The sequence below is a fragment of the Gordonia insulae genome (genome assembly GCF_003855095.1).
In the GTDB taxonomy this organism is placed as follows: Bacteria; Actinomycetota; Actinomycetes; order Mycobacteriales; family Mycobacteriaceae; genus Gordonia; species Gordonia insulae.
The window spans coordinates 458500-516170 of the sequence record NZ_CP033972.1; the positions used below are offsets into that span (position 1 = coordinate 458500).

Here is a 57671-nt window from a genome sequence, read left to right on the forward strand (position 1 = left end):
TTCGGGTGACCGGATGGGGCTGCATGGGACCTCGGCTGGTAGTAGGCAAGCGATGGGGTGACGCAGGAAGGTAGTGGGGCCAGTCAGTGGTTGTACTGGTGTAAGCCTGTAGGGAGTGGCATAGGCAAATCCGTGCCACAGATATCCTGAGAGGTGATGCGTAGCCGTTGCGGCGAATTCCATGATCCTATGCTGCCGAGAAAAGCCTCTAGCGAGTTGGTACACGGCCCGTACCCCAAACCAACACAGGTGGTCAGGTAGAGAATACTAAGGCGATCGAGAGAACTGTGGTTAAGGAACTCGGCAAAATGCCCCCGTAACTTCGGGAGAAGGGGGACCCAGACTGGTGAACACCTTTCGGTGGGAGCTGGTGTGGGTCGCAGAGACCAGAGAGAAGCGACTGTTTACTAAAAACACAGGTCCGTGCGAAGTCGTAAGACGATGTATACGGACTGACGCCTGCCCGGTGCTGGAAGGTTAAGAGGACCGGTTAGTGCCCTTCGGGGTGCGAAGCTGAGAATTTAAGCCCCAGTAAACGGCGGTGGTAACTATAACCATCCTAAGGTAGCGAAATTCCTTGTCGGGTAAGTTCCGACCTGCACGAATGGCGTAACGACTTCTCTGCTGTCTCAACCACAGACTCGGCGAAATTGCAGTACGAGTAAAGATGCTCGTTACGCGCGGCAGGACGAAAAGACCCCGGGACCTTCACTATAGCTTGGTATTGGTGTTCGGTTCGGTTTGTGTAGGATAGGTGGGAGACTGTGAAACTCGCACGCCAGTGTGGGTGGAGTCGTTGTTGAAATACCACTCTGATCGTATTGGACTTCTAACCTCGGACCCTGATCGGGTTCAGGGACAGTGCCTGGTGGGTAGTTTAACTGGGGCGGTTGCCTCCCAAAATGTAACGGAGGCGCCCAAAGGTTCCCTCAGCCTGGTTGGCAATCAGGTGTTGAGTGTAAGTGCACAAGGGAGCTTGACTGTGAGACGTACATGTCGAGCAGGGACGAAAGTCGGGACTAGTGATCCGGCACCGGCAAGTGGAAGCGGTGTCGCTCAACGGATAAAAGGTACCCCGGGGATAACAGGCTGATCTTCCCCAAGAGTCCATATCGACGGGATGGTTTGGCACCTCGATGTCGGCTCGTCGCATCCTGGGGCTGGAGTAGGTCCCAAGGGTTGGGCTGTTCGCCCATTAAAGCGGCACGCGAGCTGGGTTTAGAACGTCGTGAGACAGTTCGGTCTCTATCCGCCGCGCGCGTCAGAAACTTGAGGAAACCTGTCCCTAGTACGAGAGGACCGGGACGGACGAACCTCTGGTGTGCCAGTTGTCCTACCAAGGGCACTGCTGGTTAGCTACGTTCGGAAGGGATAACCGCTGAAAGCATCTAAGCGGGAAGCCTGTTCCAAGATGAGGTTTCTCACCCCCTTCGAGGGGGTAAGGCCCCCCACAGACCATGGGGTTGATAGGCCAGAACTGTAAGCTCAGTAATGGGTTCAGGTGACTGGTACTAATCGGCCGAGGACTTACCAACAACACTTATCACCGATAAGACTGTGACGCATCCACTATGCACCTCTGAAACAACACACAATCAGGCAAAACAAACCCGAAGTGTGTGTGGGTTTCATAAAGTTACGGCGGCCATAGCGGAGGGGAAACGCCCGGTCCCATTCCGAACCCGGAAGCTAAGCCCTCCAGCGCCAATGGTACTGCACCCTAATCAGTGTGGGAGAGTAGGACACCGCCGAACACAATTTGAGCTGTGGCCCCCGAGTATTACTCGGGGGCCACAGCCTTTTGTGCGTTCAGGGCTCGTGCGTTTGTCGCGAGTTCGTCGCGCGCGAGATCAGCCATCGCAGAATCTCCGCGGTGAGTGCGGCCGGTGCGTCGAAATGGATCAGGTGACCTGCGCCGGCGATCTCGCTCACGGTTGCGCCGGGGATGAGATCGTGGAGCCGATGGGCACGGTCGACGGGTATCCAGGTGTCCTCGCGTCCCCAGACGATGTGCGTCGGAATGCCCAACGTCGGATACGCCGGTTCGATCGCGTCGGTGAACATCTGGTCGGCTTCCGCGATCTGCCGGTAGAAGGCTGCTTGTCCCGCGTCGTCGAGCCACGGTGACATCAGCATGTCGAGATCGTCTGGGCGGAGTTGTCGGTAGGCGGCACCTCGGATGTACGCCTCGAGGACACCGCGATGGATGGCTGCCGGCAGTGCGGCGAACACATCGGGGTTGTCGTGGACCAGCGTGAAGAACGGTGAGCCCCAGGGTCGAAGGGCGACGACGTCCACGAGGCAGAGCGATCGGTAGTGCGCCCCGTGGAGAAGTGCCGTGCGTAGGGCCACGGCTCCGCCGATGTCATGGGCGACGACATGAGGCCTGTCCAGTTCCCATAGGTCGAGGAGATGGGCGAACAGACGTGCCTGCACGCCGAGATCGACCGGGTGTTCGGGTTCTTTCGACGACCCGCCGTACCCCGGCATGTCCCACAGATGGACGCTGAAGCCACGGGCGCAGGCGTCGGCCGTTTCTCGCCAGAGGGCGGACGACCACGGTGTCCCGTGCAGGAACACCACCGGTTCTCCGGAGCCGAATCGGTCCCAGACAACGGTTCGACCCTCCCACTGTGCGGAGCGCGTCAGCGTCGTGTTGTCGTTCACCTGCTCAGTGTCGCAACATCAGCGATCGATCAGCGAGTTCTCGTCCACCAGCGCCGGGGTGTCTCGTCGGAGTGTGCGGCCGGCAAAGAAGTCGGGTGCGATCGCCCGCATCACGAACATCAGAACGAGGCCCACGGCGAGCAGTCCGAAGCCCATGTAGAAGACCAGTCCGATGCCGAAGATCGAAGCGCCGCTGCCGTTGTCGGGATTCATGCTCTCCCGGACCGAGATCACGAAGACCGCGGTGAGCATGATGCCGCCGAGGAGCGGGAAGAGGAACTTGAACACAGCGTTGCGGACGCTGGTGAAGAGCTCGCGACGGAAGAACCAGACGCAGGCGAACGCGGTGATCCCGTAGTACCAGCAGATCATGATGCCCAGTGCGGCGATCGTGTCGAGCAGCGTGTGCTCGGAGAGCAGGCTGACGACGGTGTAGAAGACTCCCGTGATGACGCCGGCCACGACCGTGCTGTATGTCGGGACCAGGAAGCGGGGATGCACGGCGGCGAGCTTCTTGGGGAAGGCTCCGTAGGCGCCCATCGCGAGCATCGTCCGCGCCGCAGGCAGGAACGTGGTCTGCAGACTTGCCGCAGACGACGCGAGAATCGCCAGGAACAGCAGCGGTCCGGCCCAGCTGCCGAGTACCGGATAGGCGAGTGCGCCGAAGACGTTCTCGGAGATCTCCTCGTTGCCCAACCCGATGCCGGTGGTACCCACACCGGCGTACATCATCACCGCGACGGCGACCAGCAGATAGGTGAGGAGGATCGAGATCACGCAGAGCAGTCCGGCCCGGCCGGGGACCTTCTTGGGGTCCTTGGATTCCTCGCCGAGTGTGAGACAGGTGTCCCAACCCCAGAACGCGAAGATCGAACCGGTCACGCCGATGACGAAGGCGCCGAGCGCGAGGCCGGTGAACGGGTTGAACCAGTCGAAGCTGAAGCTGAGTCCGGCCGGCGCGTCACCGTTGACCGATTCCACGATCGCCGCGATCGCGAACGCGACGAGCACGATCATCTGGAACCCGACGAGGATGTACTGCACACGCTCGCTCGTCGTGATGCCGCGCCCGGAGATGTAGGTCGCCAGCGCGATGAAGAGGAGGGTCGTGATGATGTTGATCGCCTTGTTGTCGGCGAGGTCGGCGATGTCCGGGCTGTTGAACACGCGGGCGATGAACAGATAGAAGAATTCGACGGCGATCGCCGCGAGGTTGGACAGCACGATGATGGTGGCCAACACCATGCCCCAGCCGCACATCCATCCGACGTACGGGCCGAACGCCTTGGTGGACCACGTGAACGACGCCCCGCAGTCGGGTGCGCGGGAGTTGAGCTCGCGATAGGCGTACGCGGTCAGGAACATCGGGACGAATCCGGCGATGAAGATCGCGGGCATCTTGAGCCCGACCGCCGCGACGATCAGCCCGATGCTGGCGGTGAGTGTGTAACCCGGTGCCACACACGAGATGCCGAGCACGGCACCGGCGAACGTGCCCACCTTTCCGGTGGCGAGGCCCTTGTCGACCAGATCGGAGGACTGCGGTGGTGCCGCCGGGCCATCCGCGGGCCCGGTCATGGCTGGGCCTCTCTCGGGACGACGATCATCGGCACCGCCAGCACCCGGAGCATCTTGGCTGCCGTGGACCCGAGGAACAGCTTGCGTGGCGCGGCGAGTCGGCTCGACCCCACCATGATGAGATCGCCGTCGTGCCAGTCGACGGTGCCGACCGCGTCCTCCACGCTGCGTCCCTCGACGATGGCGGACGTGATCGAGGTGCCCTCGGGTAGTCGGGTGCGCGCGGAGTCGAGGGCGCGCTGCGCCAGATCGACGGCGTGCCCGATCGCGGTGGTCTCGTCGTCCGGCGTGCGTCGGGGTGGCATGTCGTCACGTGACACCAGTGACACCAGCCGTAGCGGCAGGTCGCCGCGGGCACTGAGTTCCACTGCGGTGTCGAGCAGGATCTCGGCGCCCGGCCGTCGCCCGATCGCGGCCGTGATCTCCCGGACCCGAGGCGCCCCGGTGTGGCTGAACCCCCGCGGGGCGAGGGCGACGGGGACCGGCGACGAATGCAGCAGGTCGTTGACCACCGAACCGAGCGAATGCCGGCCGATGAGCCCGCCACCGGATCCGCCGACCACCAGGATCGTCGACCCGAGGCGGTCGATCTCCTTGAGGATGCCGTCGGCCGAGTTCTCGTCCAGGGCCACGTGCGTGGCGACCGTGACGTCGTCGGGGACGAGGGCGGCCGCATCGGCGAGCCACTCGGTGGCCGCCTCGTCGAGGACCTCGGCGTAGCTGCCGGTACTCGCGAATGCCTCCGGCCGGTCCGGCGGGATCACCAGCGAGATGTCGAGGGACGCGTTGAGCGTGCGGGCGAGGCAGACGCCGAGCGCGACGGCGTCCTCGCCTCCCGGGGTGGCCAGATACGCGACGAGCAACTTCATCGTGCACTCCGATCGTGAGCTCGGGGACCATGCAGGTGACCTCACTCTGCGCCGGTCCCGGGACGGGCGCATCTGCCAACATGTCACGTGATCGGTGCCGGATGTGGACATGCTGGCGCGACGGTGAACGCATCGGATCCGCCTGCTCGATCTGCGGACGCGACCTGCGTACGCGATCTGCGGACGCCGAAGAGCCGGCGCGCCCGACCTGCTGCGCGCCGGCTTCCGCCCGAGGTCTGGTCAGCTCAGGTGATGCACGTCCTGCAGTCCGTAGACCGGAGTCGGCAGGCCCTCGAAGCGGGCCTTCAACTGCAGCGCGAGGTACAGCGAGTAATGCCGCGACTGATGCAGGTTGCCGCCGTGGAACCACAGCCCCGGCTGCTGGGTCGGTTTCCACATGTTGCGCTGTTCGCCCTCCCACGGGCCGGGATCCTTGGTGGTGTCGGAACCGAGGCCCCAGACCTTGCCGACGCGGTCGGCGACGTCCTGCCCCATCAAGTCCGCCGCCCAGCCGTTCATCGAGCCGTATCCGGTGGCGTAGACGACGACGTCGGCCTCGAGTTCGGTGCCGTCGGCGAGGACCACCGAGTTCTCGGTGAGGCGGTCGACGTCACCGTGGGCGAGTTTGATGGTGCCGTCGGCGACGAGTTCACAGGCGCCGACGTCGATGTAGTAGCCGGAGCCGCGGCGCAGGTACTTCATGAACAGGCCGGAGTCGTCGTCACCGAAGTCCAGGTCGAAACCGGCGGCCTCGAGCCTGTCGTAGAAGTCCTTGTCGCGCTCGCGGATCTGGTCGTAGAGCGGGATCTGGAACTCGTGCATGATCCGGTAGGGCAGCGAGGCGAAGGTGAGATCGGCCTTCTTGGTCGTCATCCCCGACTCGACGGCCTGCTCGCTGTACAGCGCGCCCAGCCCGATCTCCATGAGCGAGTCGGATCTCACGATGTGGGTCGACGACCGCTGCACCATCGTGGTATCGATGCCGTTCTCCACCAGCGCTTTACAGATGTCGTGTGCCGAGTTGTTGGCACCGATCACCACCACCTTCTTGCCGGCGTAGCCATCCGGGCCGGGATGTCGGCTCGAGTGATGCTGTTCGCCGGCGAACACGTCCTGTCCGGGGAAGGTCGGCACGTTCGCCTTGCCCGACATGCCGGTTGCCAGCACGAGCTGGGTGGGGTGCAACGTCATCCGCTCGCCGTCGCGGTCGATCTCGACGGTCCACTGCTCCGTGCGCTCGTCGTAGTCCGCCGACAGGCAGGTCGTCTTGCTCCAGTAGGGCACCTCCATGACCTTGGTGTAGAACTCCAGCCAGTCACCGATCTTGTCCTTCGGTGCGAACACCGGCCAGTTCGGCGGGAACGGCAGATAGGGCAGGTGGTCGTACCAGACGGGATCGTGCAGGCACAGCGACTTGTAGCGCTTGCGCCACTGGTCGCCGGGCCGGTCGTGGCGGTCGACGACGATCGACGGCACGCCGAGTTGACGCAGCCGTGCCCCGAGGGCGATCCCGCCCTGGCCGCCGCCGATGACCAGTACATACGGCTCGACCGTTCGCCCCAGAGCGGCTTCCTCGTCCTCGCGCTTCTCGGCCCAGGAACGTCGGTCGGGGTCGGATCCGTGCACCGCACCGAGAACCCGCGAGGCCCCGTTGGGCTCCTCGTGGCCCTTGAGTTCCTGCAATGTGGTGAGCAGCGTCCACCCGACGTCCTCGCCGGTCGACTCATCCGGCCGCAGGCGCAGGTGGCCGACGCCTCGTCCGGTGGCGGTCTCGAACTCGATGAACGCCGAGACGACCTCGCCGTCCGCGGTCGCCGGCTCGCTGGTGGCGAAGCCGTGCGGATCGGTGTCGTCGAGCCGGGCGTCGAGCATGTCGGCGATCTGCTCACGGCCCTCGACGGTCTTGAGGTTCCAGGTGAACGACACGAGGTCGCGCCAGAAACTGTCCGTGGCGAACAGCCCGGTCACCCGCGTGATGTCGCGGGCCGACAGCGCAGCCTCGAAATCGGCGAGCCAGGCCTCGGCCCGCAGCTGGGGGTCGGCCCGGCGGGCGTGCTCCGACGACGTGGGCTCCAGGGTCTGCGTCATGTTTTCCTCTCCTCTGCGGACTCGATCGTCCTGATGTGATCCACAGCACACCGCGTGGGACGGGTGGGAGGCAAGGGTTGCATCGGGTTGCGAGCCGTCGGGGTCGCGGTGCAACCCCCTGCAACCGGGCGGTCGGCTTTGCGATCCGGGTGTGATCGAGCGCACAATCGGGGTTGTGTCAGCGCCCGGAGATACCGAACTCGGTCCTGAGCCTGCCGTGTCGGCAGGCGATGACCCGCGCCACTATGCGCAACTCCTGTCGGCTGTCTACGACGCCGCGATGGCCGGCGAGAAGATGCCCGCCCGTCCACGATCGCTGATCAGCGAGTCCTGGGACCGGGTGCTGCACGCGGGAGTGGACCCGGAGGCCGACGTCGCCGATGCCGGGCTCGACGTGGGTGACATCGAGGCGCGCCGGCACGGTTCCGGGCTGCTGGCCGTGCTCGACGACCTCACCCGTGGTCTGGACTCGGTGATCGCCGACGGCGACAACATTCTCGTCGTCGCGGATGCCGGTGGCCGCGTGCTCTGGCGCAGCGGTGCACCCCGGGTCCTGCAGCGCGCCGACCGGCTGGGATTCGTCGAGGGCGCGGACTGGGCGGAGAACTCGGTCGGCACCAATGCCATCGGGACCGCACTGATGTCCGGCCGGGCCGTGCAGGTGTTCTCCGCCGAACACTTCGTCCGCAGTCATCATTCGTGGACCTGCGCGGGCGCCCCGATCCGCGACCCGCGGACGGGCACCTTGCTCGGCGCCGTCGATGTCAGCGGTCCGGCCGCGACCATCCACCCGACCACCGTCGCGCTCGTCGACGTCGTCGCCAAGCTCGCCGAGTCGCAGCTGCGCGATCACCACCGCCGGACGCTCGATCGCCTACGATCGGTCGCCGCGCCCATGTTGGCGCGACTGCGCGGACCGGCGCTGGCCGTCGACGACGACGGCTGGGTCGCCGCACTCGACGAGGTCACCCCGCTGACCCGTCTGTCGCTGCCACGACAGGTCTCGCCCGGACGGGTCTGGCTGCACAGCCTGGGCGAGTGTGACCTCGAGCCGCTGCCCGGTGGGTGGCTGGTGCGCGTCGCGACCGAGCAGAGGGAGTCGTCGGGGACGGCGATCGACCTCGACCTGAGCGACCCCCGACGACCCGTGGTGGCCGTCTCCGGGATCGCGGGGAGCTGGACGATGCGGCCGTCGCCGCGCCACGCCGAGATCCTCGCGCTGCTGGCCCGACACCCCGACGGACAGAGCGCCGCGGCGCTGTCCCGTCACCTGTTCGGGGTGGACGATCGGACCATCACCGTCCGGGCCGAGATCTCCCGGCTGCGCAAACACCTCGGCGGACTGATCGCCGCGAACCCCTATCGATTCGCCGACGGTGTCATCGTCGCGGTGCGGGAGGAGGGCCGGGTCGCCGACCCGACCCGTGACGCGTCGGCGTTGTAGAACCCGGTCGGCCGTCGGTCCCGTCTGTCGGGCGCCCGACCGCGGTCCGATCGCCTACATTCGCTGTGTGACCACCACGCACGTCGACGGATATCTCCGCCACATCATGGCTGTCTGCGCCGAGGACCGTTCCGGCTCCGTGGCCGACTACATCCCCGAATTGGCACGCGTCGACCCCGACGGCTACGGACTCTCGCTGTGCGTGCACGACGGGCACGTGTACAGCGAGGGGGACGGGGTGGTCGGCTTCACCATCCAGTCCATCTCGAAGGCGTTGACCTACGCCCTGCTGTTGACCCGGATCGGCCGTGACGAGGTGGATGCCAAGATCGGCGTCGAACCGTCCGGCGAGGCGTTCAACGAGATCAGCGTCGACGACAACCGGCGACCCAAGAATCCGATGATCAACGCCGGTGCGATCATGGCCACATCGCTGTTGCTGCCACCGGTGCGTGATGTCGATCAGGCGACCGTCGATCGGGTCTACGGGGAACTGGTGGAGTTCTACTCCGCGTGCGCCGGGCGCCGACTGACCCTCGACGAGGACGTCTACCGGTCGGAGGCGCAGACCGGTTCGCGTAACCGGGCCATCGCCTACATGTTGGACAGCTTCGGCGTCCTCGACACCGATCCGGAGGCCGCCCTCGACCTCTACTACCGGCAGTGTTCGCTGCTGGTCACCACCGTCGACCTCTCGGTCATCGGCGCCACGTTCGCCAACGGCGGTCTCAACCCGCGGACCGGCCGGCAGGTGCTGGCTCAGGAGGTCGCGCAGCGCGTGCTGTCGGTGATGACCACCTGCGGCATGTACGACGGCGCGGGGGACTGGGTGTCGTCGGTCGGCCTACCCGCCAAGAGCGGGGTCGGCGGCGGCATCCTCGCGATCCTGCCCGGCCAGCTCGGCATCGGCGTGTACTCGCCGCGGCTAGACCGGCACGGTAACAGCGTGCGCGGCATCGACACCTGCCGACACCTGTCGACCGATCTCGGCCTGCACATGTTCAACCTCACCCGCGAGAGCCGGGTGACGATCCGGTCCGTCTACGACATCACCGAGTTCGAGGTGAGCGAGGACTGGACCGAGCGTGAACGCGGCTACCTGCGCACCTGCCGCGAGCGGGTGCGCGTCTACGAATTGCAGGGGGATCTGACGTTCTCCGGTGCGGAGGCCGCCATGCGTCGGCTCTCCGACGACATCGACGACTACGACGTCGCCATCGTGGACATCTCGCGGATCGGGGTGGTCGACCCGGTCGCGCGGACGATGGTGCTGACCTTCAAACACACGCTCGACGAACGCGGACAGGCCGGATTGGTCGTCGACCCGGACCGCGTGATGCGCGACAGCGTGGAGCGACACCGGAACGACCAATTAGCGCCGGATCTCCTTGCACCGCAAGCGCTTCGAGGTTTCGACCCGACTCTTCCGCACGTGCACTCGACGATGGAGGCCGCGGTCACCGACGCGGAGGCGTTCCTGTTGAAGCGCCGACTCGGCGAGGGTGACGTCTTCGGCGGGTGACGTCCCGCGGCCGGACGGGTGGACGTTAAGCTGGCCACCGTGCGTCTGGTTATCGCGGAGTGTCAGGTGGATTATGTCGGCCGGTTGACCGCCCATCTGCCGATGGCGAAGCGTCTGTTGCTGATCAAGTCGGACGGGTCGGTCAGCGTGCACGCCGACGATCGCGCGTACAAGCCGCTGAACTGGATGAGTCCGCCGTGCTGGATGGTCGAGTCGGAGGTGCCCGACGGCGTCGAGGCCGACGCGTACTGGGTCGTCACCAACAAGACCGGCGAGGAACTCCGCATCACCATCGCGTCGATCGAGCACGATTCCGCGCACGAATTGGGCGTCGACCCCGGGCTCGTCAAGGACGGTGTCGAGGCGCACCTGCAGGAGTTGCTCGCCGAACACGTCGAGACGCTGGGCTCGGGACATACGCTCATCCGTCGCGAATACATGACCGCGATCGGCCCGGTCGACCTGCTGTGCCGCGACGCCGACGGGTCGACGGTCGCCGTGGAGATCAAACGTCGGGGCGAGATCGACGGCGTCGAGCAGCTGACGCGCTACCTCGAACTCCTCAATCGCGACCCGATCCTGGCGCCGGTCTCGGGGGTGTTCGCCGCCCAACAGATCAAGCCGCAGGCCCGCACTCTCGCCGAGGACCGCGGAATCCGCTGTCTGGTACTCGATTACGACGCGTTGCGCGGTGCCGAGAGCACCGAGTTCCGACTCTTCTGACCCCGACCGGGCCGGAGCTCAGCCGACGGGCGTCAGTGCGACGACCGCGATGGTTCGGCTGACCTTGTCCTGATAGCTCTGATAGTCGAAGACCTGATCGTTGAGCGTTGCCCACATCTGCTCGCGGTCGGTGCCGGTGAGCTCGGTTCCGTGCACCGGCGTCACCTCGTCGCCGATGGTCACCTCGGCCGCCGTCCCCGCGCGCAGATTGAGCCACCAGCCGGGCTCCCAGTCCGCGCCGCCATTGGATGCGACGACGATCCAGCGATCGCCGTCGGCGTGATAGATCAGCGGGGTGGTGCGGGGTTCGCCGGTGGTGCGCCCGGTGGTGGTGAGCATCAGGAGGTCGGCGCCACGGAACCGGCGCAGGCCCAGCCGCGCGACGACAGCGTTGGTCACGCGGTTCACCGTGACGTAGATGCGCCTCTTCATGCGCGACATGGTATCGACTGCAGGTCACCCGCGGGCCGGACCGCGCTGGCCCGGCCGGTGGTCATCGTCCGTTCGACTGACCCGATGACGCGGTGGAGGGCTGCGGCGACCCGTTGGCGCCGTTGGTCGCCGTGGATCGCTTGATCTGGGATTGCGACGACAGGGCGCGGTTGAGGAGCTCCACGTCATCGTTCTCGGTGAGGTCGGCGAGATCCTGGTGGCGTTCGGCCAGTTGCTCGGGGAGTCGGACAAGCTGGTCGCGGACCTGGTTGAGTTGCTCGACGACCTGCTTGCGAGCGAGATCGGCCTTGCCGGCGAGCTCGCGCGAGCGGGCGAGGCGTTCGGTGGCGATCTCCTGCGCGGCGTCCTTCGTCCGCTGCGCATCGTTGCGGGCGCGGTCCCGCTGCGTCGCGAGTTCGGCGTCGTGGCGTTCCCGCTCGGCCTGCCGGGCCCGGGTGCTCTGCAGTTCCAGCTCGGCGGCCTCGCCCTTGGCCTTCGTCACGATGCGTCGGGCCTCGTCCCGGGCCGCACTCATCGTCTCGCTGTGCTCGGCCTCCATCGCCGCCGTGCGCTCGGCGATGAGCTTCGCGGCCTCCTCGGCCTCCTCCTCGGCCGCGGCGGTGAGTGCGTCGGCCTTCTCCCGGGCCTGTCGTGCCCAGTCCTCGGCGTCGGTGATCGTCTTCTGCGCCTTGGTGTTCGCGTCGTCGCGGACCTTCTGGGCATCGGCCTGGGCGTCGTCGCGTACGGCGGCGGCCTCCTGCCGGGCGATCGACGTGGTCTCGGCCGCCTCGGCGGCGGCGTCCGCCCGGATCTCCGAGGCCTCGTCGGAGGCCAGCTGGAGCATGCGGCCGAGCCGCTCGCTCATGCCCTGGGCGGTCGTCGGCGGCACCGAGAGCTTGTCGACCTCACGCCGCAGCTCCTCGATCTCGTCGCGCGCCTCCTCGAGGTGCGCGGCGAGCTCATGGGCGTTGGCGGTCGCGGCATCCCGGTCCGCCGCGAGGACCCGCAGCTCGGCGTCCATGCGCTGCAGATGTTCGGCCACCTGGTCGCGGTCGAAGCCGCGCATGACGATCGCGAACGGGAGTTGCCGCGGTGCGGGAGCTGACATGCGGCACAGTCTATCTCAGTCGGAAAGGTCAGTGACCTGTGGATTCGGTCGCAGGCTCGACCAGTTCGAGGAGTACGCCACCCGCGTCCTTGGGGTGCACGAAGTTGATCCGGGAGTCGGCCGTGCCGCGCCGGGGCTCGGGGTAGAGGACGCGGATCCCGGCCGCGGTGAGGCGTTCGCTCACGGCCTCCACGTCGGTGACCCGGACGGCGAGCTGCTGCAGGCCGGGCCCGTTGCGGTCGAGGAACTTGGCGATCGTCGAGTCGTCGGTCAATGGGGCCAGCAGCTGGATCACGGCTCCGCCGGTGTCACCGGCGTTCCGGGGGCCGACCATGGCCTCGATCACGCCCTGGCCGGTGTTGGTCTCCTCGTGCAGCGTCACGAAGCCGAGGTGGTCGAGGTACCACTGCTTGGCGGCATCGAGGTCGGCGACGGCGATGCCCACGTGATCGATGGCGACGACGAGGTCGGAGATGACGTCGGTGGCCGTGACGGTGGCGGGGTCTGTTGCTGAGGTGGTCATGGTCTAACGGTAGCGTTGGGTGGACAAGCGCACAGAGCGGGCGCTCGGTCTGCCGGCTCACACCCACGTTGGAGGTCCTCATGTCCACGAACACCGACCAGTCGTCGACTGTCATCGTCGCGGGGGCCCGCACCCCGTTCGGGCGGTTGCTCGGATCGCTGAAGGACTTCAGTGGGGTGGATCTCGGGGCCATCGCGATCGAGGGTGCGCTGGAGCGCTCGGGCGTGCCCGCCTCGGCGGTCGAGTACGTGATCATGGGGCAGGTGCTGACCGCCGGCGCGGGACAGATGCCGGCCCGTCAGGCCGCGGTGAAGGCCGGGATCGGCTGGGACGTACCGACACTGACGATCAACAAGATGTGCCTGTCGGGGATCGACGCGATCGCGCTGGCCGACCAGCTGATCCGGGCGGGCGAGTTCGACGTCGTCGTCGCGGGTGGCCAGGAGTCGATGACCCAGGCGCCGCACATGCTGCCCGGCAGCCGGGGCGGCTTCAAGTACGGCAATACCGAGCTCGTCGACCACATGGCGTTCGACGGACTGTGGGATGCCTTCACCGACCAGCCGATGGGTGCGCTGACCGAGCAGGGCAACGACGTCACCACCGATGCTGCGGCAGACGTGACCCGCGGCTTCACGCGCACCGAGCAGGACGAGTTCGCCGCGCAGAGTCACCAGCGCGCGGCCATCGCGTGGAAGAACGGCCTGTTCGCCGACGAGGTGGTGCCGGTCAGCATCCCGCAGCGCAAGGGTGAGCCGGTGTCCTTCGCCGAGGACGAGGGCGTGCGCGCGGACACCACTGCGGACTCGCTGGCCGGCCTGCGCCCCGCCTTCCGCAAGGACGGCACCATCACCGCCGGCAACTCGTCGCAGATCTCCGACGGCGCGGCCGCGGTCGTCGTGATGAGCAAGGCCAAGGCCACCGAACTCGGGGTGACCTGGCTCGCGGAGATCGGGCCGCACGGCGTCGTCGCCGGACCGGACTCGTCGCTGCAGGCACAGCCCGCCAACGCGATCGAGAAGGCCTGCGCACGGGCCGGGATCACGCCCGCCGATCTCGACCTGGTGGAGATCAACGAGGCCTTCGCCGCGGTCGGTCTGGCGTCGACCAAGAAGCTCGGCATCGATCCGTCGATCATCAACGTCAACGGTGGCGCCATCGCCGTCGGACACCCCATCGGCACCTCGGGTGCGCGTATCACGCTGCATCTCGCGCTGGAGCTCCAGCGTCGCGGTGGCGGCGTCGGCGCCGCCGCACTCTGTGGCGCCGGCGGCCAGGGCGATGCCCTGATCGTGCGGGTCCCGAAGAGCTGACCGGTCACCTCTCCCGTCGGTTCGGCTCGCCCTGAGCAGCCCGGATCGGGAGATGTGTACTACAGATTGTCGTAGTCTGCTGTCCGATTCGGCACAATGGGAACCATGTCGCAATTCCTCGATCTCAGCACCCCGGCCAAGCGCTTCCGTCTCGTCGCAGTCCTGGAGGCGATCACGTGGCTGGCGCTGCTGATCGCCATGTTCTTCAAGTGGGTCCTCGGGCACACCGAGGCGGTGGCGGTTCCGGGCATGGTGCACGGCATCGTGTTCGTGCTGTTCGTCCTCGTCTCGCTGGTCACGGCGGTGCAGTTGCGCTGGCGGGTCGGCGTGACGGCCCTCGCGCTGGTGTCGAGCATCCCGCCCTTCGGCACCCTGGTGTTCGAGTGGTGGGCCCAGCGCAACGGTCACCTCGCCGAACTCTCCGACGGTCAGACGCCGCAGCGTCTGGCCGCCTGACCCGGAGCCGGACCGGTGATCGTCGCCTTCAGTCTGACGCCATCGGGCGGTGACGCGGTCGACCACGACGGTGGCATGAGTGCCGCCGTGGCGTCTGCCGTGCGGGTGGTCCGGGAATCCGGGCTCCCGCATCAGACGACGGCGATGTTCACCTATCTGGAAGGCGACTGGGACGAGGTGATGGCGGTCGTCAAGGCCGCGGCCGACGCGGTCGCCGAGCTGGCCCCCCGAGTGGGTCTGGTCCTCAAGGCCGACATCCGGCCCGGGCACACCGGAGAGCTGACCGGCAAGGTCGAGCGGATCGACGAGCACCTCGGGTGACACCCTTCGCACGGGAGGTCGGGTCGCGGAACGTCGCGGTCACGCCGACGAGCCGACGTGCCCGGGCATCGGTCACCGCGATCTTCGCCCTCAACGGCTTCCTGGCGGCCATGTGGGTCGCACACATCCCGGTCATCACCGAGCGCACCGGGGTCTCGCACGATCAGCTCGGCGGCCTGCTCCTCTTGCTCGGCGCGTCGGCGTTCGTCGCCATGCAGCTATGTGGGCCGATCATCGACCGATGGGGGTCGCGACCCACGACGATCGCCGCGGCAGTCCTGCTGTCGGTGGTGATCCTCGGGCCCGTGTGCGCGACCGGACCCGCGACCCTGGCGGCGGCGCTGGCCGCGTTCGGCTTCGCCAACGGCGCCCTCGACGTCTCGATGAACGCGCAGGCGGTCCAGGTCGAACGGAGTTACGGCCGGCCGATCATGTCGTCGTTCCACGGCTACTTCTCGGTGGGCGGTCTCGTCGGGTCCGGGGTCGTCGCCGCCACCCTGTGGCTCGACACCGGCGTACCGGCCACGGTCGCTGTCGCCGGTGTGGCCGGTCTGGTCGTCACGGCATGCGCCGCACGTGGCCTGCGCGGCCGTGAGTCGGCCGCGCCTGCGCCGGGATCGACCTCGCCGGCAGACGTCGAACCCGCGCGATCCGCATCAGTGCCCCGCCGACCCTGGTGGACCGGGGTCGACCTGCGCCGTGTGGTCCTGATGGCCGCCGTCGCGTTCGCGCTCATGCTCGCCGAGGGGACGGCGTACGACTGGAGTGCCCTGCACATCGTCGAGACGTTCGACACCAACGAGTCGATCGGTGCGATCGCCTTCGCCGCCTTCAGTGCGGCGATGACGGTCGCCCGGTTCGGGGTCGATCCGGTGGCGGCCGCGGTCGGTCCGGTGGCGGTCGTGCGCTTCGGGGCGCTGATCGGGATCGTCGGGATGACCGTCGCGGTGCTGGCGCCGTCGGCGGGCTGGGCGATCGTCGGGTGGACCGTCTTCGGCATCGGACTGGCGGGCCTGATCCCGCAGATCTTCACCGCCGCCGGGAACCTCACCACCGCTTCCAGCGGACGCACGATCTCGGTGGTGGTCGGGTGTGGCTATCTGGGCATGCTCGCCGGTCCCGCGGTGGTCGGGTTCATCAGCAATCGCAGCAGCCTGCCGGTGGGTCTCGCGGTCGCGATCGGGGCGCTGGTGTTCGCCGCGGCGGCGGCCGGGGTCGTGCGCTCCCCGGGGCAGCGGCAGCGGCGATCCGACGTCGCGCGGCATGACACACTAGAGGGGTGACACGACCAACGAATCGGCAGCAGGCGGCCGCGGCCGCCCGGCAACAGGCTGCCGCCGCGGTAGCAATGTCGGGTGCCGTGGATCTCTCGGCCCTCAAGGAACGCGCAGACGCGCAACGACAGCAGGCTCAACGGCCGGCCGCGGCCCCGCGCGCCGACCAGCCGCCGAACGGTGGCCCGGCCGGTGGCGGACCGGGTGCGTCGAGCACGCCCGGTGCATCGAGCGGACCGGCGGTCCTCGACGTCACCGACGAGACCTTCGAGGCGGAGGTGCTCGAACGCTCTCAGCGACAGCTCGTGCTCGTGGACCTGTGGGCCGAATGGTGCGGTCCGTGCAAGCAGCTCTCACCGGTGCTCGAGTCGCTCGCCACCCGCGCACAGGGCAGCTGGGTACTGGCCAAGATCGACGTCGACGCGAGCCCGCGGATCGCCCAGGCGTTCCGCGTGCAGTCGATCCCGATGGTCGTGGCGATCGCCCAGGGCCAGCCGGTTGCCGCCTTCAACGGTGTCCGATCCGAGGCGGAGATCACCCAATGGGTCGACGACATCCTCGCCCAGCTCGGTGACGTGTTGCCGGGCGGGGACGGCGCGGGAGCCGCAGCCGAACCCGAGGCCGACGACCCCCGGATGGTCGCCGCGGAGGAGAAGCTGAACGCCGGGGACTTCGACGGTGCGCTCGCGGACTACCGGGCGATCGTGGAGGTCGAGCCGGAGAACATCGAGGCGGCATCGGCCGCCCGCAATCTCGAGTTCGTGCTGCGCGCGCAGGCCCACGACCCGGCCATCGTCGAGACCGCGGCACCCACCGACGTCGACGCGCAACTCGCCGCCGCCGACGTGCTGTTGATGTCGCAGCGCCCGGAAGAGGCCTTCGACCGCATCATCGCCGTGGTCAAGGTGACCGCGGGAGACGATCGGACCCGCGCCCGGACCCGGCTGCTCGAGCTCTTCGAATTGTTCGATCCGGCGGAACCCTTCGTCATCACCGCACGACGTAGGCTCGCCACCGCGCTCTACTGAGCCGGATTCGGCCCACACTTCGAAGGATCCCACACCTGCAAGGGTGTGGGCTCCTTCGATGTGTGGGTGGGTCGGCCTAGTCCGCCACGGCCGGCGCGAGGAACACCGCCGAGTTGGCCGGGAGCATCACCTGTGCGGACGCCTCACGCCCGTGCCAGCTCGGGCCGTCGGCCTCGACACTGCCGAGGTTGCCCTTGCCGGCGCCGCTATACGCCGACGAGTCGGTGTTGAGCACCTCGGTCCAGGTGCCCGCTCGGGGCAGCCCCACGCGGTAGTTCGCGCGGTCGGCGCCGGAGAAGTTGAACAGGCACGCCATCACAGAGCCGTCGGACCCGTGTCGGAGGAAGCTGATGACGTTGTTCGCGGTGTCGTTGGCATCGATCCACGAGTACCCGTCCGGCGTCGCGTCCTGACTGTAGAGCGCCGGACTCCCGCGATACACCCGATTGAGATCGGTGACCAATGCCGAGATCCCGGAATGCAATTCGCCTTCCCAGCCCTCCAGCTGGAACCAGTCCAGGCTGCGGTTGTCGGCCCATTCACCGGTCTGTCCGAACTCCTGCCCCATGAAGATCAACTGCTTGCCCGGGTGCGACCACATGTAGGCGAGCAGGACCCGGACTCCGCACGCCTTGGTGAAGGAGTCGCCGGGCATCCGGCTCCACAGCGTCCCCTTGCCGTGCACCACCTCGTCGTGCGAGATGGGCAGCACGAAGTTCTCGCTCCACGCGTACATCAGCGAGAACGTGATCTCGTGGTGGTGGAAACTGCGGTGGATCTGGTCCCGGCCCAGGTACCCGAGGGAGTCGTGCATCCAGCCCATGTTCCATTTGAAGGTGAAACCCAGGCCGCCCAGATTGGTCATCTGGGTGACGCCCGGCCACGCGGTGGACTCCTCGGCGACGGTGACGACGCCCGGGAAGTGCTTGTGCACGGTCGCATTCGTCTCCTGGAGGAACTGCACCGCCTCCAGGTTCTCCCGACCGCCGTAGACGTTCGGCCGCCACTGTCCGGCCGGCCGTGAGTAGTCGAGGTAGAGCATCGAGGCGACCGCGTCGACGCGCAGACCGTCGATGTGGAACTGGTCGAACCAGTAGAGCGCGTTGGCGACCAGGAAGTTGCGGACCTCGCGGCGACCGAAGTTGAAGACATAAGTGCCCCAGTCGAGCTGCTCGCCCCGCATCGGATCACCGTCCTCGTAGAGCGGCGTGCCGTCGAACCGCGCAAGCGCCCAGTCATCCTTGGGGAAGTGCGCCGGGACCCAGTCCACGATGATGCCGATCCCCAGCGAGTGCAGATGGTCGACGAGGTGGCGGAAGTCGTCGGGGAGCCGAATCGGGCGGTCGGCGCGAAGTACGACGTGACCTGGTATCCCCACGAGCCGCCGAACGGGTGCTCGGCCACGGGCAGGAACTCGACGTGGGTGAAGCCCTTCTCCAGGAGGTAGTCGCCGAGTTCGACGGCGAGTTCACGGTAGGACAGGCCGGCCCGCCACGAGGCCAGGTGCACCTCGTAACAGCTCATCGGTTCGTCGACCGGGGTGCTCGCGGCGCGCTTGGCGATCCACTCGTCATCGGACCACTCGTACGACGACTCGGTCACCACCGACACCGTCGACGGTGCGACCTGTGTCCGGCGGGCCATCGGATCGGCCTTGTCGCGGATCACGCCGTCGGCGCCGTGCACACGGAACTTGTAGGGCGCGCCGTCGCCGATGTCGGGCAGGAACACCTCCCAGACGCCACTGCTGCCGAGCGAGCGCATCGGGGCCTGCCGGCCGGACCAGTTGTCGAAGTCGCCGACCACGACCACACCGTGCGCGTTGGGCGCCCACACCGAGAATGCCGTGCCGCGCACCTCGCCGTCGGGGGTGGAGTACGAGACGATCCGCGCACCCAGGATCTCCCACAGCGCCTCGTGCCGCCCCTCGGCGAACAGGTGGATGTCGACATCGCCGAGGCTGGGCAGGAACCGATAGCCGTCGGCGACGACGTACTCGTCGGTGCCGCCCGCGGAGTTCGGGTAGGTCACGCGATAGCGGTAGTCGATCAGGTCCCGGTACGGCACCGCGACCACCCACAGGTCGTCGCTCTGACGATGCATCGGGTGATCGACCCCGCCGATCACGGCGACGACGGAGTCCGCATCGGGACGAAGAGTACGCAGGATCGTCCAGCCACCGGGGGCGTCGTGCGCACCGAGGAACGCGTGTGGGTCCGGATGCGTGTTGCTGAACAGCCGGCGCAGATCGTGATCGGATGCGGAGGGTTCCGGTGCGGTCTCTCGGGGGCTCGGGGTGTTGCTGCTCTTGGTCACGGGAACCTCACTGCATCCGGTAGGCGAGTCGGCGGGCGGCGGTCGGGTCCAGAGGGGGCAATGCGAGGATGTGGGCCACCGCGCGCCACGGTTCGAGCTGGACGTAATTGCCCTGTCCCCAATGGAACTCTTGGCCGGACACCTCGTCGCGGACGGTGAACCGGTCCTGCCAGTCGTACCCGAGCGCGGGCATGTCCAACCACAGCGTGGACGTTTCGGTACCGAACGGGTTCAGATTGATCACCACGATGACACGGTCACCGGACACCGGATCGAATTTCGAATAGGCGATCAGCGCCGCGTTGTCGAGGTGATGGAACGTGATGTTGCGCAGTTGCTGCAGGGCCGGATGCCGTCGCCGGATCTCGTTGAGGGAGGTGATCCATGGTTCGAGAGATTCGCCGCGGCTCGCGGCCGCCTTGTAGTCGCGGGGTCGCAGCTCGTACTTCTCGGAGTGCAGGTACTCCTCGCTGCCCTCGGTGACCGCGATGTGCTCGTAGAGTTCATAGCCGCTGTAGACGCCCCAGGTCGGCGCCAGGGTGGCCGCCAGCGCCGCCCGCAGCGCGAACATCCCGGGACCGCCGTACTGCAGACTGGCGTGCAGGATGTCCGGGGTGTTGACGAAGAGGTTGGGCCGCGCCTCGTCGGCGTGGTCGGCGATCTCCCGGCCGAACTGCTCGAGTTCCCACTTCTCGGTCTTCCAGGTGAAGTAGGTGTACGACTGCGTGAACCCGGCACGGGCGAGCCCGTAGAGCCGGGCCGGCCGGGTGAAGGCCTCGGCCAGGAACAACACGTCCGGGTCGCGCTTCTTCACCTCGATGATCAGCCACTCCCAGAAGTTCGGCGGCTTGGTGTGCGGGTTGTCGACGCGAAACACCTTGACGCCCAGACTGACCCAGTGCAGCACGACCTTCAGGACGGCGCGGTAGATGCCGTTGCGGTCGTTGTCGAAGTTCAGCGGATAGATGTCCTGGTACTTCTTGGGCGGATTCTCCGCGAACGCGATGGTGCCGTCGGGCAGTGTGGTGAACCACTCCGGATGTGCGCGGGCCCACGGATGGTCGGGGGCGCACTGCAGCGCCAGATCGATGGCGACCTCGAGGTCGAGTTCGCGCGCCCGGGAGATGAAGTATGCGAAGTCCGCCTCGGTGCCGAGGGCGGGATGGATGGCGTCGTGACCGCCGTCGTCGGATCCGATCGCCCACGGGGACCCGACATCGTCGGGCGCGGCGACCAAGGTGTTGTTCGGACCCTTGCGATTGACCCGGCCGATCGGATGGATGGGCGGGAGATACACGACGTCGAATCCCATCCCGGCGATCCGCGGCAGGTCGTCGACGGCGGTGAGGAACGTGCCGTGCACCGGGTTGCCCTCGTGATCCCACCCGCCGGTCGAGCGGGGGAAGAACTCGTACCACGATCCGAACAGGGCGCGCCGACGGTCGGCCCAGATCCGATACGAGCGTGATTTGGTGACCATCTCGCGGATCGGGTACTCGGTGAGGAGATCGGCGATCTCCTGCGACACGGCCAGGTTGACCCGGTTCTCGATCCGTCGGCGAGCGCGCAGCTGACCGATCGCGTCGTCGAGGGTCTCGTGGGCGTCCACCGGGACCACGTCGCGTGCCCGCGTCAGCAGTTGCGCGCCGATCTCGAGGTCGTTGGCGAGGTCGGCGGAGCCCTGACCAGCCTCGACCTTCTTCAGCACGGCCGATCGCCAGGTCGCGTAGGGGTCACTCCACGCTTCGATCCGGAACACCCAGAACCCGACGGCGTCGGGCACGAACGCGGCGTTGAACACGTCGGCCTCGTCGGCCGGCTGCATCCTGATGTCGAGGGCGGTGCGATCCGGCCCGTCGACGTGCAGGGTGACACCGAGTGCGTCGTGGCCCTCTCGCCAGGCGGTCGTGCTGATCGGGATCAGCTCACCCACAACGGCTTTCGCCGGCTGCTGCCCGGCCGATACCAGGGGTTGGATATCGTCGATCCCCATCCGCCCGATCACCAGCGGCCTCCTCTTTCCTAGACCTGCGACCTCGATGGCGCACGCTCTCGGTGCGGCGACGCCGGCATCACTGCCGAACTCAACCGTAGGGGATCTCGGCCAGTCTGCCCAACGCAGAACGAACGAGATCTCCGTCGGTCGTCCGCCAGAACGGCGGGAGCGACGCGAGCAGATATCCACCGTATCCGGCTGTGGCCAGTCGGGAGTCCAGAACGGCGACGACGCCGCGATCGTCGGTGGACCGCAGCAGACGACCGGCGCCCTGCGCGAGCAGCAGCGCCGCGTGATTGGCGGCGACTGTCAGGAAACCGTTGCCCCCGCGCGCCTCGACGGCGCGTTGGCGAGCGGTGAGCAGTGGATCGTCGGGTCGCGGGAACGGGATGCGGTCGATCACCACGAGGCTGCACGACGGCCCCGGCACGTCTACGCCCTGCCACAGCGACAGCGTCCCGAACAGGCACGTCCGCGGGTCCTCGGCGAACTTCCGCACGAGCGACGACGTGGTGTCGTCGCCCTGGCAGAGCACCGGGTGTTCGCACCGGTCGCGGATCTTCTCGGCGGCCTCCCGCGCGGCGCGCATCGACGAGAACAGTCCGAGGGTCCGGCCGTCGGCCGCGTCGACCAGACCGGCCAGTTCGTCGAGGGTGACGTCGGCGATCGCGTCCCGACCGGGGCGGGGCAGGTGACGCGCGACGTAGAGGATCGCGGCCTTCGGATAGTCGAACGGTGAGCCGGCATCCAACCCCTGCCAGCGTGGCGGCGCCGTGTCGGCGGGCGCCGTCTTGCCGATCGCCATGACGTCGATGTCGCCGGTCGGGACCTCCCTGGACGGGTCGATCCCGTCGAGATCACGCGCTCCGCTCCCGCCGGCCGAATCCCGGCGGCCGGCCGCCGGCAGACCCCAGGTCGCGGCCAGTGCGTCGAAGTTGCCGCCGATCGTCAGGGTGGCCGAGGTGAGGATCACCGTGGAGTGGGCGAACAGCGAGGCGCGCAACAGGCCGCCGACCGACAGTGGCGCGATACGCAGCACCGCCCGGGTGTCCTGGCCCACCTTGTCGTGGGCGACCCACACCACGTCGCGTCGCTTGGCCGGGTCGGGGGAGTCGAACGCGCCGAGCAGTCGGACCACGGTGTCGTGGGTGTCCTCGAGCGTGGTCAGCGCGGCCGACCGCGCGGCCGCGGAGTCGTCGGACCCGCCGCCGGCGCCGGGCATCCGAACCGGTCCGATCTGATTGCGCGCCAACCACAGACGATCGCGGAGCCCGGCCAGGACCTCGGCCATCCCGGACGGCAGCCGCAACCACTCACGGCCGGGGGACTCGCTGAGCACGGCGTCGAGCTGCTCGCCGGCGCCGAGCAGGGAGTCGGTGGTCTCCTCGTCGAGGAGCTTGCCGCATCGGCGGGCGACGATGGTGATGCCGGCGCCGGAGATCTCGGCGGTGGAGACGGAGGTGATGCGGTCGACGAGTTCGTGCGCCTCGTCGATCACCACGACGTCGTGTTCGGGCAGGATGCTCGCGGGACTCATCGCGTCGATCGCGAGCAGCGCATGGTTGGTGACGATGACGTCGACCTGCCCGGCGGCCCGGCGGGAGCGTTCGGCGAAACAGTCGTCGGCGTAGCTGCAGTTGGCCGCGCCCAGACATTCGCGGGCCGAGACGCTCACCTGACGCCAGGACCGGTCCGACACACCCGGGGTCAGGTCGTCGCGGTCACCGGTCTCGGTGTCCGACGTCCATTCCCGCAGCCGGTTGACCTCCCGGCCGGTGCGCGACAACTCGAACGCGTCGAACAGCTCGGTCGCCGGTTCCTCGGCGGTGCCGTTGTGGATCTTGTTGAGGCACAGGTAGTTCGCGCGACCCTTCAGGATGGCGAAGGTGGGTTCGCGATTCAGTGGCCCGGCCAGCGCGGGGGCCAGGCGCGGGAGGTCGCGCTCGATCAGCTGGCGCTGGAGCGCGATCGTGGCGGTCGACACCACGACCGTCCGGCCGGAGTCGACGGCATGCCGAATCGCCGGCACGAGGTAGGCCAACGACTTTCCGGTGCCGGTGCCGGCCTGTACCGCCAGATGCTCGCCGGTGTCGATCGCGTGGGCGACGGCCGAGGCCATGCGCACCTGACCGTCTCGACGGCTGCCGCCGAGGGCGGTGACCGCGGTGTCGAGCAGGGCGGTCACCGATGGGGTCGTGCTCATCCGATGGTGATCATTCGATGTGGGTGGATCCGTCGTAGAGCAGGTCGCCGACGAGTTCGACGCCTGCTTCACGCAGTTCGGCGAGCGCCTTCGTGGCGGTGTCGGCGGCCACCGCGGCGGTGAAGTTCAGCAGCACCCGGGTGGTGAACCCCTCCTTCACCGCGTCGAGGGCGGTGGCCCGGACGCAGTGGTCGGTCGCGATACCGACGATGTCGACCGTCGAGATTCGTTGTTGCCGTAGCCAATCGGCCAGCGACGTACCGTCCTCGGCGGCTCCCTCGAAGCCGGAGTACGCGGCGCTGTAGTGCCCCTTGGAGAAGACCTCCGCCGCCACCGACGCATCGAACGACGGATGGAAGCAGATGCCGTCGGTGCCGACGCGGCAGTGTGGCGGCCACGAATCGACATAGTCGGGGTCGTCGGAGAAGTGGTCGCCCGGATCGATGTGGTGGTCGCGGGTCGCGACGACGGTGCGGTAGTCGTCGACGATCTTGTCGACGGCCGCGGCGACCGCGGCACCGCCGTTGACGCCGAGCGAGCCGCCTTCGCAGAAATCGTTCTGCACGTCGACGACGATCAGGGCCAGGTCCTTCGGGGCGTGGGCTGACATCTCTCCGCCTATCCGAGCACGTAACGGGTGGGAACCGCGGGGTCGCCGTGGGACAGACCCAGGCCCTCCCACGGCAGAGTGACCAGGGCGTCGGCGAGGTGTGCGCGACCCTCGGCCAGCGTCGGCAGGGAATCGACGGCGTCACCGCCACGGACCAGCGGGATCTGCAACGGACGCAACGTGAGTCCGTCGGCGGCCGGCACCTGATCGGTGGCGCGGTACACGACCTCTTCCACGATCGTCCCGGTGGGACGCGCAGATCGGGCCGCCGCCTTGGCCCCGCCCTTGGACTCCTTGTGGCTGGCCCGCTTCGCGACCGGGATGCCGTCGACCTCGACGAGCTTGTAGATCATCCCCGCGGTCGGTGCACCGCTCCCGGTGACCAGCGAGGTCCCGACGCCGTAGGTGTCCACCGGTTCCGCACGCAACGAGGCGATCGCGTACTCGTCCAGGTCACCGGACACGACGATCTTGGTTCCGGTCGCACCGAGATCGTCGAGTTGCTCGCGGACCTTGCGCGCGAGGACGCCGAGGTCACCCGAATCGATGCGCACGGCACCGAGTCCGGGCCCCGCCACCTCGATGGCGTTACGGACGCCCTGGGTGATGTCGTAGGTGTCCACGAGCAGCGTCGTCCCGACGCCCAACGCCTCGATCTGGGCCGCGAACGCGGCCTTCTCATCGGGCCCGTCCGGGCCGGTGAAACCGAGGGTGAAGGCGTGCGCTGCGGTGCCCGCGCTGGGCACGCCGTAGGTGCGTGCCGCCTCGAGATTGGATGTCGCGGCCACACCCGCGATGTAGGCGGCCCGGGCGCCGGCGACCGCCGCGCGTTCGTGTGTGCGCCGTGAGCCCATCTCGATGATCGGACGGGACCCGGCCGCACTGACCATCCGGGCGGCGGCCGACGCGATCGCGCTGTCGTGGTTGAGGATCGAGAGGATCAGCGTCTCGAGGAGGACACCTTCGGCGAACGATGCGCGGACCGTGAGGATGGGGGAGCCGGGGAAATAGAGTTCGCCTTCGCGATAGCCGTCGATGTCGCCGGAGAACCGATACTCGCGCAACCAGTCGACGGTGTCGTCGTCGAGGAACCGGCGCACCACCGCCAGTTCGTCGTCGCCGAACCGGAACCCGGTGAGCTCGTCGAGCACGCGCCCGGTACCGGCGACGACGCCGTAACGCCTCCCGTCGGGAAGCCGTCGCGCGAACACCTCGAACACACACGGACGGTGCGCAACAGGATGCCGCAGCGCAGCCGAGACCATGGTCAGTTCGTACTGATCGGTCAGCAGGGCGGTGTTGTCGATGCTCACAATCGCTTACCCTTGGTCGTATGGCGCCTGACGAAACTCGTGCGCACGAGGCTACCCGCCGCGGCGAGCGAAGCGACGGGGGATGGCTCGGCGAGCGAAGCGACGGGGGATCACCCGGTGGGACGGCGGTTGCCGAACCCGGTGTCGCCGATGGCGCGACCTCGCTGGACCGTCCGTGGGTGACGATCGTGTGGGACGACCCGGTCAACCTGATGCGTTATGTCACGTTCGTCTTCCAGAAGGTCTTCGGCTATTCGGAGTCACGGGCGAACCAACTGATGATGCAGGTGCACAACGAGGGCAAGGCGGTGGTCTCCGCCGGCGACCGCGACAAGATGGAGGTCGACGTCCGGAAGCTGCATGCGGCCGGTCTGTGGGCCACCATGCAGCGGGACAGCTGAGCGGGGAATCCGAGACACGTGCGTACCTGGAAGCGCAAGGGCCGAGGCGCGTCGACGCGCATCTGTTCCCACCTCGACGTGCACGAGGCCGAACTCCTGGCATCGATGGTGACGTCGATGCGGGAGTTGCTCGGCGAACGCGAATCGACGGCGCCGCGCGACGAACTCTCCGACGTCACCGGGATTCCCACGGGGCACACGGCTGCGCCGACCGACGCGACCCTGGGCCGATTGTTGCCCGACTTCCATCGACCGGATCAGGATCGCGAGCTGACCGCCGACGTGGTCAACGGCGACGTCAACGGCGCGCTCCGCAGCGTGCACGAGCCGTACATCATCGACGCCAAGATGGCTGCGGCGCAGGTCGTGCTGGACACGCTGCCGCAGGGTGGAGGCGACCTCGCGCTGACCGAGGAGCAGGCCGCCGAGTGGCTGACCGCGCTCAATGACGTACGTCTGGCGCTGGGTGCGATGCTCGGCATCTCGGAGGACACCCCGGATCAATTGCCGCCGGATCACCCGCACGCCGCGCACCTCGACGTCTATCACTGGCTGACCGTCATGCAGGAACTCCTCGTCGAGTCGTTGGTGTGAGGCACCCGGGATCGTGACCACGTCTTCGGGAATCGCTCCGGCAGGTGACCGCATCACCGATGTGGCGGGGATCCTCGTCGGCCATCATCACCGGATCGATGACGACGCCACGGTGGCGGCGCCGGACACGGACGGGATCGGCCGGGGCTGGGCGACCGGAACCACGGTGGTGCGCATCGATGCGCCGGGCGCGGTGTGCGCGGTCGACGTCCGTGGTGGTGGCCCGGGCACCCGGGAGACCGATCTGCTGGATCCGGCGAACACGGTCCAGACCGCGCACGCGGTGGTCTTGACCGGCGGCAGCGCGTACGGGCTGGCCGCGGCCGACGGTGTGATGTCGGGCCTGGAGGCCGCGGGTGTCGGTCTGCGGATGGACGAGCTCGGGCACGTGGTGCCGATCGTGCCGGCCGCTGTCATCTTCGATCTCCCGGTGGGTGCCTGGGAGAACCGGCCCGACGCCGCGTTCGGCCGCAGCGCCCTCGCGGCGAGCGGTTCCGGCGTCGAGGTCGGCAGTGTCGGCGCGGGCGCCGGAGCACGTGCCGGGGCCCTTAAGGGCGGTGTCGGGACGGCGTCGATGATGCTGTCGGACGGTCCGGCAGCGGGTGTCACCGTCGGTGCCCTGATGGTGGCCAACCCGGTGGGTGGCGTGATCGATCCGATGTCGGGATTGCCTTGGGCGGCAACCGATGCCGACTTGCTAGGGCTCGGCCTCCGGCCGCCCCGGGGTGACGAGATCGCCCGGTATGGCGAGCTGGTCGCCAAGCAGACGGTGCTCAACACCACGATCGGGGTGGTGGCCACCGACGCCGCGCTGGATTCGGCGTCCACACGCCGGGTGGCGATGGCCGGTCACGACGGTCTGGCGCGGGCGATCGTGCCGGCGCATTCGCCGCTCGACGGCGACACCGTCTTCGCGGTGGCGACCGGCGCGAGGCATCCGGAACAGCCACCGGTGCCGTCGGGCATGAATCCGGATGTCGCGATGCTCGCCGAGGTCTGTCGCGCGGCCGCGGTCGTGGTGCGGCGGGCGATCGTCGGGGCGGTCCTCGCGGCCGGACCCGTCGCCGGCATCCCGACCTATCGTGACGTCCTGCCATCGGCCTTCGGATAGGCGCGATCGTCGGCGTCGGCGCGCTCATCGAGCCGGCCGACAGATAGCGTGGCGGGGGACGTCCGGCCGACCGAACCGCCCGGCCGACGGAATAGCCCGGATGCCGGGCGCGTTGCTGACAGCTGATGTCGGAGGAGGATCTCAGGTGCTGACGATCGGTCAGGAATTGGTCGACGCGATGGTGGCGCATGCCCGCGCGGACCACCCCGACGAGGCGTGCGGGATCATCGCCGGGCCCGAGGGCTCGGATCGCCCGGAGCGCTTCGTCGCGATGACCAACGCCGAACGGTCGCCGACGTTCTACCGGTTCGACTCCGGTGAGCAGCTGAAGGTGTGGCGGGAGATGGACCGCCTCGACGAGGAGCCGGTGGTGATCTATCACTCACACACCGCGACCGAGGCATATCCCAGCCGCACCGACATCTCCTACGCGAGCGAACCGAACGCCCACTATGTCCTGGTGTCCACCCGCGACGCCGACACCGCGGAGATCCGCAGCTATCGCATCGTCGATGCCGTGGTCACCGAAGAGCCGATCGAGATCAGGAGCTGACCCCATGGCCATCACCGTGTCCATCCCCACCATCCTGCGCACCCACACCGGAGGTGAGAAGCGCGTGGAAGCCTCCGGTTCGACGCTGGCCGAGGTCATCGACAACCTCGAATCGGCGAATCCCGGTATCAAGGAGCGCCTCGTCGCCGACGGCAAACTGCACCGCTTCGTCAACGTCTACGTCAATGACGAGGACGTGCGGTTCTCCGGCGGTCTCGACACCGGTGTGGACGACGGCGACGATGTCACGATCCTGCCCGCGGTCGCCGGCGGATAGTCCGTGGCCCGCTACACCTCACTCATCGAGTCGGTGGGCCACACCCCACTGATCGGCCTTCGGCGGCTGTCGCCGCGCTGGGAGGACTCCGACCCCGACGATCCTGACGGCGGTCCGCACGTCCGCCTGTGGGCCAAGCTCGAGGACCGCAATCCGACCGGGTCGATCAAGGATCGTCCGGCCCTGCGGATGATCGAGCAGGCCGAGCGGGACGGGCTGCTGTCGCCCGGGTCGATCATCCTCGAACCCACCAGCGGCAACACCGGTATCTCGCTGGCCATGGCCGCGAGACTCAAGGGCTACCAGCTGATCTGTGTGATGCCGGAGAACACGTCGGAGGAACGCCGCTCGCTCCTGACGATGTTCGGTGCCCGGATCATCTCGTCGCCCGCCGCGGGTGGCTCGAACACCGCGGTCGCGATGGCCAAGGATCTCGCCGCCGAACATCCCGACTGGGTGATGCTCTACCAATACGGCAACGAGGCCAACATGCTCGCGCACTACGAGGGCACCGGCCCCGAACTGTTCGCGGACCTACCCGAGATCACCCATTTCGTCGCCGGACTCGGCACCACCGGGACACTGATGGGTGTCGGCCGATTCCTGCGTGAGAAGAATCCGGAGATCGAGATCGTCGCCGCCGAACCGCGGTATGGCGACGAGGTCTACGGGTTGCGCAACATCGACGAGGGCTTCGTGCCGGAACTCTACGACGACTCCGTGCTCACCCGGCGGTTCTCCGTCCAGGGTGTCGATGCGGTGGCCCGGGTTCGCGAACTCATCGACACCGAAGGGATCTTCGCCGGAATCTCCACCGGTGCGATCCTGCAGGCCGCCCGCGGCGTGGGCCGGGGTGCGCTGAAGAAGGGGCAACGCGCCGACATCGGCCTCGTCATCCCCGACGCCGGGTGGAAGTATCTGAGCACCGGAGCGTACGAAGGTAGCCTGGAGCAGGCAGAGCAGGCGCTCGAGGGCCAGCTCTGGGCGTGACGGTCGCGGGGCGGACCGCTCTCCACCGTCGGTCGAGTGGCCGGCGAGCGAGCGAGCCCGGTCCACCCGTTGGTCGCGTATCGAGACCACACCGACAAGGAATCTTCCATGACCACGAATCCCGCGCCCACGGGTTCGGGCCGAACCCGGCAGGGACCCCGGCCGCTGTGGCAGCGATCGGCGATCATCATGGCGGCGATCGCCGCGTTGCTGTTCGTCATCGAGGCGATCGACGTCGCCACCGACTATCGGTTGGACGACGCGGGCATCGAACCGCGCCAGGTCGACGGACTGGACGGCATCCTCTGGGCCCCGTTCCTGCACGCCGATTGGCAGCACCTGTTCGCCAACCTGATACCGGGTCTGGTGCTCGGTTTCCTGCTGCTGATGGCGAAGCGTTTCGTGATCGTCACCGCGATCGTCTGGGTGGTGTCGGGACTGGGTGTGTGGCTGTTCGCGCCGCCCTACACCGTCACCGTCGGCGCCTCCGGCATCATCTTCGGATGGCTGACCTTCTTGCTGATCCGCGGGCTGTTCAACCGCGACCTCTGGCAGATCCTCGGCGGATTGGTGCTGTTCCTGATCTACGGATCGGTTCTGTGGGGCGTGCTCCCCAGCGGTTCGGGGGTGTCGTGGCAAGGACACCTGTTCGGTGCGCTCGGCGGCGTGCTCGCCGCGTGGTACCTGGCCGACCGGGATCGTCGGCGTAAGGCGACGACCACCAACCCCCAGTTCCCGGGGGTGGCGTCATAACGACGCAGACAGCACCCATCGGCATCTTCGACTCCGGGGTGGGCGGCTTGACCGTTGCCCGCGCGATCATCGACCTGCTGCCCGACGAGGACGTCATCTACATCGGGGACACCGGAAACGGACCGTACGGTCCACTCGCCATCCCCGACATCCGTCGTCATGCCCTCGCCATCGGCGACGATCTGGCCGAGCGTGGCGTGAAAGCGATTGTGATCGCCTGCAATACCGCGTCGGCCGCGTGTCTGCGGGATGCGCGCGAGCGGTATGCGCCGATCCCCGTCGTCGAGGTGATCCTGCCCGCCGTGCGCCGATCGGTCGTGGCGACCAAGACCGGGCGTATCGGCGTCATCGGCACGCAGGCGACGATCGGCTCACGGGCGTACCAGGATTCGTTCGCGGCCGCCCGCGACGTCGAGATCACCGCCGTGCCGTGTCCGAGGTTCGTCGACTTCGTCGAACGCGGCATCACCAGCGGACGTCAGATCCTCGGACTCGCCCAGGGTTACCTCGAGCCGCTCCAGGAGGCCGACGTCGACACCGTGGTACTGGGGTGCACGCACTATCCGTTGCTGTCGGGCGTGATCCAGCTCGCGATGGGGGACCAGGTGACCCTGGTGTCCAGCGCCGAGGAAACCGCGAAGGACCTTTTCCGGGTGCTGACCGAGCAGGATCTGCTGCATCCGCACTCCGATCGCGCCGCGGTCCGGGAGTTCCGATCCACTGGCGATCCGGAGTTCTTCGCGCGGCTGTCCACCCGCTTCCTCGGTCCGGCGATCGGCCAGGTGCAGCATCTCTGACGACCACAACCATCGTTGGAGAGTTGTGACCCGTATGCGGACTCGTCCACAGTCGGGCATGGCACAGTAGGGCATATGCGTCTGACGGTCCTCGGGTGTTCCGGGAGTGTGGGTGGCCCCGGGTCCGCCTGCTCGGGGTACCTGTTGTCGGTCGAGGGTGAGCGGCCGGTGCTCGTCGACTGCGGACCGGGCGTCCTCTCGGAACTGCAGCGTGTCGTCGACCCGGTCGACGTCGATGTGGTGCTCAGTCACCTGCACGCCGACCACTGCCTCGATCTTCCCGCCATGCTGGTGTGGCGGCGCTACGCCCCACGCCCCGCATCCGGACGCGCCGCCCTCTATGGTCCGTCCGGAACGGCATTCCGGGTGGGCGCGGCATCGGCAGAGGTCCCCGGTGACGTCGACGACATCTCCGACACGTTCGATCCGGTCGAATGGCAGGACGGCGTCGAGGTCGCGGTGGGTGGTCTGACGGTCAAGCCCGTGAAGGTCAACCACCCGCCCGAGACCTACGGTCTGCGCATCACCGGTCCGCAGGGGCAGGTCATCGCCTACAGCGGGGACACCGCACTCTGCGACGAGGTCGTCGACGTCGCCGAGGGCGCGGACATCTTCCTGTGCGAGGCGACCTGGACCCACGCCCCCGACGATCGACCGCCCGATCTGCACCTGTCGGGCTACGAGGCCGGGCAGATCGCCACCAAGGCCGGAGTGCGGTCGCTGGCGCTCACGCACCTCGCGCCGTGGTTCGATGCCGAATCGATCCTCGCCGAGGCGCGTTCCACCTTTTCCGGTCCGGTCGATCTGGTACGTCCCGGCCAGGTCTTCGACCTCGTCCCCTGACAGCCATCGGCGGATCCGTCGCGCTGGTCGAGTGCCGCGCGAGCGGAGCAAGGCCCGCAACCACCGCGTTGCCACCGCTGGTCGAGTGCCGCGCGAGCGGAGCGAGCCGGTGTATCGAGACCACCGACCCCGCAGCCGGCGATGCCCCGCGATCCCGGCCCGTCGCTGCCGATCGTTAGAGTTGGCCACGTGACGACACGAGCTGACGGCAGGGCCGACGACGAACTGCGACCGATCTCCTTCACCCGCGGATTCACCTCGCATCCGGCGGGCTCCGTCCTGGTCGAATTCGGCGGGACCCGCGTGATGTGCACCGCGAGTGTGACCGAGGGCGTTCCGCCGTGGCGGCGTGGTTCCGGCCTCGGCTGGCTCACCGCGGAGTACGCGATGTTGCCGTCATCGACCCACGAACGCTCCCGGCGCGAGTCGACGCAGGGCAAGATCGGTGGCCGCACGCACGAGATCAGCCGCCTGGTCGGCCGTTCGCTGCGGGCCTGTATCGATCTCGGTGCGCTCGGCGAGAACACCGTCGCCATCGACTGTGATGTCCTGCAGGCCGACGGCGGCACCCGGACCGCGGCGATCACCGGCGCCTACGTGGCGCTCGCCGACGCGGTGACCTGGCTCAAGGCTGCCGGGCGGCTCAGCGATCCGCAGCCGTTGTCGTGCATGATCGCCGCGGTCAGCGTCGGTGTGGTGGACGGCCGGGTGCGACTCGACCTGCCCTACGAAGAGGATTCGCGTGCGGAGGTCGACATGAACGTCGTCGCCACCGACGCCGGCACCCTCGTCGAGGTGCAGGGCACCGGTGAGGGCGCGACCTTCCCGCGGGCCACACTCGACAAACTGCTCGACATCGCGATGGTCGGGACCGAGAAGCTGTTCGACGCGCAGCGCGAGGTGCTCGCGGCACCGTACCCGGGCGACCTGCCGACGCCCCGATGACCACGGTGCTGGTCGCCAGCCGAAACGCCAAGAAGCTGACCGAACTGCGACGCGTGCTGGATGCCGCGGGTGTCGGCGGCATCGACGTGATCGGTCTCGACGCCGTCCCGGAGTACCCCGAGGAGCCCGAGACGGGTGCGACGTTCGAGGACAATGCGCTGATCAAGGCGGAGGCCGGTGCGCGGGCAACCGGGTTCGCTTGTCTGGCAGATGATTCCGGGCTCGAGGTGGATGCGCTGAACGGCATGCCGGGCGTGCTCTCCGCCCGCTGGTCCGGGCGGCACGGCGACGACCGGGCCAACAACGACCTCCTGCTCGCCCAGATCGGTGACGTCCCGGACGAGAGGCGCGGCGCGGCTTTCGTCTCGGCATGCGCACTGGTGCTGCCTTCGGGGGAGCAGACAGTCGTGCGCGGTGAGTGGCGTGGCATCATCCTGCGGGGACCGCGCGGCGCGAACGGCTTCGGTTACGATCCGCTTTTCGTGCCGGATGATGATGCGGCGCAGGGACGTTCGTCGGCCGAGCTGTCGCCGACCGAGAAGGATGCACTGAGTCATCGAGGCAAGGCGCTCGCCGCACTGGTGCCGGCGCTACGGGAACTCGCCGACAACTGAACGCGGTCCGAGGTCCGGCGATCCCCCGTGGATCGCCAGCATCCGGGCCACCGAGTCCGGCCAGCGGTACCGGGCGGCGCGCCGTCGCGCGGCCGATTCCCGCTCGGGGCGGGGCAGTTCCAGGACCTGCTCGATCGCCTCGGCGAACGCCGTGGGTGAGTCGGCGGCCAGTGCTCCGCAACTCGCATCGACCATGCCGGCCACCGCAGATGATCGGGACGCGACCACCGGTGTGCCCGACGCCAGCGATTCGAGGGCGGACAGGCAGAACGTCTCGTGCGGCCCCGGCGCCAACGAGATCTCCGTCGACGCGAGCAGCGCGGCGACCTGAGCGCGATCGGCGACGTGGCCGAGGAACGTGACGGGCAGCCCACGTGCGGCCCGCTGCAAGGCGGGACGTCGGGGTCCGTCGCCGGCGACCACGAGGTGAACCCGCCGTCGGGCGGCATGCAGCCGGCCGACCGCCGCGATGCTGCGATCGGGTCGTTTTTCGGGGGACAGGCGTCCGCAGTGCACGATCAGCGTCGTCGTGTCGTCGGCGAATCGCGCCCCGACAGCAGGATCGGCATGCCGCGGATCGAAGACGTCGAGGTCCACCCCGAGTGGTGCGTGCGCCACGTTGGTCGCGCCGATCCGGTCGAACTCGGCCGCGGCGAATCCCGTGGTGCAGACCACGGCGTCGAAGGAATCCGCGGTGCGGCGGTTGGCCTCGTCGGCCATCATCCGGGCGACCGCGTCCGGCATGGCGATGGAGAGCAGCCGGTCGAGTCGTTCGTGCGACACCATCGTCGAGTGGATGTCGCGTCGCCGCGCCCAGGCGCCGAATCCGCGCAGGGTGAGCCGATCCGACACCTCGACGGCGTCTGGCCGGAGGTGGCGCAGGATGTCGGCGACCCGGCGGGGCGGCGCGACGTGGTAGCCGCCGGAGAAGGGGAGTCGGGGTGCGTGCACGGTGATCCGGTGCACGCCGTTGGGCATCGTCGCGGCACGGTCGTCGGCGCCGGGGACCACCAGGATCACCTCGTGGCCGGCCGCCACATATCCGGCGCCCCAGCGGTCGACGGCGGTCCGCAGACCACCCGACCGGGCGCCGTAGAAGTTGGCGAGTTGCACGATGCGCACCCGCACAGTGTGGTCGGTCGTCGATGAACCGATGCCGAACGCGACGTCACGGGGCGCGGATCAGCTCGTGAACTCTGGTGTCGGACGCAGCGACGGCAGGCCCGCAGCCGTGAGGCTAGAGGTTGTACTCCGCCTTCACTTCCTTGGTCCGGATGTGTTCGAACCAGAAGGAGAGGAACGGGATGGTGCCGGCGATGCACGTGAGGATGATCTTCCCGAGCGGCCACCGCACCTTGATGGCCAGATCGATGGTCAGGATCAGATACACGAAGTAGACCCAACCGTGCACGATCGGGACGAAGTCGAGCGCGTCGACGTCGAATCCGTACTTCAGGACCAGCTCGGCGACCAGCAGCAACAACCACAGACCCGTGATCCAGGCGAGAATCCGGTAGCGCAGCAATGCTCCGCGTACCTTCGCCACGGGTGTGCCGGTGGTGGGACTGGTCGTTTCGGTCACCTGCGTTGGTCCTCACTGCTGGATTCGGATGTTGATTCGGATGTGGGGCCGGCTCCGGATGCGGAGCCAGAGTCGGCCGCATACGACCGACCCAGGTCGGCGAGGTAGCGGTTGTAATCGGCGAGGGTCGAGTCCTCGTTGGCGGACGGGGTCGAGCGGAGCGACGACGCGCTCGGGGTCGTCGGCCGGTCGGGCAGGATGCCGGCGGGGATCTCGGTGGCGCCCTTGGCGTCGTGGGCGATCTTGCGCTGCTCGTCCGGATTGTTCTCCAGGACGACGAATCGGCGGTAGGCCCAGATGACCGCGAGTGCGAACGCGGGCCACTGCAACGCGTACCCGAGGTTCTGCGCGGTACCCGCCGACGACTCGTACACATCCCATTGCCAGTACGCCAGGGCGAGGCAGGCGACCGCCGCCACGACCACCAGCGCGATCAGCGCCGGACGCCGCCGGTGACCGGGGGTGCTCGAACCGGATTCCATATCCCCGACGGTACCTGGCCAGCGATGATCGCCCCACGGGCGGTACGCTGACGCAGGCGCCGGTGTGGCCGGCGACACGCGCGAGTGGCGGAATTGGCAGACGCGCTGGATTTAGGTTCCAGTGTCCACGGACGTGGGGGTTCAAGTCCCCCCTCGCGCACTCATTCCTCCAGTTGTCCGCCCATGAAATGCCGACGACACAGCGCTTGATAGATCACCGGCCCGAGTTCGGTGTCGCCGATCGCGACGAGCTCGCCCGCCCGGGCCACCTGTCCGCCGACGACGCGCGCATTGAGGAAACCCGGCCTCCCGCACCAGCACAGCACGATGGCCTGCATCCGGTGCACCCCGTCGGCGAGCTCGACGAGCCGGGCCGACCCCGGGAACAGGGCGGCGGTGAAGTCGGTGAGCAGTCCGAACGCGAAGACGTCGATGCCGACCTCGTCGACGATCCGGACCAGGTCCTCCACCTGCGCGGGTGCCAAGAACTGCGCCTCGTCGCACACGACGAAGTCCAGCCGCTCTCGTCGATGCCGGTGCATCACGACGTCATGGAGGTCATCCCCGTCGCCGACGACGACCGCAGGTGCGGCCAACCCGATGCGGCTCGTCACGGCGGGCTCCCCGGAGCGATCGTGTTTCGTCAGCAGCAGTCCGACACGCCCCTGACGGCTCTGGTTGAAATGCGTCTGGAGGGCGAACGTCGACTTCCCGGCCCCCATCGGCCCGTGGTAGAACGTCAGCTCGGCGGGCTCAGACATGTCCCGCAAATCGGTCGCACGGGCATCGTCTCATCGACCCGATGATGCCGCAGGCGACCGGTGCGCGCGCGTCGCGTGGGCCGTTTCCCCGCGGTTCATCGCGGCGTACGTTTCCTGTCCCCATGGATCAGTACCATCGGTGAGGCCGACGGATCGCCTCTTCGCCATCCCCCGCGAGGGGCATCCGGAGGACGCACCGGCTTCGTCGATCTTCCCCGCGCGACGTGCATCGTCGCGCAACGGGGGAATCCGGGGACGGTGCAGGCACTGAATCGCCCCGATCGCGAACAGCGGTCGGGGCGAACTCAGTTCACCGGCCAGGTTCCCGACGCACGGGGTGAACGTCAGGTGAATTGTCCGATTCGAACCGTGCGACTCGCCGGTAGCTCGCTACCGTCGAAGAGGTGGACCAGAACAACAAGGACGAGCTGCGTCAGATCAGCGAAGTCCAGGATCGCCTGATCGGCATGTACACACATCGCGATCCGGACGAGGTCGCGACCGCCGTCCAGTCCGCCTATCGGCACTTCGACGACACCCGGGTCCGAGATTTCGTTCCGCTGTTGGTGGAGCGCCGCGCGAACTCCGATCTCGGCGGCTCCGACGTCATGGTCGATCCGGCCGCCGTGCCCCCGCATCTGGGCGAGTAGCGATCGCGCTCAGACCGTACCGTTCCTGCAGGCGTCGGATGTGTGCGCGCGCCTCGTAGAGTTCGGCGCGACGCACGCCGGCGTCGGATGCCCGCGGATTGCCCGACTCGAGCTGCTCGACGATGGCGTCGGCGGCGCGCTCGAGCTCGACGATCAGGAGCCGTGCCTGTAACCGTGATGCGTCGCCTTCGGGGTCACCGTCCATAATCACCGCATCGTAAGGCAGACCGCTTACCCGCGCGCACGGAACCCGGTCGTCAGTCCGTTTCCGCGCGGCTCATCGCTCACCGGGGAACACGATGCCGATCTCGGCGCGGATGCGGTCCATCGCATCGAGCGTCGCGATGACATCGGCGCCCGGATGAATCCGGGACTCCGTGGCGCCGTCGGCGATCGTGCGTGCCGCGTCGGCGGCCGAGAAGTGCAGCCCGTCCTCGTGTTGCGCGGGCTCCTCCTCGTGGGTGAGGTGCTCGCCGTCGCGCTGGACCAGGGTGAACGGCCCCGGCTGGTAGAACGGCCCCGGCACCGACAGGTAGGCGTTCTCACCGGCGACGAACGCGGTCGTGGGTGTGTCCGCGAGGATCGTCGTGGTGATGAGCGACTGACCGCCGCCCGCATGGCCCATGGTGGCCGCGATCTGACCGTTGAGTTCGACCCCGTCGACTCCTGTCGTGGCCGGCCGGCCGAAGGCCGCGACCTGCCCGATCTCGCCGAGTACCCACTGTGCCAACGCCACCGGGTAGGTGCCCAGATCCAGCAGCGGTCCACCGGCGAGGGCCGGATCGTAGATCCGGTGATCGGTGGTGAAGTACTCGCCGTGGTCGGCGACGACGGTGCGCCTCGTGCCGAGCACGCCGTCGTCGAGGATCTGGCGGATCACGTCGAACTTGGGCAGGAACCTCGTCCACATCGCCTCGCCCGCGAACACCCCGGCGGTGCGGGCCGCGGCGAAGATCTCCTGCGCCTGTATCGCGTTGATGCCCATGGGCTTCTCGACGAGGACGTGCTTGCCCGCGGCGATCGCGGCGAGCGCGCATCCGTGGTGCTGGGGATGGGGTGTGCTGATGTAGACGATGTCGACATCGGGGTCGGCCAGCAGAGCGTCGTAACCCTCGTGCGATGACGGGATGTTCATGCGGCGTGCGAACTCGTCGGCGCGCCCGGCGCTGCGCGACCCGACGGCGGTGACCCGTTGCCTGGTGTGTTTGTGCAGGCCGCCGACGAACCGCTGGGCGATCCATCCCGGACCCATGATGCCCCAACGCAGTACGGGCGCCGAGGTGGGCTCGGGGGTGCGCGGCGACGGCAGATGACGCAGCATCGTGCTCACCGTGCGTATTTGGTGACGTAGTCGTTCATCGTCGCCAGCTGGTATCTGCTCACGTCGGGTGCGTTCTCGTTCTCGGCGAACACGCTGGACACCATCACGGTGTCGTCGCGATCGTAGAAGCCGATCTCGCCGAGGGTGCCGAAGAACTCGTCCCAGTCGACGTCGCCGTCGCCGATCTTGAGGTGCTGATGCACCCGGACCGCGTTGCCGGGCGGGTTGGTGATGTACCGAAGGCCATGTGACGCATGGTGATCCATCGTGTCGGCGACGTGGACGAGGCGCAGCATGTCGCCGGCGGTGCGCATGATCTCGGCCATGTTGCCGCCCATGTGAAACGAGTGGCAGGCAACGTAGACGAGACCGACGTTCTTCGAGTTGATCCCGCGGATCATCCGGATCGCGGACAGTCCGTCCTCGACGAAATCATCGGGGTGCGGGTCGATCCGCACATCGATGCCTTCCCGCTCGATGATCGGCACGAGCTCCTCCATGGAGCGGTAGAAGGCCCGCTCGGACTCCTCGGCCTTCTCCGGTCTGCCGGAGAACTCGGTGTTCATCACATTGACGCCGAGATCGATGGTGATCTGGATGGCCCGCTTCCAGTAGCGGACGGCGGCTTCACGGGCGTCCTCGTCCGGACCGGACCAGCGCAGCACCGGCAGCACCGACGCGATCCCGACTCCGGCAGCCGAACAGGCCTTGCGGAACTTGGCGACCAGGTCGTCGTCGGCCTTCGGGTGGTTGAAGAACGGGATCATGTCCACATGCGGTGTCAGCTGCAGGTGGTCATAGCCGAGATCGGCGACGACACCCGGCAATTCGAGCAGCGAGTGGCTGTGGTGGAACGGGGTGGGGTCGAGTGCGACCTTCATGTCGGTGTCTCCTCGGTGAGGTGTCGAGTGTCAGCTGAAACGGACGGCCGGCACGCCGCAGGAACCGAGGTAGCGCTGGGTGCGTTGGGCGATCGGCAGCGGGGCGTCGGGGGCACATGGGTACATGTCCTGTTCGACGATCGCGAAGATGTCGATGCCCAGGTCGGCGACCGCGTCGAGCAGGGGCGGCATCTCCGGGATGCCGCGTGGCGGCTCGGTCATCGCACCGAGGCGGACGGCCTCGCCGAACGGCAGGTCGTCGGCGGCCACCTTGGCGCGGACGGCCTCGTCGACCTGCTTGAGGTGCAGGTAGCCGATCCGCTCGGGGTGAGCACGGATGATGGCGAGATTGTCTCCGCCGCAATAGCTCACGTGTCCGGTGTCGAGGCACAGGTTGACGAACTCACCGTCGGTGTTCTCCAGGAACCGGTAGATGTTCTCCTCGGTGTCCACGTGACTGTCCGCGTGCGGGTGGTACTGCGCACGCACACCGTACTTCTCGAACATCGCGCGGCCGAGTTCGTTCATGCCGCGGGTCTTGGCCAGCCACTGCTCGTCGGTGAGGTGACGATCCTCCAGCACCTCACCGGTCGCGGGGTCACGCCACATCTCCGGGATCACCACGACGTGCTTGCCGCCGACCGCGGCGGTGAGCTTGGCGACGTCCTCGATCTGCGTCCACACGGCATCCCAGGAGTCGTCCTGATGCAGATGCTCGAACACGGTTCCGGCCGACAACTTCAGGCCGCGCTCGCCGAGCTCGTCGAGAAGTTGTTTCGGATCGGTCGGCAGGTAGCCGAACGGGCCGAGCTCGATCCACTCGTACCCGGACGCGGCGACCTCGTCGAGGAATCGGGTGTACGGGGTCTGCTGGGGATCCTCGGGGAACCAGACACCCCAGGAGTCAGGTGCAGAACCGACGATGATGTTGCTCACTTGCGTTGTCCCTTCGTGTGTTTCAGCTGGTGACGGCGGCGAGCGCCGGGTAGGTGATGGTCTCTGACCCGCCGGAGGCCAACGATCGGGCGGCGGCCTCGGCGACAGCCTGGGCCGCGAGGGCCTCGGGCAGGGTCGGGCCGATGGGCGTCCCGGCGCTGACCGCGGAGACGAAGTGGTCGAGGGCACTGCGATAGGTCGGGGCGACGCGCTCGAACCAGCCCGGATGCATGCCGTCGGTGACGAGTCGGCCCGCCTGGTACCGGGTGACCGATCCGACGCGTTGGCGGCCGGCCTCGATCATCCCGGTGGACCCGAGGACCTCGATGCGCTCGTCGTAGCCGTAGCCGATGCGGCGCACACTGTCGATCTGGACCAGCGTGCCGCTCGGCATCCGCAGGGTCACCACCGACGTGTCGACGTCGCCGAGATCGGCCATGCGCGGGTCGGCGAAGACCGATCCCGCCGCGTACACGGATTCGGGGTCCTCGCCGGTGATCCAGCGCGCGAGATCGAAGAAGTGCACTGTCTGGTCCCGCATCTGACCGCCGGACACCGCGACGTAGTCCAGCGGCGGCAGAGCCGGACCGCGCGTGGTCATCTGAACCAGTTCCACGCCACCGATCTCACCGGCGCGCACCGCCCGCTGGAGTTCGGCGTAGTCACGATCGAAGCGTCGGTTGAAGTCGACCATCATGGGTCGTCCGGACGAGCCGGCCGCGCCCGCGACCTCGCCCACGACGTCCACCGCCTGATCGAGATCGAGGTCGATCGGCTTCTCGCACAAGGTCGCGAGACCGGCCGCAGCGGCGCGGCGCAGATGCCGGGCATGGGTGTCGGTCGACGACGCGATCAACACCGCGTCCACGGTTGCGGGGGCGAACGCGTCGTCGAGATCAAGGGCACGGGTGCCGCAGCGAGACGCGAGGTCGGTCGACCGTGCGCCGTCGACGTCGTAGATGCCGACGAACTCGACACCGGGATGGGCGGCCAGATTCGCAGCGTGGACGGAGCCGATGAACCCGGCGCCGATCAGGGCCATGCGGACCATGTCAGCGCTCCTTCTGTCGGAAACCGACGATCTGTGGGACAGTGATGTGGGACACCATGGGACCGGTCCCAGTCACCATACGTGGTGTGGATCACCAGAGCAATAGGATGGGCGATTGTGAGTGTTGACGATGCGCGCCCCGAGGCCGCCGTGCCGGACATCGGGAACCGGCGGGCCGCGACGATCCGCGATGTCGCCGCCCATGCCGGGGTGTCGAAATCCGTGGTCTCACGGGTGCTGCGCGACGAGCCGAATGTCAGCGACGAACGTCGCGAGCGGGTGCGCGCCGCCATGGACGAACTCGGCTATCGCCCCAATTCCATTGCGCGAGGACTGTCGGAGGCCCGGAGCGGCACCGTCGGTGTGGTCATCAACGACCTCCGTAACCCCTGGTACGTCAGCCTGATCGAGGGGCTCGCGACGACGTTCGACGCGGTGGACATCGCGCCGATCCTGGTGGACAGCCGACTCGATCACCAGGTCGGACGCGACACCGTCGAGACGCTGCTCTCCCGGCAGGTGGACGGGCTGGTGGTGGTCGGCACCACCGACGCGCGCGTCGACGTCGAACGTGCCGCACAGTCGATCCCGGTGGTCCTCGCCGGCACGCTCGAGCCGGATCTGCCGACCGTGGACATCTCGGTCGACGACGACCTGATCGGCGCCAGGCTGGCGACCGAACACCTGCTGGCGCTGGGGCATCGGCGGCTGGCGCACATTCAGGGGCCGGGGCTGGTGGGCACCCTGCGTCGGCAGGGCTTCGAGAAGACCATCGCCGACTCCGGGGTGGCGGTCGAGTCGGTCACGGTCGAGTTCGGCGGTATGACCGAAGACGGCGGCCATGCCGCGGCCGCGCGTCTACTCGACTCGGCGACGCCCCCGACAGCCATCTTCGGCTTCAACGACATGACCTGTCTGGGTGCGATGTCGGCCGCCGACGACCGGGGCATCCCGGTACCCGGGGGACTGGCGCTGATCGGCTACGACAACACCCAACTCGCGAGCCTGCGCCACATCTCGATGACGTCGATCGACAACGGCAACTTCACCGTCGGCGCGCAGGCGGCCAAATTCCTGATCCAGCGCATGGACCGACTCACCGCGCCCCAGCGTGTCTATCGGCATACTCCGGGCCTGGTGGTCCGACGGACGACGGCGGCACCCCGCTGACGTGTCGTCGTCGGGGTGCCGCCGTCAGTGGCCTCAGTCGCTGCCCTCAGTCGCGGGAGTACCAGGCCAGCGCGACGAGCGCGGGCTGACCGAACAGTCGGATGAATCGCTTGCGGTCCGAGTCGAGGCCGAACGCGTCGATCTTGTTGCGGTACTGATGGATATTGCCCGGGAACACCGCGACGAAGAACGCGGCGGCCACCGCGCCCAACGTGCGACGCTGCTTGGGCAGTCCGATGAGGCCGAGGCCGAGGCCGACCTCGACGATGCCGGAGGCGATCACCGTGGCATCCGGCCCGAGAGGGACGAAGTCGGGCACCTGGGTCTGGAATTCCTTGCGTTGGAAGGTCATGTGCCCGATGCCGGCGGTGGTGAGGATCGCCCCGAGCGTCAGGCCGGCGACCCGATGCGGATCAGTCATCGGCGAGGGTGAGGGTGACGTCGATGTTGCCGCGCGTCGCATTCGAATACGGGCAGACCTCGTGGGCCTTGTCGACCAGGGTCTTCGCCGTCGCGTCGTCGACGTCGGGCAGCGACACCTCGAGTTCCACCGCGAGTCCGAATCCGCCGGCGTCAGTCGACCCGAGCGACACCCGCGCCCCGACGGCCGAACCGGTCACATCGGCACCCGCCTGACCGGCGACCAGCCGGAGGGCACTGTGGAAACAGGCGGCATACCCGGCCGCGAACAGTTGCTCGGGGTTGGTGCCCACACCGGAACCGCCGAGTTCGGTCGGCATGTCGAGGTCGAGATCCACCTTGCCATCGGAGGTACGCGCATGTCCGTTGCGACCGTCTCCGGTCGCCAAGGCCTCTGCGGTGTAGATCGTCTTCATGTGTCGGTTCCTTTCGATGGGGCGGCTGCGCCGAGGTGTCGGCGCAGTTCGTCGGTGAGATCGTGCAGCGTCGTGCGGAGTGCGATGAGTGCGTCGGCGTCGAACGGGACGTCGGTGCGAGCGTCCGCCGAATCCTCCTGGGCCGAATCCTCCTGGGCCGACTCCTCGTGGGCCGCATCGGCGATCGCCGCGACCAGGGAGTCGTAGACGCAGTCTGCGCGGGCACCGAGGGCGGCGCCCTCGGGGGTGAGGCTGACGGTGACCGAGCGTTCGTCGTCCGATGACCGGCGACGGCTCAGATAGCCCTGCGCCTCGAGGCGGCGTAGCAGCGGCGACACGGTCCCGGAATCGAGTTGAAGTCGTCGGCACAGCCGGCTGACCGAGATCTCGTCCTCCTCCCACAGCACGAGCATCGCGAGGTATTGCGGATAGGTGAGACCGAGTTCGGCCAGACCCGGGCGCTGCGCCGCGATGACCGCGCGGGAGGCGGTGTACAGCGCGAAGCAGAGCTGCTCGTCGAGTCGAACGGAGGTCACTCATCGACCATAGCCGATTTATGTTGTGCACAACATTGTTGTGGGGCATGCAACCGGTACGCCGAGGTGAACCGGGGAGATACGTCAACCGAGGTTGACGAAATGGCGTGTTGTCGGCAGTCTGGATGCATGAAGACCGGAATCCAGGGTGACGACGGCGAGACGCCGATCGAGGAGTTGGCCCGGATCGCGGCTCGTCGCCGCGACATCGCCCGCGAAGAGGAGGTCGCCGTGCGGCGTGCCCGCCATGCCGGCCTGTCCTGGGCCGAGATCGGTACGTTGCTCGGGGTGTCGAAGCAGGCCATGCACAAGAAGTATCGGAAGGTCGGGTGAGCGCCGGGCAGCCGCTGCACGACACAGCGGTCCTCGACGGGCTGGGGCACGATCTGCGGGCCGCCGGCTACACCACCGACGGGGTCGCGGCCTTGCTCGGGGAACCGGCGAACGACGCCCTCGGTCGAGGCGTCTGGTGGCCCGCTCTCGCTGCCACCCGGCGCGCACCCTCCCGGCTCGCCACGGTGGTTCGGCTGTTCCTGCTCGGCTCTGATGAGCCGGAAGTCGATGTGGAACAGGCATTCCCGTCAGTATCGGCCGATGCCCTGATCGCGAACGGTGTGCTCTCACGAGCCTCCGGATCGACGATGCGTGCCGCCCTGGACATCCGGCCGCATGCCGACGACGTGGGCGAGTACCTCGTCGTCTCGGATCAGGACGCGATGATGCGTGCGGCGCCGGTGGCTCACGACCATGTGCTGGGCATCGGCGGAGCCTCGGTGTCGTTGGCGCGTGCGGTGATCCGATCGCCCGTCCGGCGCGCGCTCGACATCGGGACCGGCTGCGGTATCCAGGCGCTGCACCTCGACGCGCACTGCGAGGAGATCGTCGCCACCGACACCAACGACCGCGCGCTGGCGCTGGCCGGGGCCACCGCCCATCTGAACGGGATGAGCTGGGATCTGCGCGCGGGCAGCCTCTTCGAGCCGGTGGCCGGCGAGCGGTTCGACCTCATCGTCTCCAACCCGCCGTTCGTCGTCGGCGCAGGTGGGCAAGACTACATCTATCGCGACTCGGGGATGGTGGGGGACACGCTGTGCGCCGACCTCATCCGTGCGATTCCGGACCATCTGAATCCGGGTGGCACGGCGCAGATCCTGGCGAACTGGATCGTGCCCGCGGAGGCGGATTGGCAGGACCGGGTGCGCGGATGGCTCGCCGGGACGGATCTCGATGCGTGGGTGGTCCAGCGCGAGCTGGCCGATCCCATCAGCTACATCTCGCTGTGGCTGTCCGACGCCGGAGAATCCGCCGACGACGCGGCGACGCGGGGCGCGCAGTGGCTGGACTGGTTCGCCGAAACCGGGATCGCGGGAATCGGCATGGGACTCATCACACTTCGTCGTCGGCACGACGACGACAGGCGCGAACCCGACCAAGTGATCGAGGAGATCACCGGCGCCGGGGAAGAGGTCAGCGGCGTCGAGGCCCAGGCATTCCTGGCCCGTCGTCACTACCTGCGGACGACATCGGACGCCCACCTGCTCGGCGTCCGGCTGGCCACCGCCCCGATCTTCCTGGAGGAGCAGTCGCTACCGGGAGACGACGGTTGGCAGCAGGTCTCGGCTGCGGTCCGACGTCCGGGCGGTCCGGCGGCCGTGCTCGGTGTCGACGAGGTGTCGCGGTCGTTGCTCGCGGGATGTCGTGGCCAGGTGGCGCTGGGCACGCTGATCGACCTGCTCGCCGGATTCCACGGCGTGGACGGCGATGCGCTCGCCGAAGCCGCGCTCCCGGTCGTACGGGAGGCCATCGGGCGAGGGATCCTGTTCGAGGCGAACTGATTCAGCCGAAGGTCGCGTCGAGTGCCGCGCGCAGGTCGGCCTCGAGATCCTCCACGTCCTCCAGCCCGACCGAGAACCGCAGATGGCCCCAGCGGCGGAACTCGTCCGGGTAGGCGGCGACCCGTGGGCCGTCGGTGCCGACGTGCACGATGAGCGACTCGTCGTGACCGAGAGACACCGCCGAGGTGATGACCCGCAGGTGCGATACGAAGCGATTCTGGTCGTCCGGGGTGCCGTCGAGTGCGAATGCCATCATCGCGCCGAAGCCGCGACCACCGAATTGCCGTGCCGCGAGGGCATGTTGCGGGTGCGATGCCAACCCCGGATAGGCGACAAACGCCACTCGGTCGTCGGTGTCGAGGAACTCGGCGAGATGCCGGGCGCTCGCCTGGTGCTGCGCAAGCCGCAGCGGCAGCGTGATGGAACCGCGCGAGATCAGCCACGCATTGAACGGTGAGATCACGCCGCCGACATCGACCATCGCCTCCGCCTTGATCGGTTCGATCAGCTCGGCACGTCCGATGACGGCTCCGCCCATGGCATCACCGTGACCGTTGATGTACTTGGTCAGCGAATGCGCGACCAGATCCGCGCCGTCGGCCAGCGGCCGATAGAGCGGCGGGGGAGTGAAGGTGGAATCGACGACCAGCAGCGCGCCCGAGCCGTGGGCGATGTCGGCCAGCGCAGCGACGTCGGCGATCTTGGTCGTCGGATTGGCGACCGCCTCGGTGATCACCAGCCGGGTCGTGGGTCGCAGGGCGGCCCGGACGGCGTCGAGGTCGGTCACGTCGACGAAGGTGGCCTCGATGCCGTACTTGCGTGGCAGCAACGACGACCAGAGTTTCCACGTCGCCTCATAGGTGGTGTCCGAGACGACCACATGATCGCCGGCCGCGACGTGTGTGAAGAAGATCGCGTGCAGGGCGGCGACCCCGGAAGCGAGGGCGACCGCGTCCTCGCCGTGGTCCAGCGCGGCCAGCTTCACCTGCAGGGCCAGCTGATTGGCGCCGGTGTTGCGGCTGTAGAACAGTCCAGCGCTCGCCCCGGTGGCATTTCCCGTCGCTGCGCTCGCCCCGGTCACATTTCCCGTCGCTGCGCTCGCCCCGGTGGCCGACCAGTCGACGGTCGACGGGTCGTCGGGCAGGTGATAGGAATTCGCCAACGTGATCGGCGTGCGGATCGGGCCGCCGACGCGACGGGAGTCCTCGTCGGTCCGGGTGTTGCCGGCGTGCACGCACAGCGTCTTGTCGCCGACGGTACGAGACGGGTCGGAATCGGTCACGGGGCGGCTCCTACGGGTGGGACGTCGGACGGCCGAGGTCGTGGGTCCTCCTCGGACGGAATCCCCGATGGCGACGAGGCGATGCGTGCGGCGAGGATCACCGGCAACCGGTGCAGTTTGTCGATGCGGCAGGCGTCCCGGAACTCCGCCCACGCCCAGCAGAGGCCGAAGACCGCGAGCGCGACACACGTGGTGGTCAGCGTGCTCCACGGACGATGGGCGATGTGGATCGGTACGAGCACCAGTGCCATCGCCTGCAACACATAGGAATCCAGGCTGCGGGTACCGGTCATCACCAGCGGGCGCAGCCAGTCCTTGTGCCACCACCGCAACAACATCCGGAAGATGCCGTAGATCGCCGGCACCGCCACCCAGGCGCCGATCGCGCGGGCCGGGCGGAAATCCAGTTTGTCGGCGACGGCGGGTTCGAATCGCATCAGGCGCCCGGTGTCGATGGCGAAGTGCAGGACCAGCGCCACGGCGAGCGCGACCGCGACGAAGGCCGGCAGCCACCGGTCGATGAGATCGGGCACATGCCAGTCTCGCCACTTCCAGCCGACCACGACGGCCGGGACGAACATGACCTGCCAGGCGGCCCAGTTCTGGATGCGCGGACCGGCCATGTACGCGGTGAGATAGAACCAGTCCGGTGACCACAACATCGAGATGATGTACAGGGCAAGCGAACCCGTGACGATGGCGATCCACCAACCGCGCACCAGCATGGGGAACAGGGCATAGGCCGACGCCATCAGGACCATGTAGAGCAGCAGGATGTTCCCGCCGCTGGGTAGGTAGCGCATGCCGAACGCGAGTTCCAACCCCTGACCCCAGTCCTCCACCGGGAGCAGGAGGGTCAACCAGCGATGACCGGCGAGTGCGGCGGCGACGGCGACGAGTGCGATGCTCAGCTGGCATACGTAGAGGGTCACAAGCCGTTTCGTCAGCCGCACGTAGGCGTAGCGCAGCGAGATCCGCTCGATCCACCGTCGATAGACCAGCCCCAGCACGAGTCCCGACAGGAGCACGAACGCCGACATCCCGTCGACGTACGGGAAGGCGTGGGTGGGCGCGGCGATATGCGTGCCTGCGGCGAAGTGCAGCGAGATCATGCTCCAGATCGCGAGGCCCCGCGTCGCGTCGATGGCAAGATCCCGGTTCATCGGATGTCACCCTACAGTCGTCGCGGTGGACCGCCCCCGACGACCGACGCCCGGCCCGCAGTGATGCGGAACCGGGCGTCGTCGGTGTGTGTTCGGACCGGAGATCAGGTGTAGAGGTCGGCGATCGCCTTCTTGTGCGCGTCGTGGATGACGTTGCGCTTGAGCTTCAATGTCGGTGTGAGCTCACCGGACTCGATGGTGAAGTCCGTGTCGAGGATGGCGAACTTCTTGATCGCCTCCGCCTTGGAGACCTTGGCGTTCGCGTCCTTGACCGCGGCGTCGATCTCGGCGAGCAGATCCTTGTTCTCGGCGAGGTCGGCCGGCGACGTGTCGGCGGGAAGGTGATGGCGCTCGAGCCAGCCGGGTACCGCTTCCAGGTCGAGCGTGATCAGCGCCGCGATGAACGGCTTGTTGTCGCCGACCACGAGGCACTGGCTGACCAGCGGATGCGCCCGGATGGTGTCCTCGAGCTGGGCGGGGGAGACGTTCTTGCCGCCGGCGGTGACGATGAGTTCCTTCTTGCGACCGGTGATGAAGAGGTACCCGTCGTCGAGCCGGCCGATGTCACCGGTGTGGAACCAGCCGTCGGCGATCGCCTCGTCGGTGGCCTTGGCGTTCTTCCAGTAGCCGTTGAACACGACCGGGCCCTGCAGCAGCACCTCGCCGTCGTCGGCGATACCGACGGTCACACCCGGGATGGGGCGGCCGACGGAACCGACACGCTGATGGTCTTCATTGTTCGCGGTCACCGCGGCCGTGGTCTCGGAGAGGCCGTAGCCCTCGTAGACGGGGATCCCGACGCCGCGGAAGAAGTGTCCGAGACGGGCACCGAGGGGTGCGCCACCGGAGATCGCGCCCTCGCACTGACCGCCGAGCGCGGCGCGCAGCTTGCCGTAGACCAGCCGATCGAACAGTGCGTGCTTGAGTTTGAGGCCGAGGCCTGCGCCGCCGCTCTCGAGCGCCTTGCTGTACTCGATCGCGGTGTCCGCGGCACGGTCGAAGATCGCGCCTTTGCCGCCGTCGTGGGCCTTCTGCTTGGCCGAGTTGTAGACCTTCTCGAAGACCCGCGGCACCGACAACACGTAGTTGGGGTTGAACTTGCCGAGGTCCTCGATGAGGTTGGGGATGTCGCTGGTGTGGCCGAGGATCACGCCGTTCTCGACGCACCCGACGGCGACGACACGGGCGAACACGTGTGCCAAAGGCAGGAACAGCAACGTCGACTTGCCCTCGACCATGCCTGCGCCGACCGCATCGCGGGTGGCCGCACACTCGGCGAGGAAGTTCGCGTGGGTGAGCACGACGCCCTTCGGCCGGCCGGTGGTGCCCGAGGTGTAGATCAGGGTCGCGGCATCCGAGGACAGGGCGTTGGCGTGCCGGTCGTCGAGCTCCTCGTCTCCCACCTTGGCGCCCCGCTTGGTGACGGTGGCCAGCGCGTGGTCGTCGATGATCAGCGTCTCGCGGAGGTCGCCGGCCTCCTCGATCACGCCGATGTGCTTGGTGTAGTGGGCATGCTGTTCCACGAACAGCATCGCGGTCCCGGAATCCTCGAGGATCCACTTGACCTGATCCGGCGCCGACGTCTCGTAGATCGCCACGGTGGTGGCCCCGGCACGCCAGATCGCGTAGTCGAGGATCGTCCACTCATATCGGGTCGACGACAGGATCGCGACCCGCTCACCCGGCTTGATGCCCGAGGCGATCAGGCCCTTGGCGACCGCATCCACCTCGTCGGTGAACTGCTTGGCGGTGACGTTGATCCATTGATTGCCGGACCGCTTGCGGAACAGCGGCATCGTCGGCCGCTCGGCCCGGTAGCGGAGAATGCTGTCTACGGTTGTCGCCTTGTCCTCAATGGACAGGTTCGACGGAGTGGAATACTGCTCCATGGCGGGCTCCCCTGCGCGCAACGAAATTCGGTCATAACGGGCATGGGCGGGCCCGCGTGGGCTCCGTCACATGCCGGTTAAGTGGCACTGACAGTACCAGTATCCGTGTCGGCCATCACAGAATGGTCGCTGCGTGGGTGCCGTCCCGGTGAACCCGTGATGATGTCGGCGGTGAGTCCCGTCGACGATTGTCCGCATCGCGCCCCGGCCGATTAGAGTTGGCCTGATGAACGGGATTGATCGCACATGAGTGCCGCGGGCGACGAGCAGGGCAGCGCCGACGAGGGTCAGATGGCCTCCTTCGACGACCTCGAGATCGATTCACGGGTCCGGCAGGCCATCGTCGACGTCGGATACGAGACCCCCTCGCCGATCCAGGCCGCGACGATCCCGCCGCTCATGGCCGGGCGTGACGTCGTGGGGCTGGCGCAGACCGGTACCGGCAAGACCGCCGCCTTCGCGATCCCGATCCTGTCCCGCATCGACTCCTCGGCCCGGCGCCCGCTGGCGCTGGTGCTGGCGCCGACGCGTGAGCTCGCGCTGCAGGTGGCCGAGGCGTTCGGTCGGTATTCCTCGCACATGCCCGAGGTGCGGGTGCTCCCGATCTACGGTGGCCAGAGCTACGGCGTCCAGCTCGCCGGCCTCAAGCGGGGTGCCCAGGTCATCGTCGGCACCCCGGGCCGCGTCATCGATCACCTCGACAAGGGCACCCTCGACATCTCGCAACTCGAGTACCTGGTGCTCGACGAGGCCGACGAGATGCTCACCATGGGTTTTGCCGAAGACGTCGAGCGGATTCTCGCCGAGACCCCGGACAGCAAGCAGGTCGCCCTGTTCTCGGCCACCATGCCCAGCGCGATCCGACGGCTCGCCCAGCGGTATCTGCATGATCCGCAGGAGATCACGGTCAAGTCCAAGACCGCGACCGCCCAGAACATCACCCAGCGCTACCTGCAGGTGTCCCACCAGCGCAAACTCGATGCGCTCACCCGCTTCCTCGAGGTGGAGACGTTCGACGCGATGATCGTGTTCGTCCGGACCAAGTCGGGGACCGAGGAACTCGCGGAGAAGCTGCGGTCGCGCGGCTTCTCGGCGGTCGCGATCAACGGCGACATGGTGCAGGCCCAGCGTGAGCGGACGATCAACCAGCTCAAGAACGGGCAGATCGACATCCTCGTGGCCACCGACGTCGCGGCCCGCGGCCTCGACGTCGACCGCATCTCGCACGTGGTCAACTACGACATCCCGCACGACACGGAGTCCTACGTCCACCGCATCGGACGCACCGGACGTGCCGGGCGGTCGGGTAACGCGCTGCTGTTCGTCTCACCGCGGGAACGGCATCTGCTGCGGGCCATCGAGCGTGCCACGCGATCGACGCTCACCGAGATCGGTCTGCCCAGCGTCGAGGACGTGAACGCGCAGCGTGTCGCGAAGTTCGCGGATTCGATCACCGGCAATCTCGGGTCCGATCACCTCGACATGTTCCGGCAGCTCGTGGAGAACTACGTCCGCGACAACGACGTCACGATGGCCGATGTGGCCGCAGCGCTGGCGCTCGAGACCCGTGACGGCGGATTCCTGATGGCTCCCGACCCGCCGGAGGGCGAGCGGTCGGAGCGGCGGGAGCGGGCGCCACGTCGATCCGGTGGATCCGGCGGGCAGTTCGCGACATATCGAATCGCGGTGGGACGCAAGCACAAGGTCTCGCCCGGTGCGATCGTGGGTGCGATCGCCAACGAGGGCGGTCTCACACGTGGGGACTTCGGCAACATCAGCATCCGCGACGATTTCTCCCTCGTCGAGCTGCCCGAGAACCTGGACAACGAGACGCTGGCGTCCCTGCGGCACACCAGGATCGGCAAGACCCCGATCGACATCCGGCGCGACATGGGCGCCCCGCGCACCCGCGGCGGAGCCAAGCGCGGCAGCGGACACGGCCGGGACGGACAGGGCAAACAGCGCACCGACAGCTGGGGCAAACGTGGCAATCCACGCGTCGCAGGCCGCGGCCGCGGCTGACCGATCCCTGGCAGTTCCCTGAGGGTTTCGGATTTCGTCGTTCGAAACTTGCCGGACTGAGATAATTCCGTAACCTTTTGTGGTGGGGGAACGACATGTTCCGCAGACCGCGGGCCGCGGTCCCCACTCTGGCCGACACGGTTGAGTCCGTGTGTCAGAGACGATTCGAGCAACGACGCACAACAGGAATGGTGAGTCACCAGTGTCAGTGGTGAATTCGATAACAGCACGCGACGCGAAGTCGCATCACGAGCACGATCACGCGGTGATCGTCGACGCGCGACCGCAGGTGGTCCGGCATCAGGGCAGTCTCCCCGGGGCAGTCGTCGTCGATCCGACCGACGTCCGCAAGCGCTTCACGCCCACCCCGTCCGGCACGTTCCCCGTGGTGCGTGACCCCGACACCGAGATCGCCGTGGTGTCGGTGCGGTCCCAGGCGCCCGCCATCGCCGAGGAGATCGCGGATCTGGGGTACACCAACGTCCACTATGTCGACGGTGGCTACGGCGCGTTGCGTACCGCATACCGGGCATAGCGGAGTCCCGCACGCCGGTTCCGATTGGTAGCGTCTTCACGTAATCCACGCCAATGAATCCAGCCGACGACGCCGGACCGGGCGTACGGAGGAGGGATCGACAAGGCATGGGCGACGGGAGCGACGCGCAACAGTCAGACCAGGTGGTCCGGCTGCTGGGCTTTCTTCGTGAACTGGTGCGGTCGCGCTCCGAGGTCGTCAACGACGTCGACCGGCATCCGGGTGTCGTGTGGGTCGGCAAGTCGACCCCGGTACCCATCCGGTCAGCGGCCGGCGCCGGTCAGGTCGTGGTTCAACTCGACGCCACCGCCGGTGGACACGAGGCGGTGTCCCGCCTCATCGACGATCTGCGCGACAGCCCCGAGACCTTGGAACTGGTCCTGGCCAACGCCCTCGTCACCGTCCGCGACGCCGACGGCGAGGGTGACACCCTCATCCGGGAGCACCTGGTCACCCACCAGGTGATCGCCGAGCGCGACGACGAGACCGGAGCCATCCGCATCACCCTCGGTGCCGGTACGGCGCCGATGATGCACGACACCCACCTGCTCGCCCCGCTCGACGGCATCGATCTCTCGGGAGCGGTCACCACACGGAGCCGGATCACCGAACTCGCCGGCCCGGTCGGCGGCGCGTTGGGCGAGCTCATCGACACCTGGTACGAACAGATCACCGTCGACACGGACATCGTCGCCCTCGAGGTCGACATGCGTCCCGCACTGGTGCTCCGGCAACGTGGCGTCACGGCTTCGCTCGCGTTCTACGACGCCATCCTGGCCGCGCTGCGTGAGTCGGCAGACGGTGACGTCCCGATCGGCCTCGCACAGCTCGTCGCGCCGATCGAGGCAGCCGAACGGCTCGCCGCGTTGGAGCGGTCGGGGGCGCTGCCCGCCGACGAACTGGTGCGCGACGCGCTCTACCCGTTGCCGGCCAACGTCGAACAGCGCGATGTGCTCGCGCAGCTGGGTGTGGACAGCGGCGTCGTCGTCGAGGGTCCGCCGGGTACGGGAAAGACGCACACCATCGCCAACCTGACGGCCGCCCTGTTGGCCAAGGGCCAGCGGGTATTGGTGACCAGCGAGAAGGCCCACGCGCTCACGGTCATCCGCGACATGCTGCCCGTCGAGGTGCGGGACCTCGCAGTGTCCATCGCCGACGTCGATCGCGACGATTTCGACGCGATGGTCTCCGGCGTGGCGGCGATCGCCGAACGCAAGGCCGGACATCAACCCCGGGTCGTCGCGGCGGAGATCACCGACCTGCTGGACAAACGCGATCAGGCGGTCCGCAAACGTGAACGGGCGCTGCGCGAACTCTGGACGGCGCGGGAGTCGGAGACCGAGATCCACGAATGGGTGGCCGGTGACTATCGCGGTACCGCCGCGGAGGTCGTCCGTCACTGCACCGCGGACGAGCGGCGGTTCGGCTGGTTGCCGGGGCCACTCGAGGGCATTGCGCCCCCACTCGACGTGGCCGAGTTCGAGAGGCTCCTAGAACTGCTGACCGGCACCGCGGGCACGGCGTCCCGGTTGGGGCAGCGGTTGCCCGATCTCGCCGACGTCCTCCCGGATCCGGCCGAGCTCGAACACATCTGCGCACGGATCGCGCAGCGGCCGAGTGAACCCATGGTGGGCAGCGGATCATTGCTGTCGATCCTGTCGGATGTCGACAGCCCGCGACTGGTCCGGATCAAGGATGTCTGCGATCGCCTGGCCGTTGCCTCGGGCGAGGTGGCGGGTTTTCCGCCCACCGTGGTCGACATGGCAGACCGACTGCTCGACGGGCAGGCCGCACATCTGTGGTCACGCGTGATCGGATTGTCGCCGCTGATCGCCGAGGCGGCCGAACGCGACCGCGCGATAGGTGGCCACCTGGTGAGTGTCGATGGTGCGCGCCCCGGCGACAGCACGATCTTCGCCGCCGCCGCGGACCACCTGGCCGGCGGCGGGCGGTGGCGGGGCCGGTTGCTGCGATCACCGGAACAACGTGCCGTCGACGAGTCCGGCGTGGTCGCCACCGTGGACGGGCGGACACCCGCAGACGAGGCGTCGCTGCGACTGGTCGCCCACCATCTCGCCGTGCACGACGCCGTCGGGCAGGTGCAGAAGGTGCTCGCCGATCTTCATGTCCCGGTGGACAACTCGGGATCTCGGTCGGCCCAGTTGAACACCCTCGTGCGGTTGGACAACCAGTTGGCGTGGATCTCGGACCTGTTGTCCGGGCGCGACCAACTCGTCCGGGAACTGGAGGCCATCAGTCCGGGCGGGCCCCGTCCGCGCAGCGTCGCCCAGGTGGCCGAGGTCGCGTTGGCAGCCGGGGCCATCGCCGCGACCAACGACGCCGTGCTCGCCGAACACGACCTCGCCGGTTGCGCCTACCGCTTGTCCGCGGAAGTCGAGCAGGGCCCCTCGCCGGAAGGGGATGCGCTGGTGTCCGCGCTGGCCAACGCCGACCCGGAGGCCATCCGGGCGGCACGTCGCGAATGGAACACCGCGCGCGACGATCTCGCCGCACAGACCGCACTCGACCTGCTCACCCTCCGGCTGCGCAGCAAGGCGCCGGAGTTCTTCGCGCTGCTACGCGACACCGTCGACGATCCGGCATGGCCGGGGCGGTTGCGCGACGTCGCCGCGGCGTGGTCGTGGCGACGCGCGTACACCTGGGCGGAAGAACGAAGCGACCCGACGCTGGAGAGTCGTCTCCAAGCCGAACTGGATGAGCACGAGGCGGACATCGAGCAGTTCACCGCGCGTCTGACCGCGGCCTACGCGTGGCGTGCCTGTCTGGACCGGATGACCGTCGCCGAGGTCCAGGCCTTGCAGTCCTATCGCGATCACATGATCAACCTGGGTAAGGGTTCGGGTAAGCACGCCAACCGTTTCCGTGCAGCGGCGCGCGCCGCGATGGAGCAGGCGCAGGGCGCGGTGCCGGCCTGGATCATGTCGATCAGCCAGGTCGCCGAGACCGTGGACCCACGACGCGACGCCTTCGACGTGGTCATCGTCGACGAGGCGAGTCAGGCCGACATCACCAGTTCGTTCCTGCTGTGGCTCGCGCCCCGCGTGATCGTCGTCGGCGACGACCGGCAGTGCGCACCCAGCGGCCTGTCCGGCACCACACTCGACGACGCCTTCGCCAAACTCGACTCGCACCTGCCGGATCTCCCGCACTACCTGCGCGACAGTCTGACTCCGCGTTCGAGTCTGTTCTCGTTGCTGCGCAGCCGATTCGGGCATCTCATCCGACTCCGGGAGCACTTCCGGTCGATGCCGGAGATCATCGAGTTCTCGTCGCGTCAGTTCTATTCCGGCGCACCCCTGCTCCCGGTTCGCCAGTTCGGTGCCGACCGGCTGCCACCACTTCACTCGGTGGCCGTGGACGGCACAGCGACCGGTCAGGGCGCGTCGCTGATCAACACGGCCGAGGCGGCGGCGATCGTCGAGACGCTCACCACCTGTCTGCGCGACCCCGCGTACGTCGGTCTCGATTTCGGGGTCATCGCCCTCCAGGGCACCAAGCAGGTCGACGAGATCACCCGTCGGCTGCGCGAGGCGGTGAGCGACGAGGACTGGCGGACGCGTCGTATCCGGGTCGGCACACCACCGGACTTCCAGGGCGACGAACGCCACGTGATCCTGCTGTCCATGGTGGTGTCCGACCCGTCCGCGATCGCGCCGCTCACCCGGGCCGAGTCGCAGCGGCGGATCAACGTCGCCGCCTCGCGGGCGATGGACCAGATGTGGTTGTTCCACTCGATCGACCTCGAGCAGCTCAAACCGAACGATCTGCGGTCCTCGATACTCGGATACGTCCGGGCTAACCAGGGACCGACGATCGCCCCGATGCCCACCGATGTGTCCGACGACCAACGCCGACAACCATTTTCGAGCCTGTTCGAGCAGCAGGTGTTCAACCGGCTGGCCGGTCGCGGATACCACGTGGTGCCGTCGGTCACCGTGAACAACCGGGTCATCGATCTCGTCGTCACCGGGTCGGATGCGCGGATGGCCGTGGAGTGCGACGGCGACTCGTTTCGCACCACCGGTGAGCAGGCGCGCTCCGACATGGAGCGAGAGCGTGAACTACGCAGGTGCGGTTGGGAATTCTGGCGGGTGCGGGAATCGGAGTTCGAACTCGACCCGGAGCGCGCACTCGTCGGACTCTGGGAGGCGCTCGATCGACGAGGCGTGAAGCCGGGATCGGTGACCCCCACGTCGCACGGCGAGTCGGTCACCGCGGCGCGCTGGGCGCCGATCGATCTCACTGCGGGGGAGTGACCGCCTCGACCAATGCCGGCAGACCGACCGCGGCCGAGGCCCGGATACTGTGGGTGACCTGGCTGCTCAGCGCCGACGGTTCCGGATTGAACTCGATCACCGGAACGCCGGCCGACATCGCACGCTCCGGTAGGGCGGCCGCCGGATAGACGATCCCACTGGTCCCGACGACGATCACGACATCACTTGCCGCGAAAGCCTTCTCGGCCTTCGACCAGGCGTCGGCGGGTAGCGCCTCGCCGAACCAGACGACTCCCGGCCGGACCGCGGACAGGCAGACCGGACAGGTGGGCGGTTCGACCCGGAGTTCGTGTACGGCGCGATCCGGCTCGGCGTCGGTCCCATCGTAGGGGCGACCGCAGTTGCTGCAGCGCGGGCTGTACAGGCTGCCGTGCAGATGGCTGATCACCTCACTGCCCGCCCGCTCGTGGAGATCGTCGACGTTCTGGGTGACCACCATGACGGTCCGGCCACGGCCGAGTTCCGCGAGTGCCAGATGTCCGGGGTTGGGGGAGGCGTCACGGACCAGTCGGGCGCGCCATTGGTACCAGCCCCACACGAGCGCCGGGTCGTCCGCCCACGCCTCCGGGGTGGCGAGTTCGGCGGGATCGAATCGTTCCCAGAGTCCCACCTCGGCATCGCGGAAGGTGGCGATGCCGCTCTCGGCGGACATGCCGGCACCGGTGAACACCGTCACCCAGTCGGCCCTGCGGACGGCCTCGACGGCGGCCGCGGGAAGCTCGACGGTCGGTGCGTCGGACGGCGAGGGGTCGCGGTCGGTCATCGGTGGTCGGGTTCGA

General features: G+C 67.9%; 54 protein-coding genes, 1 tRNA gene, 2 rRNA genes and 1 pseudogene (2 of these 58 only partly in view). 29 read left to right on the forward strand and 29 right to left on the reverse strand.

The window, feature by feature from the left end; all coding sequences use genetic code 11:
* Both D7316_RS02190 and rrf read left to right on the forward strand, forming a co-directional pair.
* Positions 1-1535, forward strand: a 23S ribosomal RNA gene (locus D7316_RS02190); it begins 1600 nt to the left of the window's first position.
* A gap of 102 nt (positions 1536-1637) precedes the next feature.
* Positions 1638-1754 (forward strand): 5S ribosomal RNA (gene rrf, locus D7316_RS02195).
* A 55-nt stretch (positions 1755-1809) separates the two neighbouring features.
* On the opposite strand, the gene D7316_RS02200 is transcribed toward rrf, so the two are convergent.
* The 4 genes from D7316_RS02200 to D7316_RS02215 form a co-directional block, all read right to left on the reverse strand.
* On the reverse strand, positions 1810-2667 hold the full coding sequence (locus D7316_RS02200; protein ID WP_232016729.1) for an alpha/beta fold hydrolase: 858 nt from the start codon (positions 2665-2667) through the stop codon (positions 1810-1812).
* Positions 2668-2685: 18 nt separating this feature from the next.
* A complete protein-coding gene (locus D7316_RS02205) occupies positions 2686-4245 on the reverse strand; it encodes an APC family permease (protein ID WP_124706846.1) in 1560 nt (519 codons plus the stop codon).
* Positions 4242-5114 (reverse strand): universal stress protein, encoded by an 873-nt coding sequence (locus D7316_RS02210; RefSeq protein ID WP_124706847.1) that lies wholly within the window; start codon positions 5112-5114, stop codon positions 4242-4244. The genes D7316_RS02205 and D7316_RS02210 overlap by 4 nt, the downstream gene beginning before the upstream one ends.
* 240 nt (positions 5115-5354) lie before the next feature.
* Positions 5355-7202, reverse strand: coding sequence for an NAD(P)/FAD-dependent oxidoreductase (locus D7316_RS02215; protein ID WP_124706848.1), 1848 nt, complete (start codon positions 7200-7202; stop codon positions 5355-5357).
* A 175-nt stretch (positions 7203-7377) separates the two neighbouring features.
* Here D7316_RS02215 and D7316_RS02220 point away from each other — a divergent pair, with 175 nt between their 5' ends.
* The 3 genes from D7316_RS02220 (at position 7378) to nucS (ending at position 10891) form a co-directional block, all read left to right on the forward strand.
* Complete coding sequence (locus D7316_RS02220) at positions 7378-8646, forward strand: GAF domain-containing protein (protein WP_124706849.1); 1269 nt, start codon at positions 7378-7380, stop codon at positions 8644-8646.
* 106 nt (positions 8647-8752) lie between these two features.
* The gene (gene glsA / locus D7316_RS02225) at positions 8753-10168 is read left to right on the forward strand and encodes a glutaminase A (RefSeq protein WP_124711050.1); all 1416 of its coding nucleotides are present in this window, start codon (positions 8753-8755) and stop codon (positions 10166-10168) included.
* Positions 10169-10207: 39 nt separating this feature from the next.
* Positions 10208-10891 (forward strand): endonuclease NucS, encoded by a 684-nt coding sequence (gene nucS / locus D7316_RS02230; RefSeq protein ID WP_124706850.1) that lies wholly within the window; start codon positions 10208-10210, stop codon positions 10889-10891.
* Between the two features lie 18 nt (positions 10892-10909).
* Here the strand turns inward: nucS and D7316_RS02235 are convergent, their stop codons facing one another.
* The 3 genes from D7316_RS02235 to mce form a co-directional block, all read right to left on the reverse strand.
* Positions 10910-11323 carry a nitroreductase/quinone reductase family protein gene (locus D7316_RS02235; RefSeq protein ID WP_164473714.1) on the reverse strand — a complete coding sequence of 138 codons (414 nt, stop codon included), beginning with the start codon at positions 11321-11323 and terminating at the stop codon, positions 10910-10912.
* Between the two features lie 61 nt (positions 11324-11384).
* The gene (locus D7316_RS02240) at positions 11385-12431 is read right to left on the reverse strand and encodes a coiled-coil domain-containing protein (RefSeq protein WP_232016730.1); all 1047 of its coding nucleotides are present in this window, start codon (positions 12429-12431) and stop codon (positions 11385-11387) included.
* 28 nt (positions 12432-12459) lie between these two features.
* Positions 12460-12954, reverse strand: coding sequence for a methylmalonyl-CoA epimerase (gene mce, locus D7316_RS02245; RefSeq protein ID WP_124706852.1), 495 nt, complete (start codon positions 12952-12954; stop codon positions 12460-12462).
* An 80-nt stretch (positions 12955-13034) separates the two neighbouring features.
* On the opposite strand from mce, the gene D7316_RS02250 reads away from it, so the two are divergent.
* The 5 genes from D7316_RS02250 (at position 13035) to D7316_RS02270 (ending at position 17346) form a co-directional block, all read left to right on the forward strand.
* Positions 13035-14267, forward strand: coding sequence for an acetyl-CoA C-acetyltransferase (locus D7316_RS02250; protein WP_124706853.1), 1233 nt, complete (start codon positions 13035-13037; stop codon positions 14265-14267).
* 96 nt (positions 14268-14363) lie between these two features.
* Positions 14364-14723 carry a DUF3817 domain-containing protein gene (locus D7316_RS02255; protein WP_124706854.1) on the forward strand — a complete coding sequence of 120 codons (360 nt, stop codon included), beginning with the start codon at positions 14364-14366 and terminating at the stop codon, positions 14721-14723.
* Positions 14724-14738: 15 nt separating this feature from the next.
* Positions 14739-15044 (forward strand): thiamine-binding protein, encoded by a 306-nt coding sequence (locus tag D7316_RS02260; RefSeq protein WP_124706855.1) that lies wholly within the window; start codon positions 14739-14741, stop codon positions 15042-15044.
* Positions 15045-15154: 110 nt separating this feature from the next.
* The gene (locus D7316_RS02265) at positions 15155-16327 is read left to right on the forward strand and encodes an MFS transporter (RefSeq protein ID WP_124711052.1); all 1173 of its coding nucleotides are present in this window, start codon (positions 15155-15157) and stop codon (positions 16325-16327) included.
* A complete protein-coding gene (locus tag D7316_RS02270; protein WP_408609961.1) occupies positions 16324-17346 on the forward strand; it encodes a tetratricopeptide repeat protein in 1023 nt (340 codons plus the stop codon). Before D7316_RS02265 ends, D7316_RS02270 begins: the two co-directional genes overlap by 4 nt.
* 76 nt (positions 17347-17422) lie before the next feature.
* Here the strand turns inward: D7316_RS02270 and glgB are convergent.
* The 5 genes and pseudogenes from glgB to D7316_RS02295 form a co-directional block, all read right to left on the reverse strand.
* Positions 17423-19662: pseudogene (glgB, locus tag D7316_RS02275) on the reverse strand (1,4-alpha-glucan branching protein GlgB).
* A gap of 7 nt (positions 19663-19669) precedes the next feature.
* Positions 19670-21667, reverse strand: coding sequence for a maltotransferase domain-containing protein (locus D7316_RS02280; protein WP_124706856.1), 1998 nt, complete (start codon positions 21665-21667; stop codon positions 19670-19672).
* A 79-nt stretch (positions 21668-21746) separates the two neighbouring features.
* Positions 21747-23861, reverse strand: a complete 2115-nt coding sequence (locus tag D7316_RS02285; RefSeq protein WP_124706857.1) for an ATP-dependent DNA helicase — start codon at positions 23859-23861, stop codon at positions 21747-21749.
* Between the two features lie 10 nt (positions 23862-23871).
* On the reverse strand, positions 23872-24471 hold the full coding sequence (locus tag D7316_RS02290; RefSeq protein WP_124706858.1) for an isochorismatase family protein: 600 nt from the start codon (positions 24469-24471) through the stop codon (positions 23872-23874).
* A gap of 8 nt (positions 24472-24479) precedes the next feature.
* Positions 24480-25784, reverse strand: coding sequence for a nicotinate phosphoribosyltransferase (locus D7316_RS02295; protein ID WP_124706859.1), 1305 nt, complete (start codon positions 25782-25784; stop codon positions 24480-24482).
* 20 nt (positions 25785-25804) lie between these two features.
* On the opposite strand from D7316_RS02295, the gene clpS reads away from it, so the two are divergent.
* From clpS to rdgB, 11 genes are all read left to right on the forward strand, one after another.
* A complete protein-coding gene (gene clpS, locus D7316_RS02300) occupies positions 25805-26185 on the forward strand; it encodes an ATP-dependent Clp protease adapter ClpS (protein WP_124706860.1) in 381 nt (126 codons plus the stop codon).
* A gap of 18 nt (positions 26186-26203) precedes the next feature.
* Positions 26204-26779, forward strand: a complete 576-nt coding sequence (gene aosR / locus D7316_RS02305; RefSeq protein WP_124706861.1) for an oxidative stress transcriptional regulator AosR — start codon at positions 26204-26206, stop codon at positions 26777-26779.
* A 13-nt stretch (positions 26780-26792) separates the two neighbouring features.
* The gene (locus tag D7316_RS02310; protein ID WP_124706862.1) at positions 26793-27890 is read left to right on the forward strand and encodes a P1 family peptidase; all 1098 of its coding nucleotides are present in this window, start codon (positions 26793-26795) and stop codon (positions 27888-27890) included.
* A gap of 145 nt (positions 27891-28035) precedes the next feature.
* Positions 28036-28443: a Mov34/MPN/PAD-1 family protein gene (locus D7316_RS02315; protein WP_124706863.1), complete on the forward strand. Its 408-nt coding sequence runs from the start codon at positions 28036-28038 to the stop codon at positions 28441-28443.
* Positions 28444-28447: 4 nt separating this feature from the next.
* Positions 28448-28720: a MoaD/ThiS family protein gene (locus D7316_RS02320; RefSeq protein WP_124706864.1), complete on the forward strand. Its 273-nt coding sequence runs from the start codon at positions 28448-28450 to the stop codon at positions 28718-28720.
* Between the two features lie 3 nt (positions 28721-28723).
* Positions 28724-29710: a PLP-dependent cysteine synthase family protein gene (locus D7316_RS02325; protein ID WP_124706865.1), complete on the forward strand. Its 987-nt coding sequence runs from the start codon at positions 28724-28726 to the stop codon at positions 29708-29710.
* A gap of 108 nt (positions 29711-29818) precedes the next feature.
* Positions 29819-30463 carry a rhomboid family intramembrane serine protease gene (locus D7316_RS02330; RefSeq protein WP_124706866.1) on the forward strand — a complete coding sequence of 215 codons (645 nt, stop codon included), beginning with the start codon at positions 29819-29821 and terminating at the stop codon, positions 30461-30463.
* Positions 30460-31260: a glutamate racemase gene (gene murI, locus D7316_RS02335; protein ID WP_124706867.1), complete on the forward strand. Its 801-nt coding sequence runs from the start codon at positions 30460-30462 to the stop codon at positions 31258-31260. Before D7316_RS02330 ends, murI begins: the two co-directional genes overlap by 4 nt.
* A 75-nt stretch (positions 31261-31335) precedes the next feature.
* The gene (locus D7316_RS02340; RefSeq protein WP_124706868.1) at positions 31336-32103 is read left to right on the forward strand and encodes a cyclic nucleotide-degrading phosphodiesterase; all 768 of its coding nucleotides are present in this window, start codon (positions 31336-31338) and stop codon (positions 32101-32103) included.
* 189 nt (positions 32104-32292) lie between these two features.
* A complete protein-coding gene (gene rph, locus D7316_RS02345) occupies positions 32293-33048 on the forward strand; it encodes a ribonuclease PH (protein ID WP_124706869.1) in 756 nt (251 codons plus the stop codon).
* Complete coding sequence (gene rdgB / locus D7316_RS02350) at positions 33045-33662, forward strand: RdgB/HAM1 family non-canonical purine NTP pyrophosphatase (RefSeq protein WP_124706870.1); 618 nt, start codon at positions 33045-33047, stop codon at positions 33660-33662. Before rph ends, rdgB begins: the two co-directional genes overlap by 4 nt.
* On the opposite strand, the gene D7316_RS02355 is transcribed toward rdgB, so the two are convergent.
* The 3 genes from D7316_RS02355 to D7316_RS02365 all read right to left on the reverse strand — a co-directional run bounded on the left by D7316_RS02355 (position 33639) and on the right by D7316_RS02365 (position 35726).
* The gene (locus D7316_RS02355) at positions 33639-34784 is read right to left on the reverse strand and encodes a glycosyltransferase (RefSeq protein WP_124706871.1); all 1146 of its coding nucleotides are present in this window, start codon (positions 34782-34784) and stop codon (positions 33639-33641) included. The two genes, rdgB and D7316_RS02355, sit on opposite strands and share 24 nt — an antisense overlap.
* A gap of 115 nt (positions 34785-34899) precedes the next feature.
* On the reverse strand, positions 34900-35244 hold the full coding sequence (locus D7316_RS02360; RefSeq protein ID WP_124706872.1) for a DUF3817 domain-containing protein: 345 nt from the start codon (positions 35242-35244) through the stop codon (positions 34900-34902).
* A complete protein-coding gene (locus D7316_RS02365; protein ID WP_124706873.1) occupies positions 35241-35726 on the reverse strand; it encodes a transcriptional regulator in 486 nt (161 codons plus the stop codon). Before D7316_RS02365 ends, D7316_RS02360 begins: the two co-directional genes overlap by 4 nt.
* Positions 35727-35804: 78 nt before the next feature.
* Between D7316_RS02365 and D7316_RS02370 the strand changes: the two genes are divergently transcribed.
* A tRNA-Leu gene (locus D7316_RS02370) sits at positions 35805-35886 on the forward strand.
* A gap of 1 nt (position 35887) precedes the next feature.
* Here the strand turns inward: D7316_RS02370 and D7316_RS02375 are convergent.
* Complete coding sequence (locus D7316_RS02375) at positions 35888-36487, reverse strand: thymidine kinase (protein ID WP_124706874.1); 600 nt, start codon at positions 36485-36487, stop codon at positions 35888-35890.
* Positions 36488-36891: 404 nt separating this feature from the next.
* Between D7316_RS02375 and D7316_RS02380 the strand changes: the two genes are divergently transcribed.
* A complete protein-coding gene (locus D7316_RS02380) occupies positions 36892-37137 on the forward strand; it encodes a three-helix bundle dimerization domain-containing protein (protein ID WP_124706875.1) in 246 nt (81 codons plus the stop codon).
* Here D7316_RS02380 and D7316_RS02385 read toward each other — a convergent pair.
* The 5 genes from D7316_RS02385 to D7316_RS02405 form a co-directional block, all read right to left on the reverse strand.
* Complete coding sequence (locus D7316_RS02385) at positions 37094-37342, reverse strand: hypothetical protein (protein WP_197718168.1); 249 nt, start codon at positions 37340-37342, stop codon at positions 37094-37096. The genes D7316_RS02380 and D7316_RS02385 overlap by 44 nt on opposite strands.
* Positions 37343-37414: 72 nt before the next feature.
* Positions 37415-38458 carry a Gfo/Idh/MocA family protein gene (locus tag D7316_RS02390; protein WP_124711054.1) on the reverse strand — a complete coding sequence of 348 codons (1044 nt, stop codon included), beginning with the start codon at positions 38456-38458 and terminating at the stop codon, positions 37415-37417.
* A gap of 5 nt (positions 38459-38463) precedes the next feature.
* Positions 38464-39339: a sugar phosphate isomerase/epimerase family protein gene (locus D7316_RS02395; protein ID WP_124706876.1), complete on the reverse strand. Its 876-nt coding sequence runs from the start codon at positions 39337-39339 to the stop codon at positions 38464-38466.
* A gap of 30 nt (positions 39340-39369) precedes the next feature.
* On the reverse strand, positions 39370-40275 hold the full coding sequence (locus tag D7316_RS02400; RefSeq protein ID WP_124706877.1) for a sugar phosphate isomerase/epimerase family protein: 906 nt from the start codon (positions 40273-40275) through the stop codon (positions 39370-39372).
* 22 nt (positions 40276-40297) lie between these two features.
* Entirely contained in the window at positions 40298-41326 is a 1029-nt protein-coding gene (locus D7316_RS02405; protein WP_124706878.1) for a Gfo/Idh/MocA family protein, read from the reverse strand.
* 117 nt (positions 41327-41443) lie between these two features.
* On the opposite strand from D7316_RS02405, the gene D7316_RS02410 reads away from it, so the two are divergent.
* A complete protein-coding gene (locus tag D7316_RS02410; RefSeq protein WP_124706879.1) occupies positions 41444-42496 on the forward strand; it encodes a LacI family DNA-binding transcriptional regulator in 1053 nt (350 codons plus the stop codon).
* Between the two features lie 46 nt (positions 42497-42542).
* Here the strand turns inward: D7316_RS02410 and D7316_RS02415 are convergent, their stop codons facing one another.
* From D7316_RS02415 to D7316_RS02425, 3 genes are read right to left on the reverse strand one after another with little or no spacing between them, the layout of a single operon-like run.
* Positions 42543-42917 (reverse strand): DoxX family protein, encoded by a 375-nt coding sequence (locus D7316_RS02415; protein WP_124706880.1) that lies wholly within the window; start codon positions 42915-42917, stop codon positions 42543-42545.
* Positions 42910-43332 (reverse strand): organic hydroperoxide resistance protein, encoded by a 423-nt coding sequence (locus tag D7316_RS02420; RefSeq protein WP_124706881.1) that lies wholly within the window; start codon positions 43330-43332, stop codon positions 42910-42912. Before D7316_RS02420 ends, D7316_RS02415 begins: the two co-directional genes overlap by 8 nt.
* Positions 43329-43868, reverse strand: a complete 540-nt coding sequence (locus tag D7316_RS02425; protein ID WP_124706882.1) for a MarR family winged helix-turn-helix transcriptional regulator — start codon at positions 43866-43868, stop codon at positions 43329-43331. The genes D7316_RS02420 and D7316_RS02425 overlap by 4 nt, the downstream gene beginning before the upstream one ends.
* Before the next feature lie 129 nt (positions 43869-43997).
* Between D7316_RS02425 and D7316_RS02430 the strand changes: the two genes are divergently transcribed.
* Both D7316_RS02430 and D7316_RS02435 read left to right on the forward strand, forming a co-directional pair.
* Positions 43998-44201: a hypothetical protein gene (locus tag D7316_RS02430; protein ID WP_124706883.1), complete on the forward strand. Its 204-nt coding sequence runs from the start codon at positions 43998-44000 to the stop codon at positions 44199-44201.
* Positions 44198-45703 (forward strand): DUF7782 domain-containing protein, encoded by a 1506-nt coding sequence (locus D7316_RS02435; RefSeq protein ID WP_124706884.1) that lies wholly within the window; start codon positions 44198-44200, stop codon positions 45701-45703. Before D7316_RS02430 ends, D7316_RS02435 begins: the two co-directional genes overlap by 4 nt.
* A 1-nt stretch (position 45704) precedes the next feature.
* Here the strand turns inward: D7316_RS02435 and D7316_RS02440 are convergent, their stop codons facing one another.
* From D7316_RS02440 to D7316_RS02450, 3 genes are all read right to left on the reverse strand, one after another.
* The gene (locus D7316_RS02440; RefSeq protein WP_408609962.1) at positions 45705-46985 is read right to left on the reverse strand and encodes a trans-sulfuration enzyme family protein; all 1281 of its coding nucleotides are present in this window, start codon (positions 46983-46985) and stop codon (positions 45705-45707) included.
* Positions 46982-48148, reverse strand: a complete 1167-nt coding sequence (gene opgC, locus D7316_RS02445; protein ID WP_124706885.1) for an OpgC domain-containing protein — start codon at positions 48146-48148, stop codon at positions 46982-46984. The genes D7316_RS02440 and opgC overlap by 4 nt, the downstream gene beginning before the upstream one ends.
* Positions 48149-48252: 104 nt before the next feature.
* Positions 48253-50037, reverse strand: a complete 1785-nt coding sequence (locus D7316_RS02450) for an AMP-dependent synthetase/ligase (protein ID WP_124706886.1) — start codon at positions 50035-50037, stop codon at positions 48253-48255.
* Between the two features lie 246 nt (positions 50038-50283).
* Between D7316_RS02450 and D7316_RS02455 the strand changes: the two genes are divergently transcribed.
* From D7316_RS02455 to D7316_RS02465, 3 genes are all read left to right on the forward strand, one after another.
* Positions 50284-52059, forward strand: a complete 1776-nt coding sequence (locus tag D7316_RS02455) for a DEAD/DEAH box helicase (protein WP_124706887.1) — start codon at positions 50284-50286, stop codon at positions 52057-52059.
* 202 nt (positions 52060-52261) lie between these two features.
* Positions 52262-52594: a rhodanese-like domain-containing protein gene (locus tag D7316_RS02460; protein ID WP_124706888.1), complete on the forward strand. Its 333-nt coding sequence runs from the start codon at positions 52262-52264 to the stop codon at positions 52592-52594.
* Positions 52595-52701: 107 nt separating this feature from the next.
* Positions 52702-56871 carry an AAA domain-containing protein gene (locus tag D7316_RS02465; protein WP_124706889.1) on the forward strand — a complete coding sequence of 1390 codons (4170 nt, stop codon included), beginning with the start codon at positions 52702-52704 and terminating at the stop codon, positions 56869-56871.
* On the opposite strand, the gene D7316_RS02470 is transcribed toward D7316_RS02465, so the two are convergent.
* Both D7316_RS02470 and D7316_RS02475 read right to left on the reverse strand, forming a co-directional pair.
* Positions 56855-57655, reverse strand: coding sequence for an SIR2 family NAD-dependent protein deacylase (locus tag D7316_RS02470; protein WP_124706890.1), 801 nt, complete (start codon positions 57653-57655; stop codon positions 56855-56857). The two genes, D7316_RS02465 and D7316_RS02470, sit on opposite strands and share 17 nt — an antisense overlap.
* Positions 57652-57671: the end of an HIT family protein gene (locus D7316_RS02475; protein ID WP_124706891.1), read on the reverse strand. It continues 409 nt past the right edge of the window; 20 of the gene's 429 nt are visible here — the last part of the coding sequence; its start codon lies beyond the right edge, outside the window; it ends in the stop codon at positions 57652-57654. The genes D7316_RS02470 and D7316_RS02475 overlap by 4 nt, the downstream gene beginning before the upstream one ends.

Excerpts from the sequence above, each read along its gene's own strand:
- D7316_RS02205 (WP_124706846.1), bottom strand. The coding sequence starts at position 4,245 with ATGACCGGGCCCGCGGATGGCCCGGCGGCACCACCGCAGTCCTCCGAT.
- D7316_RS02210 (WP_124706847.1), bottom strand. The coding sequence starts at position 5,114 with ATGAAGTTGCTCGTCGCGTATCTGGCCACCCCGGGAGGCGAGGACGCC.
- D7316_RS02215 (WP_124706848.1), bottom strand. The coding sequence starts at position 7,202 with ATGACGCAGACCCTGGAGCCCACGTCGTCGGAGCACGCCCGCCGGGCC.
- glsA (WP_124711050.1), top strand. The coding sequence starts at position 8,753 with ATGGCTGTCTGCGCCGAGGACCGTTCCGGCTCCGTGGCCGACTACATC.
- D7316_RS02235 (WP_164473714.1), bottom strand. The coding sequence starts at position 11,323 with ATGAAGAGGCGCATCTACGTCACGGTGAACCGCGTGACCAACGCTGTC.
- D7316_RS02240 (WP_232016730.1), bottom strand. The coding sequence starts at position 12,431 with ATGTCAGCTCCCGCACCGCGGCAACTCCCGTTCGCGATCGTCATGCGC.
- mce (WP_124706852.1), bottom strand. The coding sequence starts at position 12,954 with ATGACCACCTCAGCAACAGACCCCGCCACCGTCACGGCCACCGACGTC.
- D7316_RS02250 (WP_124706853.1), top strand. The coding sequence starts at position 13,035 with ATGTCCACGAACACCGACCAGTCGTCGACTGTCATCGTCGCGGGGGCC.
- D7316_RS02255 (WP_124706854.1), top strand. The coding sequence starts at position 14,364 with ATGGGAACCATGTCGCAATTCCTCGATCTCAGCACCCCGGCCAAGCGC.
- D7316_RS02265 (WP_124711052.1), top strand. The coding sequence starts at position 15,155 with ATGTGGGTCGCACACATCCCGGTCATCACCGAGCGCACCGGGGTCTCG.
- D7316_RS02285 (WP_124706857.1), bottom strand. The coding sequence starts at position 23,861 with ATGAGCACGACCCCATCGGTGACCGCCCTGCTCGACACCGCGGTCACC.
- D7316_RS02290 (WP_124706858.1), bottom strand. The coding sequence starts at position 24,471 with ATGTCAGCCCACGCCCCGAAGGACCTGGCCCTGATCGTCGTCGACGTG.
- clpS (WP_124706860.1), top strand. The coding sequence starts at position 25,805 with ATGGCGCCTGACGAAACTCGTGCGCACGAGGCTACCCGCCGCGGCGAG.
- D7316_RS02320 (WP_124706864.1), top strand. The coding sequence starts at position 28,448 with ATGGCCATCACCGTGTCCATCCCCACCATCCTGCGCACCCACACCGGA.
- D7316_RS02330 (WP_124706866.1), top strand. The coding sequence starts at position 29,819 with ATGACCACGAATCCCGCGCCCACGGGTTCGGGCCGAACCCGGCAGGGA.
- D7316_RS02340 (WP_124706868.1), top strand. The coding sequence starts at position 31,336 with ATGCGTCTGACGGTCCTCGGGTGTTCCGGGAGTGTGGGTGGCCCCGGG.
- rdgB (WP_124706870.1), top strand. The coding sequence starts at position 33,045 with ATGACCACGGTGCTGGTCGCCAGCCGAAACGCCAAGAAGCTGACCGAA.
- D7316_RS02365 (WP_124706873.1), bottom strand. The coding sequence starts at position 35,726 with ATGGAATCCGGTTCGAGCACCCCCGGTCACCGGCGGCGTCCGGCGCTG.
- D7316_RS02375 (WP_124706874.1), bottom strand. The coding sequence starts at position 36,487 with ATGTCTGAGCCCGCCGAGCTGACGTTCTACCACGGGCCGATGGGGGCC.
- D7316_RS02385 (WP_197718168.1), bottom strand. The coding sequence starts at position 37,342 with ATGGACGGTGACCCCGAAGGCGACGCATCACGGTTACAGGCACGGCTC.
- D7316_RS02390 (WP_124711054.1), bottom strand. The coding sequence starts at position 38,458 with ATGCTGCGTCATCTGCCGTCGCCGCGCACCCCCGAGCCCACCTCGGCG.
- D7316_RS02395 (WP_124706876.1), bottom strand. The coding sequence starts at position 39,339 with ATGAAGGTCGCACTCGACCCCACCCCGTTCCACCACAGCCACTCGCTG.
- D7316_RS02405 (WP_124706878.1), bottom strand. The coding sequence starts at position 41,326 with ATGGTCCGCATGGCCCTGATCGGCGCCGGGTTCATCGGCTCCGTCCAC.
- D7316_RS02415 (WP_124706880.1), bottom strand. The coding sequence starts at position 42,917 with ATGACTGATCCGCATCGGGTCGCCGGCCTGACGCTCGGGGCGATCCTC.
- D7316_RS02420 (WP_124706881.1), bottom strand. The coding sequence starts at position 43,332 with ATGAAGACGATCTACACCGCAGAGGCCTTGGCGACCGGAGACGGTCGC.
- D7316_RS02430 (WP_124706883.1), top strand. The coding sequence starts at position 43,998 with ATGAAGACCGGAATCCAGGGTGACGACGGCGAGACGCCGATCGAGGAG.
- opgC (WP_124706885.1), bottom strand. The coding sequence starts at position 48,148 with ATGAACCGGGATCTTGCCATCGACGCGACGCGGGGCCTCGCGATCTGG.
- D7316_RS02450 (WP_124706886.1), bottom strand. The coding sequence starts at position 50,037 with ATGGAGCAGTATTCCACTCCGTCGAACCTGTCCATTGAGGACAAGGCG.
- D7316_RS02455 (WP_124706887.1), top strand. The coding sequence starts at position 50,284 with ATGAGTGCCGCGGGCGACGAGCAGGGCAGCGCCGACGAGGGTCAGATG.
- D7316_RS02465 (WP_124706889.1), top strand. The coding sequence starts at position 52,702 with ATGGGCGACGGGAGCGACGCGCAACAGTCAGACCAGGTGGTCCGGCTG.
- D7316_RS02470 (WP_124706890.1), bottom strand. The coding sequence starts at position 57,655 with ATGACCGACCGCGACCCCTCGCCGTCCGACGCACCGACCGTCGAGCTT.